50 protein-coding genes and 3 pseudogenes (2 of these 53 running past the window's edge) are annotated in these 57671 nt (G+C 62.3%); 22 read left to right on the top strand and 31 right to left on the bottom strand.

Going from position 1 to position 57671, the window contains the following annotated elements; all coding sequences use genetic code 11:
• From DMB86_RS13485 to DMB86_RS13470, 3 genes are all read right to left on the bottom strand, one after another.
• Positions 1-491, bottom strand: partial view of a ferritin-like domain-containing protein gene (locus DMB86_RS13485; RefSeq protein WP_113718268.1) — the 5' portion only. 463 nt of this gene lie to the left of the window's left edge; only the first 491 of its 954 coding nucleotides appear in the window; its start codon is at positions 489-491; its stop codon lies off the left edge, out of view.
• A gap of 842 nt (positions 492-1333) precedes the next feature.
• Positions 1334-2026 (bottom strand): response regulator, encoded by a 693-nt coding sequence (locus DMB86_RS13475; protein WP_113718267.1) that lies wholly within the window; start codon positions 2024-2026, stop codon positions 1334-1336.
• The gene (locus tag DMB86_RS13470; RefSeq protein WP_236783335.1) at positions 2023-3471 is read right to left on the bottom strand and encodes a sensor histidine kinase; all 1449 of its coding nucleotides are present in this window, start codon (positions 3469-3471) and stop codon (positions 2023-2025) included. The genes DMB86_RS13475 and DMB86_RS13470 overlap by 4 nt, the downstream gene beginning before the upstream one ends.
• A 264-nt stretch (positions 3472-3735) precedes the next feature.
• On the opposite strand from DMB86_RS13470, the gene DMB86_RS13465 reads away from it, so the two are divergent.
• The 7 genes and pseudogenes from DMB86_RS13465 to DMB86_RS13435 all read left to right on the top strand — a co-directional run.
• Positions 3736-4722 (top strand): Bug family tripartite tricarboxylate transporter substrate binding protein, encoded by a 987-nt coding sequence (locus DMB86_RS13465; RefSeq protein WP_113718265.1) that lies wholly within the window; start codon positions 3736-3738, stop codon positions 4720-4722.
• Positions 4723-4821: 99 nt separating this feature from the next.
• On the top strand, positions 4822-5568 hold the full coding sequence (locus tag DMB86_RS13460; protein WP_113718264.1) for an amino acid ABC transporter ATP-binding protein: 747 nt from the start codon (positions 4822-4824) through the stop codon (positions 5566-5568).
• 69 nt (positions 5569-5637) lie between these two features.
• On the top strand, positions 5638-6525 hold the full coding sequence (locus tag DMB86_RS13455) for a glutamate ABC transporter substrate-binding protein (RefSeq protein ID WP_113718263.1): 888 nt from the start codon (positions 5638-5640) through the stop codon (positions 6523-6525).
• A gap of 23 nt (positions 6526-6548) precedes the next feature.
• Positions 6549-7193 (top strand): amino acid ABC transporter permease, encoded by a 645-nt coding sequence (locus DMB86_RS13450; protein ID WP_113718262.1) that lies wholly within the window; start codon positions 6549-6551, stop codon positions 7191-7193.
• A complete protein-coding gene (locus tag DMB86_RS13445; protein ID WP_113718261.1) occupies positions 7190-8044 on the top strand; it encodes an amino acid ABC transporter permease in 855 nt (284 codons plus the stop codon). Before DMB86_RS13450 ends, DMB86_RS13445 begins: the two co-directional genes overlap by 4 nt.
• Positions 8045-8266: 222 nt before the next feature.
• Entirely contained in the window at positions 8267-9127 is an 861-nt protein-coding gene (locus DMB86_RS13440; protein WP_113718260.1) for an SDR family oxidoreductase, read from the top strand.
• A gap of 234 nt (positions 9128-9361) precedes the next feature.
• A pseudogene (locus DMB86_RS13435) lies at positions 9362-9930 on the top strand (helix-turn-helix domain-containing protein); the annotation flags it as partial.
• Positions 9931-9962: 32 nt separating this feature from the next.
• Here DMB86_RS13435 and DMB86_RS13430 read toward each other — a convergent pair.
• Together DMB86_RS13430 and DMB86_RS13425 are read right to left on the bottom strand one after the other, a co-directional pair.
• Complete coding sequence (locus DMB86_RS13430; protein WP_113718258.1) at positions 9963-10811, bottom strand: ABC transporter permease; 849 nt, start codon at positions 10809-10811, stop codon at positions 9963-9965.
• Positions 10811-11701 carry an ABC transporter ATP-binding protein gene (locus tag DMB86_RS13425; RefSeq protein ID WP_227878371.1) on the bottom strand — a complete coding sequence of 297 codons (891 nt, stop codon included), beginning with the start codon at positions 11699-11701 and terminating at the stop codon, positions 10811-10813. The genes DMB86_RS13430 and DMB86_RS13425 overlap by 1 nt, the downstream gene beginning before the upstream one ends.
• A gap of 141 nt (positions 11702-11842) precedes the next feature.
• On the opposite strand from DMB86_RS13425, the gene DMB86_RS13420 reads away from it, so the two are divergent.
• From DMB86_RS13420 to DMB86_RS13410, 3 genes are all read left to right on the top strand, one after another.
• Entirely contained in the window at positions 11843-12064 is a 222-nt protein-coding gene (locus tag DMB86_RS13420) for a hypothetical protein (RefSeq protein ID WP_113718256.1), read from the top strand.
• Positions 12057-12506 (top strand): Clp protease N-terminal domain-containing protein, encoded by a 450-nt coding sequence (locus DMB86_RS13415; RefSeq protein WP_171814495.1) that lies wholly within the window; start codon positions 12057-12059, stop codon positions 12504-12506. Before DMB86_RS13420 ends, DMB86_RS13415 begins: the two co-directional genes overlap by 8 nt.
• Positions 12507-12935: 429 nt before the next feature.
• Complete coding sequence (locus DMB86_RS13410; protein WP_227878370.1) at positions 12936-13583, top strand: GntR family transcriptional regulator; 648 nt, start codon at positions 12936-12938, stop codon at positions 13581-13583.
• Positions 13584-13648: 65 nt separating this feature from the next.
• On the opposite strand, the gene DMB86_RS13405 is transcribed toward DMB86_RS13410, so the two are convergent.
• From DMB86_RS13405 to DMB86_RS13375, 7 genes are all read right to left on the bottom strand, one after another.
• Positions 13649-16144 carry a GcvT family protein gene (locus DMB86_RS13405; RefSeq protein WP_113718254.1) on the bottom strand — a complete coding sequence of 832 codons (2496 nt, stop codon included), beginning with the start codon at positions 16142-16144 and terminating at the stop codon, positions 13649-13651.
• A gap of 111 nt (positions 16145-16255) precedes the next feature.
• A complete protein-coding gene (purU, locus tag DMB86_RS13400; RefSeq protein WP_113718253.1) occupies positions 16256-17176 on the bottom strand; it encodes a formyltetrahydrofolate deformylase in 921 nt (306 codons plus the stop codon).
• A gap of 116 nt (positions 17177-17292) precedes the next feature.
• Positions 17293-18198 (bottom strand): bifunctional 5,10-methylenetetrahydrofolate dehydrogenase/5,10-methenyltetrahydrofolate cyclohydrolase, encoded by a 906-nt coding sequence (locus DMB86_RS13395; RefSeq protein ID WP_113718252.1) that lies wholly within the window; start codon positions 18196-18198, stop codon positions 17293-17295.
• Positions 18195-18818, bottom strand: coding sequence for a cyclodeaminase/cyclohydrolase family protein (locus tag DMB86_RS13390; protein ID WP_171814494.1), 624 nt, complete (start codon positions 18816-18818; stop codon positions 18195-18197). Before DMB86_RS13390 ends, DMB86_RS13395 begins: the two co-directional genes overlap by 4 nt.
• 247 nt (positions 18819-19065) lie before the next feature.
• Positions 19066-20631, bottom strand: a complete 1566-nt coding sequence (locus DMB86_RS13385; protein ID WP_227878369.1) for an MFS transporter — start codon at positions 20629-20631, stop codon at positions 19066-19068.
• A 347-nt stretch (positions 20632-20978) separates the two neighbouring features.
• Positions 20979-22394, bottom strand: coding sequence for a ferredoxin reductase (locus tag DMB86_RS13380; protein WP_113718249.1), 1416 nt, complete (start codon positions 22392-22394; stop codon positions 20979-20981).
• Positions 22391-23695, bottom strand: a complete 1305-nt coding sequence (locus tag DMB86_RS13375; protein ID WP_113718248.1) for an aromatic ring-hydroxylating oxygenase subunit alpha — start codon at positions 23693-23695, stop codon at positions 22391-22393. The genes DMB86_RS13380 and DMB86_RS13375 overlap by 4 nt, the downstream gene beginning before the upstream one ends.
• Before the next feature lie 159 nt (positions 23696-23854).
• Here DMB86_RS13375 and DMB86_RS13370 point away from each other — a divergent pair, with 159 nt between their 5' ends.
• Both DMB86_RS13370 and DMB86_RS13360 read left to right on the top strand, forming a co-directional pair.
• On the top strand, positions 23855-24787 hold the full coding sequence (locus DMB86_RS13370; protein ID WP_113718247.1) for a LysR family transcriptional regulator: 933 nt from the start codon (positions 23855-23857) through the stop codon (positions 24785-24787).
• A 1165-nt stretch (positions 24788-25952) separates the two neighbouring features.
• Positions 25953-26558: pseudogene (locus tag DMB86_RS13360) on the top strand (transposase); the annotation flags it as partial.
• Positions 26559-26600: 42 nt separating this feature from the next.
• Here the strand turns inward: DMB86_RS13360 and DMB86_RS13355 are convergent.
• The 3 genes from DMB86_RS13355 to DMB86_RS13345 all read right to left on the bottom strand — a co-directional run bounded on the left by DMB86_RS13355 (position 26601) and on the right by DMB86_RS13345 (position 28418).
• Positions 26601-27182, bottom strand: a complete 582-nt coding sequence (locus tag DMB86_RS13355; RefSeq protein WP_113718245.1) for a hypothetical protein — start codon at positions 27180-27182, stop codon at positions 26601-26603.
• A 70-nt stretch (positions 27183-27252) separates the two neighbouring features.
• Positions 27253-28098, bottom strand: coding sequence for a hypothetical protein (locus tag DMB86_RS13350; RefSeq protein WP_113718244.1), 846 nt, complete (start codon positions 28096-28098; stop codon positions 27253-27255).
• Complete coding sequence (locus DMB86_RS13345) at positions 28095-28418, bottom strand: PadR family transcriptional regulator (RefSeq protein WP_113718243.1); 324 nt, start codon at positions 28416-28418, stop codon at positions 28095-28097. The genes DMB86_RS13350 and DMB86_RS13345 overlap by 4 nt, the downstream gene beginning before the upstream one ends.
• Positions 28419-28464: 46 nt before the next feature.
• On the opposite strand from DMB86_RS13345, the gene DMB86_RS13340 reads away from it, so the two are divergent.
• A complete protein-coding gene (locus tag DMB86_RS13340; RefSeq protein WP_129545537.1) occupies positions 28465-28854 on the top strand; it encodes a hypothetical protein in 390 nt (129 codons plus the stop codon).
• An 825-nt stretch (positions 28855-29679) separates the two neighbouring features.
• On the opposite strand, the gene pdxR is transcribed toward DMB86_RS13340, so the two are convergent.
• Positions 29680-31167, bottom strand: coding sequence for a MocR-like pyridoxine biosynthesis transcription factor PdxR (gene pdxR, locus DMB86_RS13335; protein ID WP_113718241.1), 1488 nt, complete (start codon positions 31165-31167; stop codon positions 29680-29682).
• A gap of 120 nt (positions 31168-31287) precedes the next feature.
• Between pdxR and DMB86_RS13330 the strand changes: the two genes are divergently transcribed.
• From DMB86_RS13330 to DMB86_RS13320, 3 genes are read left to right on the top strand one after another with little or no spacing between them, the layout of a single operon-like run.
• Positions 31288-31533, top strand: coding sequence for a DUF3311 domain-containing protein (locus DMB86_RS13330; RefSeq protein WP_113718240.1), 246 nt, complete (start codon positions 31288-31290; stop codon positions 31531-31533).
• The gene (locus tag DMB86_RS13325) at positions 31530-33011 is read left to right on the top strand and encodes a sodium:solute symporter family protein (protein ID WP_113718239.1); all 1482 of its coding nucleotides are present in this window, start codon (positions 31530-31532) and stop codon (positions 33009-33011) included. The genes DMB86_RS13330 and DMB86_RS13325 overlap by 4 nt, the downstream gene beginning before the upstream one ends.
• Positions 33012-34631: an amidohydrolase gene (locus DMB86_RS13320; protein ID WP_113718238.1), complete on the top strand. Its 1620-nt coding sequence runs from the start codon at positions 33012-33014 to the stop codon at positions 34629-34631.
• Between the two features lie 344 nt (positions 34632-34975).
• On the opposite strand, the gene DMB86_RS13315 is transcribed toward DMB86_RS13320, so the two are convergent.
• From DMB86_RS13315 to DMB86_RS13290, 6 genes and pseudogenes are all read right to left on the bottom strand, one after another.
• On the bottom strand, positions 34976-36118 hold the full coding sequence (locus DMB86_RS13315; protein ID WP_418202277.1) for an IS701 family transposase: 1143 nt from the start codon (positions 36116-36118) through the stop codon (positions 34976-34978).
• A 228-nt stretch (positions 36119-36346) separates the two neighbouring features.
• Positions 36347-36478 carry a hypothetical protein gene (locus DMB86_RS21405; protein WP_257792222.1) on the bottom strand — a complete coding sequence of 44 codons (132 nt, stop codon included), beginning with the start codon at positions 36476-36478 and terminating at the stop codon, positions 36347-36349.
• Positions 36479-36524: 46 nt separating this feature from the next.
• Positions 36525-37009: pseudogene (locus tag DMB86_RS21070) on the bottom strand (transposase); the annotation flags it as partial.
• Between the two features lie 82 nt (positions 37010-37091).
• A complete protein-coding gene (locus tag DMB86_RS13300) occupies positions 37092-38054 on the bottom strand; it encodes a ribokinase (RefSeq protein ID WP_227878756.1) in 963 nt (320 codons plus the stop codon).
• An 83-nt stretch (positions 38055-38137) separates the two neighbouring features.
• The gene (locus DMB86_RS21535) at positions 38138-38455 is read right to left on the bottom strand and encodes a phosphotriesterase family protein (RefSeq protein ID WP_335645040.1); all 318 of its coding nucleotides are present in this window, start codon (positions 38453-38455) and stop codon (positions 38138-38140) included.
• 186 nt (positions 38456-38641) lie between these two features.
• Positions 38642-40072 (bottom strand): integrase core domain-containing protein, encoded by a 1431-nt coding sequence (locus DMB86_RS13290; protein ID WP_113716836.1) that lies wholly within the window; start codon positions 40070-40072, stop codon positions 38642-38644.
• 665 nt (positions 40073-40737) lie between these two features.
• Here DMB86_RS13290 and DMB86_RS21655 point away from each other — a divergent pair.
• From DMB86_RS21655 to DMB86_RS13260, 4 genes are all read left to right on the top strand, one after another.
• The gene (locus DMB86_RS21655; RefSeq protein WP_113718233.1) at positions 40738-41130 is read left to right on the top strand and encodes a transposase; all 393 of its coding nucleotides are present in this window, start codon (positions 40738-40740) and stop codon (positions 41128-41130) included.
• A 533-nt stretch (positions 41131-41663) separates the two neighbouring features.
• Positions 41664-42977 carry an ROK family protein gene (locus DMB86_RS13270; protein WP_129545536.1) on the top strand — a complete coding sequence of 438 codons (1314 nt, stop codon included), beginning with the start codon at positions 41664-41666 and terminating at the stop codon, positions 42975-42977.
• 180 nt (positions 42978-43157) lie between these two features.
• Positions 43158-44597 (top strand): MFS transporter, encoded by a 1440-nt coding sequence (locus DMB86_RS13265; protein ID WP_171814493.1) that lies wholly within the window; start codon positions 43158-43160, stop codon positions 44595-44597.
• A 9-nt stretch (positions 44598-44606) separates the two neighbouring features.
• Positions 44607-46316 (top strand): amidohydrolase, encoded by a 1710-nt coding sequence (locus tag DMB86_RS13260; protein WP_113718229.1) that lies wholly within the window; start codon positions 44607-44609, stop codon positions 46314-46316.
• Positions 46317-46510: 194 nt separating this feature from the next.
• Here the strand turns inward: DMB86_RS13260 and DMB86_RS13255 are convergent, their stop codons facing one another.
• Together DMB86_RS13255 and DMB86_RS13250 are read right to left on the bottom strand one after the other, a co-directional pair.
• Positions 46511-47026, bottom strand: a complete 516-nt coding sequence (locus DMB86_RS13255; RefSeq protein WP_113718228.1) for a type II toxin-antitoxin system RelE family toxin — start codon at positions 47024-47026, stop codon at positions 46511-46513.
• A 645-nt stretch (positions 47027-47671) separates the two neighbouring features.
• Positions 47672-48328 (bottom strand): TetR/AcrR family transcriptional regulator, encoded by a 657-nt coding sequence (locus tag DMB86_RS13250; protein ID WP_113718227.1) that lies wholly within the window; start codon positions 48326-48328, stop codon positions 47672-47674.
• A 60-nt stretch (positions 48329-48388) separates the two neighbouring features.
• Between DMB86_RS13250 and DMB86_RS13245 the strand changes: the two genes are divergently transcribed.
• A complete protein-coding gene (locus tag DMB86_RS13245) occupies positions 48389-49027 on the top strand; it encodes a hypothetical protein (protein ID WP_227878368.1) in 639 nt (212 codons plus the stop codon).
• A 714-nt stretch (positions 49028-49741) separates the two neighbouring features.
• Here the strand turns inward: DMB86_RS13245 and DMB86_RS13240 are convergent.
• Entirely contained in the window at positions 49742-50548 is an 807-nt protein-coding gene (locus DMB86_RS13240; RefSeq protein WP_171814492.1) for a CPBP family intramembrane glutamic endopeptidase, read from the bottom strand.
• A 141-nt stretch (positions 50549-50689) separates the two neighbouring features.
• A complete protein-coding gene (locus tag DMB86_RS13235) occupies positions 50690-51205 on the bottom strand; it encodes a hypothetical protein (RefSeq protein WP_113718225.1) in 516 nt (171 codons plus the stop codon).
• A 50-nt stretch (positions 51206-51255) separates the two neighbouring features.
• On the opposite strand from DMB86_RS13235, the gene DMB86_RS13230 reads away from it, so the two are divergent.
• Positions 51256-51930 carry a TetR/AcrR family transcriptional regulator gene (locus DMB86_RS13230; protein WP_113718224.1) on the top strand — a complete coding sequence of 225 codons (675 nt, stop codon included), beginning with the start codon at positions 51256-51258 and terminating at the stop codon, positions 51928-51930.
• 30 nt (positions 51931-51960) lie between these two features.
• Here DMB86_RS13230 and DMB86_RS13225 read toward each other — a convergent pair whose 3' ends face one another.
• The 5 genes from DMB86_RS13225 to DMB86_RS13205 all read right to left on the bottom strand — a co-directional run.
• Positions 51961-52269 (bottom strand): alkaline phosphatase family protein, encoded by a 309-nt coding sequence (locus DMB86_RS13225; RefSeq protein ID WP_113718223.1) that lies wholly within the window; start codon positions 52267-52269, stop codon positions 51961-51963.
• A 325-nt stretch (positions 52270-52594) separates the two neighbouring features.
• Complete coding sequence (locus DMB86_RS13220) at positions 52595-53638, bottom strand: LacI family DNA-binding transcriptional regulator (RefSeq protein ID WP_129545535.1); 1044 nt, start codon at positions 53636-53638, stop codon at positions 52595-52597.
• The gene (locus DMB86_RS13215; RefSeq protein WP_171814491.1) at positions 53635-54468 is read right to left on the bottom strand and encodes a PfkB family carbohydrate kinase; all 834 of its coding nucleotides are present in this window, start codon (positions 54466-54468) and stop codon (positions 53635-53637) included. Before DMB86_RS13215 ends, DMB86_RS13220 begins: the two co-directional genes overlap by 4 nt.
• A 7-nt stretch (positions 54469-54475) precedes the next feature.
• The gene (locus tag DMB86_RS13210; protein WP_113718220.1) at positions 54476-55468 is read right to left on the bottom strand and encodes a nucleoside hydrolase; all 993 of its coding nucleotides are present in this window, start codon (positions 55466-55468) and stop codon (positions 54476-54478) included.
• 14 nt (positions 55469-55482) lie between these two features.
• Positions 55483-57671, bottom strand: the 3' portion of a protein-coding gene (locus DMB86_RS13205; RefSeq protein WP_113718219.1) for an arylsulfatase. 34 nt of this gene lie beyond the right edge of the window; only the last 2189 of its 2223 coding nucleotides appear in the window; its start codon lies beyond the right edge, outside the window; it ends in the stop codon at positions 55483-55485.

Genomic DNA, 57671 nt, shown 5'->3' with positions numbered 1-57671 from the left:
TTCTTGATCAGCCCGGCGGCCATGGCTGCGGCCGTGAAGCTGTCATCGATGTTGATGCTCGGCCGTGAGACTGCGACGGAGCCCAACGCCCCGCGCAGGAAGGAGACGTGGGCCGTTTCATCGGCGGCGATTTCGGTGGCGATCTGGCGGATCCGCCCCGTCTTGAAGGGAACCGCGTGCCCGCCGTCAACGCCTCCGCGGCGGCCGGTGCCGGTGGTCAGCTTGTCGGGCAGGCCGTGTCCGGTGACTGCACGGAGGTAGAACTCTGCTTCGAGGTATTCCAGGTTCAAGGCAAAGTTCAGGATTGAGGCATCGCTGGGGGCATTGGCGGGGGAGGGGCTCGCCTCAGCGGCGCTGGCAGTGGCCGCAAGAAGGGCGGCGGCGCCGAACCCGGCCCCCGAGAGCCCGGCGACGCGAAGGAAGTTGCGACGGTCGGAGGGATTCTCGGCGCTGCGGGCAATGGCTTGCCCAATGAATTTTTGGTCAAACATGATCGGTCTCCAGACGATGGGAGGTGTCTATGTGTCTAGATGTCTATGTGACGAAGGGAGACCGTGACCCAAACGTTACACCCCGACTGGCGTTGCCCGGAAGGAGAAAATGCGACTTTTATAGGGACGATCTTGGGCCCACGGAGCGAAACTCGGAATTTACCATTATTGTGGTGAACCGGCGCACATATGCCGATCCTCCGCCGAACAAGGTCAGATGTACGATGCAGACCTTGAGACGCTGGCGTCGGGCAGATCCGTTAGGAGGACGATGGAAGGGCCAATAGTTGCCAGCCATCGTCTCCCGTCGTTTGGATCCGGGGAAACCGCGGATTCTTGCGGATTTCGCGCCCGACATTTGAAAAACGTGAGTAAAACGTGACGAGGCTCCGCAGCACAGCGCCGGAACTGCCGTTTGATGACCATTTGCAGGTTCATCGGCAAGGTGGACGGCATGTCACCGGTTGTCGAGAGCGGCCCGTCGTATTTCAACGAACTGCGTTGTTCGGAGCGTAGTTTCGGTCCGGTCTGACAGGCGGCCAGGTGCCATGGCGAAAGACGCAATTTGGTGACTTTTCGTTTGGGGAGTGGGGAAGGACGGTCGCGTGGATAACCCTTTCCGCCCTTCGGCTGGCGCCACACCGCCCCACATCATTGGCCGGGACGGGCTGTTGGACGACTTCAGCTATGGCTTGCGACTCGGATCGGGGCCCCTGGCTGTTGACCATGGGTACTCGTGGCGGTAGGTTGCGCCGTAGGTTGCCGCCTAGGCCGCGGTGGATCCTTGGATCAGATACGTCCGTTTTCAGTAGGTCCGATGACGTGGGGGAGTAACCGCTGTGTTAGTTGGAGCGTGGGGTCGTTCTCATGGAGTAGTACCGAGTCGGTCTGCCGGAGCTCCCGTATTGTAGCCGGATGGAGGCAAGGTCAGCATGCACGAAGTATTCTAGATAGCGTCTGACGCTGACTCGAGAGATGCCGGTGAGATCGGCGCATTGGGTTGCCGAGATTTCATCTGCGTTTGTGAGTGCTTCTTTGATCAGTTTTGACGTTTCAAGGCTCAGGCCTTTGGGGAGCATTCCTGGCTGAGACTTCGTTTGGGCCTGTGTGTGGCCGAAGATCTTGTCGATGTCGTCTTGAGAGGCGGATGCAAGAGAGGTTATCCGTTGGTGCTGTTGCTGATAAAGCCGGAGGGCGGCTGCCAGATCGTCGTATTCGAATGGCTTGATTAGATAGTGTGTGGCGCCGCCGGCTAGAGCGGCCCGTACGGATTCCGCTTCCCTTGCTGCGGTGACGACAATGGCGTCGATGGCGACGCCGGCAGCGCGCCACTGGCGCAGGAGATCGAGACCGTTGATGTCTGGCAGATGAACATCGAGGAGGATGAGGTCCGGGGACAGGTCCTCGACCAGGGTGAGCGCTTCGCGGCCGGAGTGCGCCGTGCCGATGACGACAAATCCCGGCGTTATGCTGACGAACTTGGCGTGGATGCGGGCCACTCTGAAGTCGTCGTCTAGAACAAGCACCCGGATCATGATCGATCCCCCGGAGGGTACGGCAGCGTAGCCTCGAAAGTCGCGCCGTTGTCGGTACGAACCGTTACCTCACCGCCGCGCTGGGAACAGACCAGACGCACCAGTGCCAACCCAACGCCGCGGCCGGCTGAAACCGGGGGTTTGGTAGTGAAGCCGCGACTGAAGATGCGCTGCTCGAGATCCTCGGGAATTCCAGGCCCGGGGTCGGAGACGCTAAGGGTAATCATCGTGCCATTGTCGTGTAGGCCGACGGCGATGGCAATGTCAGAAAGCCCCGCGGTCGCGTCTACGGCATTGTCGATCAGATTACCAAGAACCGTGATGACATCGGCTGCCAGCGATGGGCCCAGAGGGCCGACGCCCGAGTCCTCTGAGAGTTGGAGGGCGATCCCTGATTCCCTGGCGAGGCTTGTCTTGGCTACGAGGAGAGCCGTCACGGTCGGATCTTCGATGCGCTGGGATATGTCCTGGGTGATTTCTGCGCTGCGGCGGGTGAGAGTTCCGATGAACTGCCTCACTTCATTGAATTCTCCAAGTTGCACTAGCCCCGAAACGGTGTGGAGGTGGTTAAAGAACTCATGCGTCTGTGCACGCATGGTCTCGGTGATGCTTTGGTTCATGGCCAGTTGGCTTCGCAGCTCTGCCAGCTCCGTGCGGTCTCGCAACGTTGTCACCGTGCCCATGTAACGACCGCGGCTCACAACCGCCCTGCGGTTGAGAACAAGGATGCGCGTATCCGTGACGAGGGCTGTCTCTGCATTGTCGGTGGTCTCGAGCAGGCTGCTGCGAATTTGGTTGCCGACGGGGAGGTCGAGGATGCGGGCGCCGGCAGACTCCGGCGGGAGGTTCAGCAGTTCCATCGCGCTCTTGTTAAGCACCGTGACTTTGCCGTCGGCTCCTACTCCGATGACCCCCTCGCGGATGCTGTACAGCAGCGCCTCGCGATGATCGGCAAGCTCCGCGATCTCATGTGGTTCCAGACCACGTGTGCCGCGACGCACAAGTCCAGAAAGCACCCACGAACCCAGGACCCCCAACCCTGCCCCGATTCCAAGGAAGAGCAGAAGACCAGGAACTGCCGCTTCCAGCTCCGTGCCGACCGGCGGGTATTCCTCGGCTACGACAATGATGCCAGCCACGCTACCGTCATCGCGGAGCACCGGAACGTTGGCCACAATGGACTGCTCCCCACCGCTGGCGATGTCACCGGTCCACGCACGGCCCTGCAACGCCTTGGCCGCCACGAAATCCGTATGCGTTCCGACAGTCGTCGGATCAGACGACGCAATTACTGTGCCACCGGAGTCTGCGATCGCCACGACCGACGCATTCGACAAAGACCTGGTCCGCTCCATATCGGGGGCGAGCACCAGGGACGCCTGCGGCGTACCGATCTGACTGGCCACGATCGGCGTGGACGCGAAACTTTCTGCGCTGGCCAGCATGCGCTGGCCCTGTACCTCACGGAAGTCGGCTCGTGACTGAGCAACCGAAACGAACGTCACCGCGAGGAGAACCGCCGTGATTACAGCAAGCTGAAGAAGGAAGACGCGGCCAGATAACGACATTCGTCGGCGGGGAGCTGCGCGTGACCACAAAGACCATAACCTTCTTTAATTGGCTAATAGTGACATCGAGCACTGTCGCCTTCAGACTCTAATAGTAGTCGCAACTAAATGGTTGCCGACACGGACGCGAAGGAGCACACAATGATCAAACGATCACTGCGGACCTTCGCAACTGCTCTGATTATCTGCGTGACGCTCAACGGATGTTCGGCCTTTTGGGGGGAAAGCGATCAGCTTCACGAGCTTTCCATGATGGTGCCCAACACCCCGGGGGGCGGATATGACATCGCAGCCCGCACGGTGACGAACATTATGGAGAAGACCGGGACTACCGGCCACATCGATGTCTTCAATGTGGTGGGAGACGATGAGACAATCGCCATGGAGCGTCTCTTGAAGGAGTCCGGCAACGCGAATCTGATGATGATGATGGGTTTGGGCATGGTCGGCGCGTGTTACGGCAGCGTCTCGAATTGCCGTCCGTCGGATGCCACCGCTCTGGCCCTCCTCACCGAAGAACCCGAAGTGGTTGTTGTACCCGCCGACTCGCCATACAAGAGCATTGCTGACTTGATCTCAGCGTGGAAAGCGGATCCTGTCAGTCTCAAGGTCGGTGGTGGATCGTCTCGGGGAGGCCCGAACTACCTGTTCCCCATGGAACTGGCTCACATCATTGGCATCGCAACTTCGACCGTAAAATACGTTCCCTTTGCCGGCGATGGACAGATGCTTCCGGCACTGCTCAATCACAGGATTGCTTTCGGGGCCACGGGCTTCGCGGAATATCGAGATCAGATCACTGCCGGGCAGCTCCGGGTTCTCGCGGTCTCCGCGAAGGACCGGACAGGGGAGACCCTCGCTCCCACGTTGAAGGAGGCTGGCATCGACTTAGTCTTCATGAATTGGCACGGCGTGCTGGCGCCCCCAGGGATTTCAGCCGAGGACCGGGCCAGGCTCATCGACATCCTGACCAAGTTGCACCAATCGCAGCAATGGAAGCAGGCTCTTGTCGATAACGAGTGGACGGACGTGTTCATCACTGGCGACGCGTTTGCCCAGTTCCTCAAACAACAGGAACGGCTTGAGGCCGCGACCATGAAACAGCTTGGCTTCCCGGCAAAGGCCTGACGACACCCTAAAAGCAAGACATACCTCCGGCGCGCTTATTCGGCGACAGCCTTATACCGTTGCGCGCCCTTAACGCTGCCTACAGAAGGAGAATGCATCATGATTCATGAACCCGAGAACCCCGTTGTCGAGTTCCGCGGGGTCGGAAAACGTTTCGGCGATCTGCAAGCACTTCGCAATATCAACCTCACGGTAGGGCACGGGGAAGTCGTGGTGATCGTCGGACCCTCCGGCTCGGGAAAGTCCACTTTGTGCCGAACCGTCAATCGTCTTGAGACCATCGACGAGGGGTCGATATTGATTGACGGGAAACCTCAACCGGTTGAAGGCAAGGAACTCTACCAATTTCGAACGGAGGTCGGCATGGTCTTTCAGTCGTTCAACCTGTTCGCCCACATGTCGATTCTGGACAACGTCACCTTGGCCCCGCGAAAAATTTTGCGTCAAGACAAGGCATCGAGCCAGGCACGGGCCTACGAGCTGCTCGAAATGGTGGGAATCCGGTCAAAGGCCAACGCATTGCCCGTGCAGCTATCCGGGGGTCAATCCCAACGAGTCGCAATTGCTCGGGCCCTTGCCATGGATCCCAAGGTCATTCTCTTCGATGAGCCGACGTCTGCTCTGGACCCGGAAGCCACTCAAGAGGTCCTCGAGGTCATGCGTCAGCTGGCGGAAGGAGGAACGACCATGATTGTCGTCACCCACGAGATGTCGTTCGCGAAATCATGCGCGGACCGCATCGTTTTTATGGCCGACGGCGCAGTCCTCGAGGTCGCAGACCCAGACACATTCTTCACTGCCCCGGCAAGTGAGCGTGCACGAGATTTTCTCTCATCGGTGCACTAAGTCAGCAAACCCACAGCCGGCCGACGCAAAACCGGCTTCCCGAGCAAAACAATTTAAGGAGAAATAAAGATGAAAAGATTCCGTCATTTGACAGCTTTGGCCATGGTGGCATTGGTCGCCACGGGGCTGACCGCTTGCGGCGGTACCTCCACGCCAACCGCCGCCGCCCAAAAAGCTCAGACCTTTCCGGCCGGAAGTACCATGGCCAAAATCCAGGAACGCGGCAAAGTCATTGTTGCCGTCAAAGACGACTTCCCCCTCTTCGGAATGAAGAATCCAGTGACCGGACAGCTGGAAGGAATGGATATCGAGCTCGCGGGGCTTCTTGCCAAAGACCTCACCGGCAGCGCCGCGAATATCCAATACGTGACGGTAACCAGCGCCGACCGTGAAGCATTCCTCCAACAGCACAAGGTCGACGTTGTCATCGCAACGTACCCGCCTAACCCGAAACGTCAGGCTGCGGTCGACTTCGCCGGACCCTACCTGATGAGTCCGGTGACCGTCATGGTGCGAAAGGGCTACACGGAGATCAATCAGCCCTCAGACATGAATGGCAAGAACATTTGCGTCACGGCGGGTTCCGGAGCGGTGGCGATGGTTCCGCAGAATGCCCCGAGCGCCAAGCTCATCACCTTCGGAACGATCACCGAGTGCATGCAGGCGCTCGAACAGAAGCGCGTCGACGGAGTGGCGACGACTAACTCGATTCTTCTCGGCCTTATGAGCCAGAATCCAGGAAAATTCGATATGGCGAAAGGTGATCTGCTCAAGGACGGCAAGCCGGCATCCGACAACGACTCCATTGGACTGCCTAAGGGGGACAAAGTATTTCACGACTACCTGGATAGCTTCTTGAAGAAGGTGGAGACCGGCGGCGACTGGACGAAGATCTATAAGGACACAGTCGGCAAGCTCACGCACGACAGCCCGACGCCTCCGCCCATTCTCTACTAGCCAGCACACAGAGGCAGAGACTCATGTCATTTCTCCTACCGCATCTTCCTGAGTTCGGCCTTGGCATCCTGCTCACCCTGGCGCTGATTGCGCTCGGATGGGCAGGAGCCATGGTTCTCGGCATCGTCCTTGCTGCGCTTCGTGCAAGTCCGATTCGCACCTTGCGTACCATCGCCAGCATCTATGTGTTGGTTTTCCGTAACATCCCGCTGCCCGTCCAAATGGTGCTATTCGTCTTTGGACTTCCACTTTTGGGCATTCAATATTCCTTGTTCACGTCGGCGGCGATCGTTCTCATCATCTACACGGCACCGTTCATCAGTGAAACACTGCGTTCTGGTCTTAACACTGTAAGCCGAGGGGAGCTGGAAGCAAGTCGGGCTCTAGGCTTCTCCCCAATCGGATCCATGCAGCGTCTGATCCTGCCCCAGGCATTCGCATCCATGATTCAACCAATGGGAAATGTCTTGATCATGATGGTCAAGAACACCTCCGTGGCTGCAGTGGTGGGAGTCGCTGAATTGACTTTCACCGCCGACAAAATCGCCATCGACGAAGTGCAGCCTTTCATCATGCTGGGGGGCGCCGCAGTTGCCTATATCGTGATCGGCCTCCTGTTAACGCGACTGGTCACGGCCCTCGACAGAAAGGTGGCATTCAGCAGATGAGTTTCACAACATTTTTCGATGAGCCCGGTCCGCGAGCCCGCCGCCGGCACCGACTCTTGGAGATCGCTACCTGTGTGGCCGTCCTGGTCATCGGCCTATGGGTGATCGTTGAGCTCAGCGCCCACGACGTTTTCAGTGCCTCGGCGTGGGCACCATTCTCCCAATGGGGGATGTGGAGACTTCTTGGAGCAGGCCTTCTCAACAATCTCACCGCTGCAGTCACAGCCATGATCCTATCGATGGTGGTTGGATGCCTGCTAGCGTTCGGTCTCCTCTCGCCGTCCTGGGTGCTTCGCCGCTTTTGCATGGGCTATACCGCGATCTTCAACTGCATTCCCGTGCTGCTCCTTCTGTTCTTTACCTCGCTGATGCTGCCGACCTGGGGCGTGCAGCTCCCGGACTTCTGGTTTCTGGTCATCGCGCTCACGCTCTACAGTGGGGCGGTTATTGGAGATCTGATACGAGCAGGCGTTCAAGCGCTGCCGCACGGCCAATCAGAAGCGGCGACCGCGCTTGGATTCTCCCCGATCCGAACCATTTGGCTGGTCCTGCTGCCACAAGCACTGCGATCGATGAGCCCGGCGATGGTGAGCCAAATGGTGATCATATTCAAGGGAACGGCACTGGCCTATGTCCTCGGCGGTTATCTGGAACTGCTGCACACGGCAACGTTAATCGGGTCGTACTACAGCCAGTCCGCACTCCAAGCACTGTCCGTCGCCGCGATCCTGTTCATGCTTGTCAATATCGGACTGTCCCTGCTCGCGGGAGCGATCGAGCGTAGAGAACAACGACGGTTTGGAACTGCGGCGACGTCGGACGAGGCGGCCCAACAAGCAGCCATGGCTTGATTCTGCCTCGCACACCAACGAGCATCACAGGCACTCGGCGATTCCGGTTCAAAGAGGTATCGTGTCGATCACCCGTCAGTTTGACGTATTGATCGACGCTTCTTGAAATATTGCGGTGGTTGCAGCACTTAGTGAGCGATGGTTGCAATCACCGCAATATTGCGCAGTTCCCGTCGTTTCGACGGCAAGTGAGTTCAACGCGGTACCGGAAAGGTGACATCCATGAGCGAGACGATCGTTGTCGCGGGCGCCACCGGCTATGTCGGACGACATGTCGTCGACGTGCTCGACTTGCGAGGTTATCGGGTGCGTGCGCTGGTTCGCTCGCGGGAGCGTGCGGAAGCCCCGGGTGCGTTCGGTGCGCCGTCGCTGCATGGCCACGTTGCCGAGTGGAGAATCGTTGACTACACGGACTCCTCGACGCTCATGGATGCCTGCCAGGGCGCCGACCGCGTCGTCTCCGCTCTGGGAGTCACCCGGCAGAACGCGAGTCCGTGGGATATCGACTTCCTCGGCAACCTGCGCCTGCTTGAGGACGCAGAGCGCCATGAGGTGGTGTCCTTCCTCTACGTCAACGTCTTGCACTGCCAGAGCGGCACGTCCTTGACCATGCGTTCCAAGCACGCGTTCTCGGAAACGCTGCGCCGCAGCCGTGTAGCAGCTCAGATCGTCAACCCCTCCGGCTACTTCTCCGATGTCACCGATTTCCTGCTCATGGCCAGGCGAGGGTTCGGATTCACCCTCGGCGACGGTACCGCGAAAATTAACCCCATCCATGGCGCTGATCTCGCCGAATTCATCGTCGAACATCTTGCCGAACCATCGGCGAGCTGGGACATCGGCGGCCCCGACATTCTCAGCTACCGCGAACTTGAAGAACTAGCCTTCAGCGTCGCAGGTCGCCGTCAGCACATTCTGCGCATCCCTCCATCGATCCTGCGACCACTCCAATGGGCGGCCGATCGAAGTTCTCCCCGCCTGAGCAATCTGACACGGTTCTTCCTCGAATCACTCAAAATCGATGCCGTCGGCACCCCGACAGGAGAACGGCGGATCGAACCGTTCCTGAGAGCAGCGCACTAACCCACCGCGGAACTCTCTCTAACCCCGGTTTGCTGCCCTGGGGCATGGCATGGCGTCGAGGTTCGTTGGGCGTTGGGCGGCTGGTGCGAGGAATAACTGTCGAATGACGTGAGGTGGAGTAAACGCTTCCGCGGAAGTTCTTCCTGGTGTATTGCGAACAGAATTCCGGCTCCCTCAAGGTTCTGGGTGCCGCGACTAGTGGCGCTTGTCTTAAGTAGTTTTTAGGTTAGTTTTGGGGAGAAAGAGCTGGCCGGTGTGCCCGTTCCTACCGTGACAGCGTGGCGGAACCGCTACCAGGCGTTCGGCCTGGACGGGCTGGAAGACCGGGACCGGTCGGGCCGGCCGCGGGAGATTGACCGGGCGAAAATCATTACCGCAACGTTGAAGCCGCCGCCGAAGAAGCTCGGTGTCACGCACTGGTCCGCAAGGCTGCTGGCCCGGCATCTGCGAATCGATTTCTCCACTGTGGCACGGACCTGGCGGGAGTACGGGTTCAAGCCGTGGAAGGAAGAGACCTTCAAGTTCTCCACCGGCCCGGAGCTGGAGGTGAAAGTCATCGACGTGGTGGGACTGTACATGGCCCCGCCGGAGAATGCGGTGGTGTTGGGCATTGCTGAGAAGACCCAGATTCAGGCTTTGGACCGTACCCAGCCGGGGTTGCCGTTGCAGATCGGCTCGCCGGCCAAACGCACATGGATAACTACGCGACACACAAGACCGCTGAGGTCAGGTCATGGCTCGGTGAGCATCCCCGCATCAACGTGCACTTCACCCCGACCAGCGCGTCCTGGCTGAACATGGTCCGGCGGGGGACCGACTAACAAGGTGCCTTGCTTCAGCGGGAGCGTTGGAGTGCTTGGTCGCGGCGTTCGATGAATTTCGATCCTGATTCGCGGCGGGTCATCCGTCGGATCACGATGGGGGCCACGATCAGTCCGAAGGCAACCCACAGGCCGAGGACTCCCGCGGTTTCCAGGTGCCGCCAGGACTGGCCGATCTCGATGTTCACTGCGCTGGTCGGCTGCAGCGCTGACCGCATTCCGAGACCGAGCCAGTAGATGGGGAAAACTTGGCCGATCCCTTGCAGCCAGCCCGGCAGGGCGGTGATCGGGTAGAAGATCCCGGAGATCGTGATCAGGCCGATGACTGGGAACGAGAGGTATGAGGCGCCGCGGGGACTGGAGATTAGTGACCCGATAATGGCGCCGATGGCCTGGGTTGCAACGAGCCCGAGAACCAACACCCAGGCCAGCGTCAGCCACGATGCGGGACGGCTGAGATCCAGCCTCCCGCCGACGATGAAAAGTCCGGGGACCAGGATGATGATCAGGTAGGCAAGGACCGAGCCGGAGACGGTGACGAACTTCCCGATCAGGTAACCGCGGATGCCGTTGGGAGTGGCCTTGGCGCGCAGGAGCGTGCCGTCTTCGCGGTCGGCGGAGAGGTATTGGATGATCAAGACCATGCCGAGTGCGGCGAACATGCCGAGGGTGCTGGGCAGGATGAACCCGCCCAGGCCGACATTGCCCGCGCCGTATTTCGTGTCGCGGAGAAGGATGATCGCAACAAGGGTCGCCACCGGCCAGAGGAGTTGGCCGATCAGTGCCGTGCCTGTAAAGGATTGTCGCAATTCGATCAGGCCCCCGGTGACGCCTGCGCGCACCGAGTTCGCGAATGACGTCATCAGGATGTTCCTTTCAAGTCTTCTGCCTGGTTGCCAGTCCAGGCGTCGGGGGATTTTTCGGCCCGACGCACGAGGCTGAGATAGGTGTCCTCCAACGAGGCGCGGCGGACTTCCAGGTCGCGGATCGCGTAGCCGTGCTGCGTGAACAGGCCGCGGACGAACCCGGTGGAGTCACTTACGAATTCTCGGAAGTGTTCCCCTTGGAGACTCCAGCGGACCTCATCGCGGCCGAGGATCTCTTGGGCCAAACCGGTAGGTGTGCCATCGGCAATGATGCGCCCCCCGGAGAGGATGATGATCCGATCTGCAAGCTTCTCGGCTTCGTCCAGGTCGTGGGTGGTGATGAGGATTGTTGTCTCGAAACGCTCGGTCACCTCGCGGATGAGGTCATGAAAGTCGCGGCGGCCCTGCGGGTCCAAACCCGCGGTCGGTTCATCCAGGAACAACAGTTCAGGACGACCGACCAGCCCGATCGCGACGTCGAGTCGACGGCGTTGCCCGCCGGAGAGCATTCTGACCTGTGTGTGCGCTTGTCCGCTGAGACCCACCGCGGCCAGCAGATTGTCCGCGCCCCAGGGTCGGACGACCGACTCAGTCCCGTAGGGCGTGTAGTAGGACCCTTGATAGGCCAGCAACTCGCGCACCCGCCATTTAGGGTGGTCCCGCCAGGACTGCAACACGATTCCCAGACGCGACCGCCACCCCTCGCCCCCGCGGACGGGATCGGTGCCGAGGACCGACACCCGGCCGGCGGATCTGACCCGGAACCCTTCCAGGATCTCGATCGTCGTCGTCTTGCCTGCCCCGTTCGGCCCCAGCAGTGCCAGCACCTGCCCATGGCAGGTTTGGAAGGTCACATCATTCAGGACAACTTTGGTGCCGTAGCGCATCCGCAAGCCCTCTACGTCGACTACCCGCTCATGACGCTTTGTCCCTGTTGGCATTTCAGCTCCTTGTCAGATCAAACTGACAGCCTTTGATCTTGTCAGTTTGGATTGACGGCACGACTTTGTCAAGCTAAGCTGTCAGCTATGTTCACTGGTGACCTCCCGGCACAAATCAAGTCGGCCGATCCCGTGGTCGGCCTGCGCGCGGTTGGTGCGCTGCACCGGCTGGCGGAGCAGGTTGAGGCAATCCATGTCGAACTTGCGCGTAAGCAGGGTTGGTCCTGGGAACAGATCGGAGACGCGCTCGGCGTTACCCGGCAGTCAGTCCATACGAAATACGCGAAGCAGGAAGCCAACCATGACTAGCCGGCTCTCACCCGCCGCCCGCGCGGCCATCGAGTCCAGCCGCGACGAGGCCGTCCGACGCGGCGACCGCCGCATCGGCACTGACCACCTCTTGCTCGGGATCCTCCACGACACCGACATTGCCACGCTTACCGGAGTCGACGTTCTTACGGCGCGCACCCACGCCCACGACCTCGATCGCCGCGCCCTCGCCGCGATCGGCATCACCGCCCCAGAGATAGATCCCATGTCCCGCGCCCACAAAAGCAAACACATGCCGCTGAGCTCTGGAGTGCGCGCCGTCATTCCACGGGCCCTCGCGATGGCCACTGCTAGGAAAGCCCGCCAGGCCACCACCATCGATCTCCTTGACGCGCTCCTGGAACGCAAACAACCGGACCCGGCCGCGGTCCTGCTAAATGACCTGCACATCAAGCCCGGCAGTTTTCACGCCAATCAGTAAAGCGGCCGGCTCGTTGCGTGCAAGAACATTGCCGCCCCCTCCGACCCATCCCAGCCACGGAACGCAACTCGGGTGTCCGCCGAAGGATCCACTTACTGTGATGAGTTGGGAGTCCGACGGACCGGAGGGAAAGGTGGCCGGAAATATCGTCCATCGTCGTTCGTCGGGCTGGTGGCCCAATACGTGGTGTCGAATTGCGAGCTGGATGACCGACGCTGCACGCGTTGGGCTGCCCGAAGTCCCAGGGGAAGCCATTGGGCTGGCCCCCTCCGGTAGAGAGGTTGCGCCCTGCACCGTTGCGTGGGAGAGCGAACGGCCCTCCCGTCCCGGACTGGCGCGAGCGGCTGTTGTTCTGGCGGCCCGACGGATCTGATATATCTAGGGTGAGCCGGATAGTGGTTCTTTGGATCGAGGAAGAGGCCCCGCATTGTGAACGGAACATCTACTGTCGGCCGGACCAGGGCGGAACACGCGTATATTGAGTTGCGGGAGCGCATCATTGACATGCGGCTGCCTCCCGGTGCGGCCTTGAATGAAGACGAATTGATGGCCGAGCTGAAGGTTGGACGCACGCCAATGCGCGAGGCCGTCAAGCGCTTGGAGTCTGATCGGATGCTCACGGTCTATCCACGCCGGGGAACCATTATCGCGGACGTGAACATCCGGGACTTGAAGGCCATTTCCGACGCCCGCCGGGTGCTCGAAGCATTTGCTGCGCGTCGTGCTGCCGAGATGGCAACCGATGATGACCGGCTTCGGCTGGAGGACTGTTTGCTGGCTTTGACGGACGCCGCGCCGGCGTCCAACAGGGCCGCGATGGATCTGGACGGGCAGATCCACCGCATGGTGTACGCCATCATGCGCAACAGCTACCTGGAGGCGACACTGATCCAGTATTTTAGTCTTTCCCAGCGGATGTGGAACTTCGTGCTTACGGGGCTTGCCCCGATTGCCGGGAATGTCAAGGAGCATGAGGCTTTGTTGCGGGCGATTATCGATGGGGATGCGGATCGCGCTGCTGTCCTTGCTGAAGAACATGTCACGCACTTCGAACTGCTTGTGCGCGGCAATCTTTAGGCGCGGTGGGGGATGGGCGGTGGCCTGAAAGGGTTGCTTTCGGGCCACCGCCTGATGGTGCGTGGTCAGGCGCGGATCTTTTTCATCTCGGGATCGACGAGGGGCTCGGCGGCCACGGTGGCTGTAATCAGCCGGCCGAAGTATTCAATTTCCACCTTGGCGTTCTCGGCCAGGGCCGCTGGCAGCCAGGCGTATGCCACGGGCTTGCGGACCGTGTGCCCGAACGCTGCGCTGGTGATGTAGCCGGCCCGCTGTCCATTGGCGAATACCGGTTCCTTGCCCAGCACCATCGATGTCCCGTCGTCTATGGTCAGGCAGCGCAGGCGGGTGGTCGGGGGCTGGGCGCTGCGCAGCTCCAGCGCTTCCTTGCCGATGAAGCCTTCCTTGTTGGGGCGCACGGCAAAGCCGAGGCCGGCCTGGACGGGGTCATGCTCGGTGTCCATGTCGGTGCCCCAGGACCGGTACCCCTTCTCCAGGCGGAGGCTGTTGAACGCGCTGCGGCCGGCGGCGGTCACGCCGAGGGGCTGGCCGGCCGCCCAGAGGGCGTCCCATAGCCGCAGGCCGTTCTCGGCGCTGGTGTAGATCTCCCAGCCGAGTTCCCCGACGTAGGACAGGCGCATCAATCGGACCGGGATGCCGGCGACGGTGGTGCTGGCGGCGCGGAAATACTTCAGGCCTTCGTTGGACAAATCCTGTGGGGTCAGCGGCTGGACAAGGTCCCGGGCGTGGGGTCCCCACACGCCGATGCAGCAGGTGCCGCCGGTGGTGTCCCGGACCTGGACCCATTGCTGCGGGGTTGCCTCCGTCTGCCCGGCTGCCTGGCGGGTGATGTAGTCCAGGTCGAGCCCGCCGTTGGCGCCGATTTGGAAGAGGGTGTCAGTGATGCGGGCCACGGTCAGGTCGCTTTTTATCCCCGCCGCCTCGTCCAGCATGAGCGTGTAGGTGACCGAGCCGATGCTCTTGTCCAGCTGTCCGGTGGTCAGCCGTTGCAGCAGGCCCAGTGCGCCGGGGCCGGAGACTTCCAGCCGCTTCAACGCCGTCATGTCGTACATGGCCACGTTGGTCCGGGTGGCGTGAGCCTCGGCTGCGGCGATGGGGGAATCGAATTTCGCCGACCAGGCGTCGCGGGCCGGGGGCTGCCAGTCCTGGGGGAGGCGCTGGAGCAGGCTGGCGTTTGCCTCGTACCAGTGCGGGCGCTCCCATCCGCCTGTTTCCAGGAAAAAGGCGCCGAGTTCCACCTGGCGCTGGTGGAAGGGGGAGACGCGCAGTTCCCGCGGCGATTGGCGCGGTTCGAGGGGGTGGCGGATGTCGTATATTTCGACGAAGTTCTGTTGTGAGGTTTCCAGCACGTACTCGGGCTGGAGCTGGATCTCTTCGAAGCGGGCGAGATCGAGTTCGTGCAGGTCCGTTTCGGCGTGGCCGTTGACCAGCAGTTCGGCAACGGCCTTGGCCACGCCGGCGGAGTGTGTGACCCAGACGGCTTCGGCGATGAAGAATCCCTTCAGGTCCCGGGATTCACCCACCAGTGATCCGCCGTCGGGGGTGAAGGAGAAGATGCCGTTGAATGCGTCGTCGATCGCGGCGTTGTGCAGGGATGGCAGCAATTGCTGGCAGGCTTTCCACGGCTGGTCGAAGTCTTGGGCCGTGAACTCCAGTCGGGACGGCATGGAGTGCTCGGTGATCCGGTCCACGGCCGGCATTTCGTCGTAGCCGACGGGGATGGGGCGGTGTGCGTAGGAGCCGATGCCCAGTCGCTCACCGTGCTGGCGGAAGTAAAGGTCCTGGTCCTGGTGGCGCAGGATGGGCAGGCTGGCATTGTTGCCGCTGCCCAGGACCTGGTCCGGGTGCCCGGCCAGTTCGGCCAGCGGCGTGGTGGTCACGTACTGGTGGGCCAGTGGTATCAGGGGCACCGTCATGCCGATCAGGTCCCCGACGGCCGGTCCCCAGAATCCGGCGGCGGAGACCACGATGTCCGCCGGGAATACGGTGTCGGCGCTGCGGACCCCGGTGACCTTGCCGCCGGCGCGTTCGATGCCGGTGACCGGGGTGCAGCCGAGGAACCTGGCGCCGCGGGACTCGGCGCGTTCGCGGAGCAGTTCCACGGCCAGCACCGAGGAGGCCAGGCCGTCGCTGGGCACGTGCAGGCCGCCAAGAACCAGCTTTTCGTCGATGAGCGGATGCAGGGACTTGGCCTCGGCTGCATCCACCAGGCGGGCCTCCAGCCCCCATGCCGTGGCGAATCCGTGACGACGCTTGAGTTCGGTCAGCCGCTCAGGGGTGGTGGCGACTTCGAGGCCGCCGACGGCGTTGAATGCCCGGGCTCCGTCCCTGGCCAGGGAGGCAAGTTTGCGGCCGGTGTAGGCGGCGAATTCGGTCATGGTCTTGGACGGGTTGGTCTGGAAGACCAGCCCCGGGGCGTGGGAGGTGGAGCCGCCGGTCAGTGGGATCGGGCCCTGGTCCAGGACGGTGACGCGGGTCCAGCCACGTTCGGTGAGTTCGTCGGCCAGGTTGGCGCCGACGATGCCGGCTCCGATGATAACGACGCGGGGTGATATTTGCATGGTGGTCTTCCGTTCTTGGGGTCGGGTTCGTGGGGACGGTGCTTGGCCATGTGGCCGGGGGCGGGGCTGGCGTGTTGTCGGTGTGCGGTAGGTCCGGCCGAAAGTGCTTGGTCAGGTAAAGATGATGGTGCGGTGTCCGCTGAGCAGCACGCGCTTTTCGGCGTGCAACCGCACTGCCCTGGAGAGCGCAAGTGCTTCGGTGTCCCGTCCTGCGGTAGCCAGCTGGTCGGGGCTGAGCCGGTGGTCGACCCGGATGACTTCTTGTTCGATGATTGGGCCTTCGTCCAGGTCTGCGGTGACGTAGTGCGCGGTCGCGCCAATCTGCTTGACCCCGCGGTCGTATGCCTGCTTGTAGGGCCGTGCGCCCTTGAACCCGGGCAGGAAGGAGTGGTGGATGTTGATGGCGCGGCCGGAGAGTTGGCGGCAAAGGTCGTTGGAGAGGACCTGCATGTAGCGGGCCAGCACCACCAGGTCCGTCTGGTAGGACCCCACGAGCTCCAACAGCCGTGACTCCGCGTCTGCCTTGGTCTGTGCCGTGATGGGTATGTGGTGGAAAGGCAGGCCCGCCGCTTCGGCCATGGGCCGCAAGTCCTCGTGGTTGGAGACGACGGCGACCAGGTCTGCGGCCAAGCTGTCGGTCTGCCAGCGGAAGATCAGGTCGTGGAGGCAGTGGCTGAACTTTGAGACCATCACCAGGACCCTCGGGCGGGCACCGTTGTGAAAGGTGTATTCCATGTCGAATTCGGCGGCGACCGGCGAAAAGTCGGCGGTGAGCTTCTCCACGTCGGTATCTGGCGCGGTGCCGGTGAACGCGGTGCGCAGGAACAGCCTGCCGTCCACGACGTCGTCGAACTGCTGGTGCTCGGTGATGTTGGATCCCCTCTCCATCAGGAAATGGGAGATGGCATGGACGATCCCGCTGCGTTGCGGGCAGGACAGGGTCAGCACGGTATCGGGCCCTCGGGCAGGTTCCGGGCTTCCCGCCGTGGTCTGGGACTGTGGGTTGGCGGCCAGTGGAAGGGTGGTGGTCATGGTGTCTCGTTTCTTGTTCATCGGGCCCCGCGGGGCCTGGGGGAGGGTTTCGCTGGTGGTGGGGGCGCCGGGTAAAGGGTGCAGGTTTCGTCCGGGACCCTACCTTGGCTGAAGGTTCACCCGGGCGGGCAGGCCCCCTGTAAAGCGGCCTTGGCGCGGTGTGGGACCGCGGGCCCGGCTTCCGCGGGCAAGCCCTGGACGGTATTGCGGAAAAGAAGTGCCGTGGTGATGGTTCCGACCCCACCCGGGACCCTGCTCATGGCGGCTGCGACGGCCCCGACGGCATCGGCCTGGACGTCTCCGACGAGTGCGCCGGTGTCGTCATAGTTCGTGCCAACGTCGATGACCACACTGCCCGGACCCACATGCTCGGGGCCGATCAGGCCGGCCCTGCCAGCCGCCGCCACGACGATCGCGGACCCCGCGGTCTGCCCGGGCAGGTCGACCGATTTGGAATGGGCGATGGTCACTGTCGCATCACGGTTGAGCAGCAGGTGCAGCAAGGGCTTCCCGACGACGAGCGATCGCCCGACGACCGTGGCCTTCCGGCCCGCGAGCGCTATGCCGTGGTGGTCCAGCAATTCGATCACGGCGGCCGCCGTGGCTGGCGGGAAGCACGGCTCCTGTGCCAGGAGCCGTGCCAGCGAGGCGGGATTGGCGCCATCGACGTCCTTCTCCACCGCAATGGCGCTGCCGAGCCCTGCCAGGGTGATCCCGTCGGGCAACGGGGTCTGCATGATGATCCCGTGGATGGCGTCATCGGCGCTGGCTGTTTCCAGGACAGACCGGATACGGGCAGCGGAGGCTTCCGGGCCCAGATCGGCGACGGTTACGGTGACCCCCACCTTTGCCCCGAACCGTTGCAAGGCCCGGACGTAGGATGCGCTGGAGGGATCGGGAGTGGCCGTCACGATGAGAAGCTGGCGGTCCTGGCCCTGGCGGTGCAGTTCCTCCATGACGTTCGCGAGCCGCGCAAGGATGGCCTCGGCGACCGGGCGGCCCGAAAGGATTCGGGCGTTCACGCCGCAACCGCATTCCGGGCGGCATCCGTGACATCATCCAGCCGCAGCAGCAGAGCTTCGACGCTGTCCGCAGCAGCCCGCAGTCCTCCGCCGTCAACGCCGGCGGCCTCCACCGCCGGCAGGTTTGCCTCAAGATTCACCCGGGCAGTGGACACCGCGGCCCGGGCCGAGGCGGCCGCCGCAGCGACGTCCGCGACCACGCTGCGGTTGCCAATCGGGAGCAGGCCTTCGGCCACGGCCGTCAGCTCCGCGCAGATGGTGATGAGTTCACGCGGCGCCCTCGCCGCACCCACCAGGGCTGACTGAATGGCCGTCCGGCGCCCGGCCTTTGCGGCCTCGCCCTCGGACGGAAGCCCATAGGCGGCCCCCACCTTCGCGAACGCCTGTGCGTCGTCTTCACCAGCTTGGACGGCCCGTGCTGTCAACTGCGCAGCCCGAACGGCCAGGCCACTGATGACATCTTCCACATCGGCAAACTTCCGCCCGCGGGAGTAGCCGGCCACCATGGAAAGCAGACTGCCCGCGAAGGCCGCCTGGAGCCCGGCCACTGTGCCGCCCCCGGGCGCAGGGATGCGTTGTGCGACCTGGTCAAGCAGAACGCCGACTGATATCGAACCCAAATTTTCCAAATTCCTGGCCTGTCCGAAGTAGATTTCAAAGCTGACAACTGATCATACAACTCATATATAACAAACGTTAGTGTTCCACATCACGCGTGTCAACGCCTCCACGGGCTTTCCTTCACCCGGGCGCAGGCGCCCCCATCCCTGCCAGGCCATTCAGCTCGAGGACGGGCCAGCGGGTCGGCAACGGGGTTCGTGGCCGAGGGCCTTAGCTCTGGCTCGAAGTCACCGTGCAGTCCCGGTGTCAGTGGGATAAATGTGCTGAGATTTCGGCGAGGGTGCGCCCCTTCGTCTCAGGCGCGAGCCATTGCGAGAGGACTGCGCCGAGCAATGCGACGGCGGCGGCTACGATCATGCTTGGGCCAAGGCCGATGTTGATGATCGCCCATGGCAGGGCGAAGGTGCCGAGTGCGGCTCCGATGCGGCTGAAGGCCGCGGAGAAGCCCATGCCGATGCCGCGCAGGTGGCCGGGGAATACCTCGGCCGGATAGACCTGGGTCAGCGTGGTGTAGCTGGCATTGAAGAAGGAGAAGGCGAGAAACAGTACGAGCACGATGATCGATGGTGCGTCCGCCCAGACTCCGATGATCAGCAGGATGCCTGCGCAGAGCCACTGCCCGGGCACGGTGAGGATTCGGCGGCCGAGCTTGTCAATCAGAAGTACGGTGGTGACAACACCCGCGGCCGCAAGTGCGGACAGGCCGACTCCACCGGTCCAGCCGCCGAAGCCGAATCGGTTGAGCACGTCGTCGGCGAAGGTCGCGATCGCGAAGTACGGAGTGACCGCACAGAACCAAAAACCGGCGGTGAAGAGGGTGGTGCGCCAGTGCTGCCTGGAGAACAGCATTCCAATGGAGGCGCCCTTGATTTTGGTCCCACTCTTCGCGGCTTGGGCCTCCTGGATCATCCTCAGATCCATCTCTCCGGTGATGCTGTCGTGCATCTGGGGCGATTCGACGTATCGGCGTGCGATCGCGAGTGCTTCCGTGTGCCGTCCCTTCGTAATGAGCCAGCTCGGCGATTCGGGCAGGCCCAAGCGGGCGAGGAACAGCACGAATGCGAGTATCGTGCTCGTGCCGATTATGAGGCGCCATGGGGTGCCGGCGTCGTGCAGGAGCGTGCCGATGATGAATGCCATCATGAAACCGACGTACCAGGCGATCAGAGTCAGCCCGAGCAGTCGCCCGCGGAGCTTTGGAGGTGAGAACTCTGATAGCAATGGCCCACCGATTGAGTACTCGCCGCCGATCGCGACGCCCATTATGAACCGGATGATGGCCAGCTGGATCACGGCCCCGTCTCCGGAGGTTACGAAGAACTGGGCCCCTGAGGCGATCAGGAACAGGCCCATGTCCACGAGGAACATGGGCTTGCGTCCGAACTTGTCAGTAGCCCAGCCAGCCAGCGGGGAGCCGACGAAGATACCAACCAGCGGGCCTGCAGCGATCATGCCCAGAGATAGTGCGTTGAGATGGAGCTCTGACCGCATGAGTCCGGTGACGGGGCCGATGATTCCGAGGATGTAACCGTCGAGGAACATCCCGCCGATGAAGACAGCGACAAGCCGCACCATGAAGCGGCGTTTGAAATTGGAGCTGGTCTCTTTTGATTTGGAGGCGTCGACGGAGGCCGTCGGAGTGGTCGGATGGGTCATTGAGATTTGTTCCCTTCTTGGTTCAGCGGTGACACTGAAGACTGCTTTAGGGTTCTGTATACTTCTGGGTTCTGCGTCGGGGGAAGCTGCTGCCAAGCTGTTCTCGGCGGCCAACTCCTTGGGCGTGGAGGGTTTTGAGTCATTGCTTGTAGACATGAGTGAATCCTCTGCTCGGTGAATCATGAGCTTGACGGCGATGCTGGTTGCCTCAGACTGTCTGCGAGGTGGTTGTTGTCGGTTTTCGTGAAGCGAGTTGGGCCAATTGATACATGCAACGCATACCGCTGCCGGGCAACGAAGGCGTTCAGGCTGGCTGTGCCGATGGAGGGGGGTGGCCGGCAACATGTCCTAGATGCACTCGGGCCGGTGGTGCATTTGTATCCCCCGAAACGCACGGGGTGGTTGGGGGGAGCCCGCGAATCCATAGAGGGCAAACCAAACGCCACGCCTGACATTCTCGGACTTGTCACTGTTGCTGCCCGGCCTAGAGCAGCTGGAAGCGGCTAGGCATCGATCACCATGTCTGTGCGCGCGGTGGAGCAGCAGGGCAGGAACTTGCCTGCAGAGATTTCCCGTGCACGGATCCCGCCCTGGTGGTTCATCTCGATCTCCCCTGAAAGCTTGACGACCTTGCAGGAGCCGCACATGCCTTCCTTGCAGTTCGCGCCAATTCTGACGCCCGCACGGTGGGCCACCTCGAGGATGCGCTCACTGGGCTCGATCCGCACATTGATGCCGGTGCGCATGAAGGACATGGTGAGGCTGCCTGTACCCACCGTGTCGAAGCTCGAGGCATCAGGTGAAGCGGCTTCCGGCTCCCCGCCCGCGCTCTCGGCTGAGGCGTCGGAGCCGGGCGCCTCAGGGGCGACGATTTCCAGGGGCAGCCCCGAGGCCTCCAGGGTTCCGTCGGCGTCGTAAACCGGCTCGTAGAGGCCGAATGCGGTGGGCTGGCTTTCATAGTAGTCCTCGGCGGATTCTGCGATCTCCTCGGCGATCCCTTCCGCGAAGTCGGCCGCGAGAGCCACCTCCGCCTGGTATTCAAGGAGGGTCTGGCGGTCCCCGGAGAAGAACTCCATGTAGATGGAAGTGTCGTCCACACCGACCTTCTTGAGGAGCTCGGTGGCGGTGTTCAGGTAACCCTCAGGTCCACATGCGTACACCTGGCGGCCATTGGCGTCCGGGGCCACCTCCTCGAGCATGGCCGCCGTCAGCCTTCCGCTGAGCCCTTCCCACCCATCGGGTATGCTGCGGTCGCCCAGGGAGTAGAAGACCTTGACGCGCGAGTCCACGGAGGCGGTGTAGGCCAACTCCTTGTGGAAGGCAAAGCCTCCGGCAGCCGCTCCGTGGTAGAGCACAACGACGTCGGCCTGTCCGGGCAGGGAGTGGATGGTCCGCACCATCGACATGATGGGGGTGATGCCTGCGCCGGCGGCAAGCAGGAGGTACCGTGCCCGCCGGTCGGCATCGGGCAGGTGGAATGCCCCGACCGGTCCGAGCATCTCAAGTACGGTGCCGGGTTTGACGTTCGCGTGCACCCATGGTGAGACGAGTCCCGTGGGGTCGCACTTGACGGTGATGTTGAAGGTCCACGGCTCGGTGGGCGAACTTGACAGCGAGTAGCTCCGGTCCACCGGCTCCGGCTCCTCGCCATTGACGGGAAACGCGACGTTCACGTACTGGCCGGCTCGGAACGCCAGGGGCGCACCGTCGCAGCGGCGGAACACGAAGGTCATCATGCCGCCTGCCTCGGGAACGGTTTCGACGCATTCGGCCATGAACTCCTGCGGATGCCAGGGTCCCAAAGCGTGGGCCGCCCGGGCGGCACCCTCGTTGCTGCCCATCACCCTGTTCCACGGCATTTCAAGACCGCGAATCCGCTGTGGTTCCTGGGTTCCCGTCTCGGTGAGGACTTCAATCATGCCAAGTGCTCCTGTACGCGCTGCACGTACCAGTTGATGAATGCCTCGACCTGGTATTCGCTCTTCATGTATGGACCGGGCTCATAGGCGGGACTGCCGGCGCCCTGCTGGCACAGTTCCACGAACGCCTTGTCCTGCAGGTTCGTCTGCTTCCAGGTGTAGGTGAGTTTCTCCGGGTCGTAGTCGATGCCTTCCACGGCGTCGTCAGCCACCAGCCAGGTGGTGCGTACCAGTGTCTGGTGTTCATTGATGGGGAAAACGCCGAACGTGACGACGTGGTCGCCGAGAAAGTGGAACCAGCTGTTGGGCTGCAGGTGCATCGAGCAGCGGCCAAGGCGGAAGTCACGCAAGTCGCCAAGCAGCTTCTTGGAGAGCCTGTGCCCGTCGGGCGAAAACGATTCACCGTCACCGTCGAGCGATTCCCGAGAGATGCGGATTCCCGCGATGCGCGTGTCAAGCTGCTCGACGACCTCATAGGGAAGGCCATAGCGGCGGCACCGGTCCTCGAGCGTGGACTGTGCTTCCTTGTTCCGGTCCCACACCTCCTGGAGATGGGCCGGGATCAGGCCCTCCGTCAGGCCCCAGGTGGGAAAGAGGGAGCAGGCGAGCTCAGGGTGGCCGTCGCAGTGGTAGCACTCACGGTTGTTCTCCATGACGAGCTTCCAGTTGCCCTCTTCGATGATGTTCTGCTGGTAGGCGATTTTTGTCTTCGACAGATCGTGCGGCGCGAGGTAGGGCTCAAAGATCTTTGCGGTTTCGTCGAAGTCCGCTGGCGGTTCATCCGCAATGCAGGCGAAGATAAGTCCGGCAACCTCGCGGCCGTGGGCGCGCTTGAGGCCGAAGCAGCCCTTGTCGAACTTCGTTTCCCCGGGCGCGGAGGCATGGATCAGGTTGCCCTCCGGGGAGTAGGTCCAGGAGTGGTAGCCGCAAACGAGGTTCCCGGTGGTCCCTGCGGCATCGGTCAGGACGCGGGCGCCGCGGTGGCGGCACACGTTGTGCAGGATGTTGACGCCCCCGTCGTCGTTGCGCAACACAATCAGGGAGTATGGCCCGTAGTCGACGGTGACGTAGTCGCCCGGCTCCGGGAGTTCAGCGGTGCTGGCGGCAAAGATCCAGTGCTGGCCGAAAATGGCTTCCATGTCGATCTTGAAAATTGTCGAGTCGGTGTAGAAGGGGGCATCGAGGGAGTGGCCGGTGCGCCGGAACTCAAACAACGCGGTAATTTCTGCCAGCTGCTCGGCAGGCAATGTTGCAGCGAGTTTTCCGCGTGAATTGAGGGGCACGTTCACTGAAGCTGTCATGGGTTTCCTTCGGGAGGGCTGGGGACGTGTGCGATTCGGGGGGCGAGGAGGTGGGGTGGCACCGGCGTCGTCCTCGCAATTGGTGTAGCTATGAGATTAGTCACAAATCTTCTGCGAGAAAAGCGCAAAATTTGAGAGAATACAATGCACAATGGATGCATGATCGATGCGAGGCTCGTCACACTCCGCGTATTCGCCCGTTGCGGGACGATAGGCGCCACAGCGGAACTCACCGGCTATTCTCCCTCTGCCGTCTCCGCGCAACTGCGAGAGCTCCAGCGCGTGCTAGGAATGCAGCTCTTGACGAAAGAGGGGCGGGGCCTGCGGCTTACCGCCACGGGGCGCTTTCTCGTCGCGGGATCCGATGCCCTCATTGCCCAGTGGGAGAGCCTGCGTGCCTCAGCCATGGAGGCCGGCGACCAAGTGCAGTCCCACTTTGGCCTCGGCGGATTCTCCTCTGCAGCCGCCCAGTTGCTCGCGCCGCTGGCCGCCACCCTGCGTTCGACACACCCCCTGCTGGAGGTGCAGGTTCTTGAGGCTAATCCCGCCCGTTGCTTCGACCTGTTGATTGCCGAACGCATCGACCTTGCAGTTATCGTCGCCATGCAGTCCGACACTTATGGTGAGGACGATCCGCGCTTCGAGCAAAGAGTCCTGCTCGACGATCCACTGGACGTGATCGTTCCCGGTGACCATCCGCTGGCATCACGGGAAACAGCGACGCTTGAAGAGCTGGCATCGGACCCCTGGATCACGGAGGCCGCCGGTTCCACCTACCATTCCCTCTTCACCGCGGCGTTCACAGCAGTCGGAGTGACTCCGCGGATTGCCCATGAAGCCGTTGAATGGGAAACCCACATCGCGTTCGTGGGTGCGGGGCTGGGCGTCGGCCTGCTGCCCCGGCTGGCACCTTTGAATGGTGCCGAAAACGTGGTTCGGCTACGCATCACCGGCCACCCGAAACCCACCCGCCGCATTGTCGCCGCGGTGCGCAGGGGCAGCACCGCCTCGCCCCTGATCCAGGAGTCGATGGGCATCCTTCAGGTCAGAGCCAATCGGATCCTCGCCGCCCGACCCGACGACGATCTCTGAAATCGCATGGCCACGAGTTGTTGTCGACGGGCCAGCAGGTCTAGAAGGTGGCGACACGTCCGCGGCCGGCGCCTCGTCGAGCACACGTTCCAACACGGCCAGACCGGTCCGGGCTGCAGGCAGTTCACACTCACTGAGCTGGGCCGGCAGGAATTCGAGCGCTCAGGACAGCCTGGCGGCGAATGAACGAAGCTCTGACCGCGACCAGACGACGCGACGGGAACAACCCTCGGCTACGAGGAAAGCCTGGCTTTCAATTTCCGAGTGCCTCGGCTGCCTGAGCCAGAGACAGATGACGTCCTGGAGGAAGCCCGGTCGCCGGCGAAGACGACCACATCACCAAACCTTTCGGACTCGACGAACTGCCCGCACGGCTCCGGCCCTTCACCGGCGCACTATCGATCCCGACAAAGAATCCACGGTGATGACCACCGCATCCTTCACCGTAGACCTAGCCACGAAACGGGTGACCCTTGCAATTTCCTGATCAAACCTGCGAACGTTTCGCAGATGCCCCGGGGCCACGAGATTGCGAAGCCGTCGGTGGTGGCCCGCGACTGATGCCAGGCCCCCTTTGTGAGGCAATGATTCAAGATGGAAATTAATCGACAGTCGGGAATGTCTGGCGTGCTTTCTCCAGCATCCGTCTTGCAGCCACAAACTTATCCCGGTTGTGGAGGGATTCGGTTGCTGGACCAGTATCCATCAACTGGCCGGGGAAGTCTTCCTGGTCGGCCTGGTCCGCCGCCGAGCCGATCCGACCCGCTCCTCTCCGAAGATGCGATCACGGTCATCCACGAAGCGTCCCGCGGCTACCCACGCACCGTGAATAACCTCGCCCTCGCCGCCCTGAAGGCCACCCGCTCAGCGAAAAGTGCGGTCGTGGACCAATCCGAGGCCCAATCAGCGGTGAGCGAATTCAGCGAATAACCCACCCGGCACCGGCGACGACCAGCCCGCGGCGATGACCACGAACGCCCCGCCAGGACCATCCCGGCGGGACGTTTCCATACTCGGTTCGTCGCCAAACCCTATGGCGGCCCCATCGTCAAATAACGCGACGGTCAACACCAGTGCCTTGGCCGTCATCGCCGCCCCGCCGTCAGCGTGCAGGGCCCGGGCGGGTGGCCGCCGGTGTCCGCGACGACTCGTGCACCAGGCCGGCAGCGAGCTGGCCGGGCCGGTGAAGGGGAAGTAATTCGACTGCTACATGATGATCGATATCGACTCGCGCTTCATTGTCGGCGCGCACGTCCATGCCACCGAATCAGCGGTGCTGGCCGTGAGAATGATGAAGGAAATCTTCGGTATCCACGGCGTCCCCGAGGTAGTCCACGCCGATCGGGGGACGTCGAGGACGTCCAAGACCGTCGCCGAGCTGCTGGCGGATTTGGAAGTCACCCGGTCCCATTCCAGGCCGCGGGTGAGCAACGATAATCCGTACCGTGAGAGCTTGTTCAAATCGTTGAAATACGGTCCAACGTTCCCGGAACGCTTCGCCTCCCTCAGCGACGCCAGGGCCTTCATCAGCGGCTTCGTGGAGTGGTACAACCATCACCACCAGCACTCCGGGATCGGCCTGCACGCGACCGCCAACGCCCACTACGGGCTCGCCATCGCCGTCGCAGCCGAACGCTCCAAAACCCTCGCCGCAGCGAGAGCCAAAACCCCGAACCGCTTCGCCACGACCACCGACTCCAAAATCCTTGCCCTTCCCGGGCCCGCATGGATCAACCAACTCAAGGAAAACGCAGAAAAACTAGCAGCCTAACTCCCGACGGTACCGCCCGACTTGAAAAGTTCCGTTCCGGAATCACGGCCTCCAGTAACCAACTTTGGCCAGCAGCAACGTCTCTTTCGTGGAGTCCTCCGGTACCTGGACCTCTGGGGGAAAGACACCCATGGCCCGGAACCCGTCGATCTGCGGCCCGATGATTTCCCAGAGCCCGTCGACGAGCGGATCCGGCAGGGAATAGTTGAGTCCGAGGAAGTGCGCGATCGACCAGGCCTGGAACGCCCGATAAGTACTCGTGTGCTCGAGGTATTCGCCGAGGGAGAAGTCCCCGTAACTGAGGTGTACTACCTGGTCGTAATCGAGGTCATAAGCGACGGCTTGAGCTGCGGCGTCGTTGATCTCGTTGTAGCCCGCGACGGGATCTTCCCCGAGTAGGTCTCCGTCATACCGGCTGCCAACTTCCTCTGCGGTGCGGCCCGCGAGGACGTCTGGCACCCAGGCCTCATCAAACGCGTGATAGGCAAGGATGTCCCGCAGGGTCGGGTTGGCCCTTCGCGACCACTCGGCGGGCGCGGCAAGTGAGAGCTGGTCCGGACCAATCATGTTGATCACATCACGAAGGGCTGCGTCGGACAGGAGAAAGAGCTCTTGGCGGTTCATGATGGAACGCTACCAACGAACAACGCCACGGGGAAGGTCCACCCCCTAAATGCACCCCGATCCGGCGCGGCTATTTCTGGTGCGCGGCGTTGATGCCATGAGCGGAGCTCACCATCGATACCACTGACGCGATGGCTGCGACAAAGAGCACGATTACGACAGGAACGACGCTGCTGAACAGAGTGGCGTTGCGACCAAGAAATGCGGCGATCACGCTGCACAAGCTCATGGCGCTCAAAACGACTGCGAGCCCGGCCCCGAGGAACAAAGGTGCGCGCAGGGTCGAAGTCGTTGCCTCAAGTCTGCGCAGGCTCACTGTTGGCCCAACACCCAAGCAGCCAAGGAAGGCCACCACTGCGACCAACCAACCAGTCAAGGCCCAGAACAGGCCAGCCGGAGGCTGCCCGACTTTAGGACGGATCAACACGAGCGCCAGGAACCCTATTCCCACAACCACCGCCAGGACTATGGCGGGAATGAGCGGGCCGAGCACTCTCCTTCGCTGCGACCGGAGGGCGGGAATGAGAACGCGGGCGACAATGAGGCCCAGGCCAACCAGTGCGATCGCCCAACCGACACACAGGAGGATGGCCGCGGCATCCATTAACCCCCTGACTGCTGCTACGGCGTCTGGTCCTGCCGGGTCCAGGAGCGCCTTGTATAGCGCCGGCACGATCAGGAATCCAGCGCACCACGCGATCCAGGTGGTCGAGATACTCGCCTGCAGGCGCAGGCGTTTACCGTCCGGGCCGTTGAAATACGGCCGAACCCATGCCCGAAGTGCGCCACCGAACAGATCCGCCGTCGTATGCGCCGACCCGGGCACTTCCTCAACAAGGGCCGCCAGCTCGTCACCATATCGCGCACGAAAGGAGGGCGGATATGCGCGCAGTGCGAGTTTCGCCAGGCGGCTCATGACTGGGCCGTCTTCAACCGTGCCAGACCGTGCGAGGCGAAACTGCTCATCGCCTTCAGCCGCGCCGTCAGCAGCGCCGAGCCGGCAGTCGTGATCTCATACGGTCGACGGCGATCCTCACCGGGAAGGGCGCGCACGTAACCACGAGCTTCAAGTCGGGACAGTGCTGCGTAAAGCGTGCCTGGACCAAGCGTGACCCCGGCGGATTCCTCGGTGTCCTGCACGATCGCGTATCCGTGTTTCGGGCCGGCAGCGAGGCTTCCGAGGATCAGCAGTGCGGGATCCGCCCATGCCACGTCTTGTTTGCGTCGAACCATCATTTACTCCGTCTCCCGTAGTACGTGAAACGATACTACACTGGGCCTCATGAGCAAACCATCCAGCTTGACGGCCCTTCGGCCAATCCTTGCGGCGGCACTCGGCGCCATCCTGGGTCTGATCGGCGCGCGCTACATCTTCGTGGGGTCCTCACTGAGCCTGATCCCGTGGGGGCTCGCTGCCCTCTTCGTCGGGTATTTCTCCACAACCTGGGCGACCGCGCTTGGCAGCAGTGCGCTCTTCGGGTTCTGCCTCGCCGGCACGTTCATGCTGGCAGGCTATCAAGGTACAGCCCCCGTGACGAACGATCTGATCCCATTCGCCATCATTGGCCTAGTCGGCGCGCTCTGCGCCATCGCCGGTGCAACAGTCGGACGGCTGGTCCGAATGAAGGTTGGCGCGCGGCCTTATCCAACCAAAGCCGACAGCCGATTCTGATGCGCGCGCGCCCTCGACATGAGGCGCACTGCCGGGAAGGGGTGCGGGAGCTCTCGTTTCCTGTGGTCCAGGATGCCCTCCTGCAGGAACCCAAACCACGAGGAAATACCGTCCTGTAGAGGGTTCCTCTGAGGGACGGGTTCGGAGTCTGGCCGGCTGGAAGAAAGGCCCGGCAGAATGGATCGGCGGCAGCTCTTCGTAGGGCCGCTGGTTCACGGCAATGTAGCCGAACTGCGTGAACCTGAAGATCGAATCTGCCGCGTCGGGCCGGTCGCAGTCCCAGGGGAAGTTTTTGGCTGGTCGGCGGTGCTCCGTGTCGTGAGTAGGGCGAGGCGATCGGAGGGCCAATAGTTGGTAGCCACGGTCGCCAAACGTGACCAACTTTTCGATCAATAACGTGAGTAGAACGTGATTTGGACACTCGGCGTGCCTGGCTGAAACAGTAAAACCGCAGGTCAGAGGCCCTTTGGGTGCCCCGGGCCGGACTCGAACCGGCGGGCAAGAGAAACTAGTCATCTGGATGCTGCTGTGTGTCGTTGACTCTCAAAAACATTGAATTTTAGGGACTTTGGGGCGGTTTCAAAGTCGATGGCATGCCGTAGGTAGCGGTAGTTTTCGTTTGACAAGGGGGAGTAAAGGGGGAGTTCCTCTTTGTGAGCCAGTGGCACTGCCTGTGAACGGGTTGATACTGCGGGCAAAGTGGCTCATCTTTACGCCGCGCAACCGCGGGGAGGTTCACCGTCCAGGCCGGCCATTTTAGGCTCGGAGGCCCTCCGGCGGATTCAGACCGAGAATACCCCCTGGATTCTGAAGAGCCTCATATGCTCATGAGCATTTGGGAAACAGCGCGGCAAGCTTGAGGAGTCCGGGTACGATCCGCTCGTTAGGGATGGAGGCGAATCCAATGCGCATGTAGTTGTTTGAGGTGTGACTACTGGCGAAATATTTTTCCCCGGAGTCAAACAGGATCCCGTTCTTCTTGGCGAGGACCCGCAGCTCACGCGTGTCTATTTCGGAGGGGGCCTTGAGCCACAGGCCTGTTCCTCCCGGGGGGAGGGTCTGCCCGTCGGGAAATATCTCACGCGCAATTGCTGAGGCAGTATTCCAGCGGGTGCCCAGGGCTCGCCTGTAGGACTGCAGCGACGAACGGAAGTCCCCGTTTTGGTACAGCAGCGCCACGGCTCGTTGAATTTGCCCGGGCGGCTGCCTGTGTTGATAACGACGTGTTTTGCGTAGGATGGCGATAAGCGGTGCCGGTCCTACGAGGAATCCGACGCGAATGCCCGGGGCCAGGACCTTGGACATTGTCCCGAGGTAAATGGTCCGGCCGTGGGGGTCCAAAGCCGCCATTGCGGGGGAGGGTTGGCCTTCGTAGCGCAGCTCTGAGTCGTAGTCGTCTTCGACAATGATGAAGTTATGTCGTGAGGCGTCACCAATGAAATCGAGACGACGTTTGGCTGTGAGTGTGACGTTCGTTGGGTGCTGGTGACTGGGAGTCAGATAGATCATTTTTGCATGTGAATAGGATTCCTGCGGTATGGCCCCCTCGGCATCCACCGGAAGGTACCCGAGGTTGGCTCCGGCTCGCGAAAAGACATGGCGGGCATCGAGATACCCTGGGCTTTCCACAAGGACGGAATCGCCGGAATGCAGCAGGCTTTCGCCCAAAAGCTGTAGGCCTTGTTGGCTGCCAAGCGTGATGAGGACATTGTCCGGTTCGGTAAAGATCCCCCTGGCTGGCAGGATCAAGCGGCAGATGGTCTCAAGCAGCAGTGGATCGTCCATGAGTACGTCGTCCAGGCTGGCGTGGCGGTGTTCGTCGGTGGCAAGTGAGGCCTTCAGGGCCCGCATCCAGGCTGCCGCAGGAAAGTACGCGGGGTCGTGCTGGCCGGTGACGAAGGGGTACTCGTAAGTCCACCATCGCGGTTCTCTATCCAGCTCTGGAAGAGCCGGGGCGGCCGATGAGGCCAGCTGGACCCAGTCGATCTCGGATCTGTCGGATTGCACGTCAGGACTTCTGTTTTGGTCAACGCTGATGGGGGAGATCTGGTGGTTGACGAAGAACCCTGAGCGGGATTTGGCGACAATGAAGCCGTCATCGAGGAGTCCACTGTATGCGGCCTGGACGGTGGTTCGGGATACGCCAAGAAGCTCGGCAATTTGTCGGCTTGAGGGGATTCTTGTGCCTGCGGGCCAGACTCCGGAGGCGATAGGGCCCTCCACGGTGCGGCGAACCCGTAAATGCAGCGGTGTTCCGGGCGGTGCCTGAAGCAGGGCTAAGTCTCTCGGCGTTTGCTGCTGTGTTCTTGCCATGGCCCGAGCCTATCAGCACATCGCCTCTTTCTGGACTGGTCAAATAGCAAAATACTGGACCTTGTCAGGTCCAAAGAAAGCCAGAATAATGTGACTCACCCCACTTACAAGGAAGAAGCCATGATCCCCAAAACAGCGAGCGTTGTTATCGCTCTGATTACACCCGTCGTCCTCGTGACGCTTGGCGTGCTGTTGCTCGGAGGTTCAACGGCAACCATTTTCGGCGTTCCGTTGATACTGATGTTCATGTTCGTCATGTTTCCAGTGACGAGCCTGCTGATGTGGATCAGTTGGCGGTTGTTTGACCAGAACGCGGACTACCAGCTCGATGAACTTGATGACTCGACCCCGGAGGTGGCCCCGTGACCATTGCCATGTTCGTGGTCGTCCTGCTGCTTGCCGTGGCGATTGGCCTGTATTCGCGTGTCGGTGCTGGCAAATCAACGGCCGACTTCCTGGTGGGCGGGCGAAGCTTCGGTTCCGTTGTCGTGTTCATCATGGTGGTGGGCGAGGTCTACTCCATCGGCACCATCATCGGGTTCCCCGGCGGTGTCTACGCGCACGGCGTGGGATTCGCTGTGTGGTTCATGGGGTACATCCTGCTGGGGTATCCCATCGGCTACTTCTTGTTGCCTCTGCTGTGGAAAGCTGGGCGCCAATACGATGCGATGACCCTTCCGGATATTTTTCGCGGACATTTCAATTCCCGGCCGTTGGAGCTGACGTCCGCACTTGTTGGTGTTGTCTTCCTGATCCCTTGGGCCCAGCTCCAGCTCACGGGCCTGGAGGTTGCCCTCAACGGATTGGGCCTGGGTCTGACTCCGTTGGTCACGGTTCTCATTGGCGTCGGAATCTCTCTGGTCTTTGTCCTCCTTTCGGGCATCAGGGCACCAGCTTTTGTCAGCTTCCTGAAAGACTTTGCCTTGATCGCCGTCATCTTGGTCGTTGCTGGCTTCGTGCTGAACAAGGTCCCCAACGTCGCCACCATCATCACCCATGCGAATGTGGGCACGGAGCACACCACCATTCCCGGCGGGGCCCCGATGCTCAACACGGTCTCGACCCTCCTGTTCCAGACCATCGGGTTTTACATGTTCCCGTTCGTCATCCAGGCCGTTCTTAGCGGCAAATCGCCCGTCAGCATCAGGCGCACCCAGATTGTCATGCCCCTCTACATGTTGATGTACCCCTTCATTCTGCTTACCTCATTCTTCGCCATCTCGGCTGTCCCAGGCCTGACTGGTGCGGGCACCAACCTTGCTTTCATTGAGGTTGCCCGACAGCTTCTGCCTGGCTGGCTGGTGGGCGTGGTCGCCGGGGGAGCGGCCCTGTGTGCCATCGTGGTCCTTGCCGCGTCAGCACTGGTCATCGGAACGCTGTTCTCCAGGAATGTTTTGACTAATATCAGTGAAGTCAGGCAAAAGTCGATGACGCAGGTCGTCATCGTCGTCTATCTGGTGATTTCCATCGTGCTCACGCTGGTAGTGCCGACCATCATGGGAACCTTGATCAACACCGCCTATTACGGGCTGACTCAACTCGTTGTCCCTGTCCTCCTCATGATCTTCCCGACTCGCGTGCGTCCCGGCGTCATGGCCGCAGGACTGGCGGTGGGGGCCCTGACCTCCATAGGCATCTACCTCTCCGGAGCCACTTTGGGTGGGCTCAATATCGGGGTGCCTGCGTTGGCGGCGAATCTCCTGGTTGTCGGTATTGGCAGGCTGGTCGCCCCGGCCGCCGGGCCTACCCGATCCCTTGCGGCCCGACGGCGCACCCTCCCCACCGACGCCACAACCTCGGCCCACGCAATCCACCACGTGGCCAAGAAAGAGAGCCACTCCTAAATGTCAGCTGCAATCTTCACCAACGGAACCATACGACTGGACGCTTGGAGCGATCCTGTCGAGGCCATCGTCGTGGACCAAGGCACGGTCCTCAAGGCAGGGACACTGGAAGAAGTTGAAGCCGCCGCCGGCCCGGCACCACGACGCATCAACCTCGACGGTGCTACTGTGGTCCCCGGCTTGATCGAGTCCCACGTCCACCCCGTCTTCTTCGGTCTCACCCGGAACTGGACGGACTGCCGCAGCCCCCTCAACGGAAGCATTGCTGACATTCAAGTGGCCCTCCGCCAAGATCTGGGCACACTGGCCGATGGCAAGTGGCTACGAGGCTGGGGATATGACGACACCCTGCTGTCCGACGGACGCCATCCCAACCGTGAGGACCTGGATGCAGTCAGCAGAGATGTGCCCATCGTCGTCTCCCACATATCCGGGCATTTTGTTGCTGCCAACTCCCGTGCCCTTGAACTCGCCGGCATCCACCGGGATCGGGCAGATCCCTCGGACGGCAAGTTCGTCCGAGACGAAACCGGGAAATTAACGGGGTTGATGTGGGAAATGGGGGCTGTTCATACCGTTCTCGATGCCATGCCGCAAGCCTCTGCCGCAGATGTCCGGGAGGCCGCCGTCTATGCGTTGGAGGTAGCCTCTGAACGGGGCATGACTTCCATCCACGACCTGGGCGTGGGAATCATGGCCGGAGACTTGGAAATTGAAACGTGGCGCAAGCTCGCAGCAGAGTCGTCCGGACTCCCGATCCGGGTGACCGGATACGTCAGGTCGGACCTCGCCCTCCGATATTTGGAAAAGTCACCCGACCTGTTTTCCCAGCCAGCTATCGGCAGGTACAGGGTGGCCGGCGCAAAATTCTGGTCGGACGGCTCCATTCAGGGACTTTCAGGCGCACTCAAGGAGCCATACTCATGCCTGGACACCGAGTGTGGCGAACTGCTTTATTCCCCGGAGGAACTCGCGGGGCTCCTGAGCCGAATTGACGACGCCGGCGGCCAATGCGCGGTTCACGCCAACGGCGATCTGGCGATCTCCACCGTAGCCGGGGCGTTTGCCACCTTGCGCGGTAGCTCGGAACAAAAAGATCCGAGGCACCGGGTTGAACACCTCCAGATGGCATCGGCCAAAGACATCGCGTCCCTGGTCGCGTCAGGCTCCGTGGCCTCCATATTCGCCAACCATGTCTACTACTGGGGCGATCGACACCGTGACCGGTTCATCGGTGCCACACGTGCCGCTAGGATCGATCCCACTCGAGATGCGCAGGACGGTGGCCTCCACTTCGGAATGCATTCAGATTGCCCCATTACGCCGATGGACGCCCTCGCCACCTTCCGCACATCCGTGACGAGGCTTACCAGCGGCGGTTCGGTCCTGGGCGAGGCACAACGGCTTGACCCACGCGCAGCTCTGCACGCGCTGACGGCCGACAGCGCCTACCTGACCCACGATGAGGCCCACCTGGGCACACTGAGGGCGGGCCTGGACGCGGACATCACCATTCTGGACCAGGACATCGTGGGACTGCCGATTGAACAATCTCAAAACGTTTCAGCCGTGGCGACCATGGTCGGGGGCGAATTCGTCTTCAACCGCGGCGGCTTCTAGAAGCCTAGACGTACTGGCCATTGCTGCGCGGACTCCAGAAGGCATCCGGGGAATGCAAGCTGATCGTCGGCTGCCACAACCTGCTCAAACTCTTCACCTACCGGGCCCGAACCGCCTGAAGATCCCGGGCAGCAGTCCCACGACTGCAGCTGCGGACCCTGCCAGCGTCCCATAGTACTACAGTCGCGTTTGTGGGGTGTGGCCGCGGGCTTTGTAGTGGAATTGTTGGGCGTGGTATTGGTGTTGTCGGCGCCAGAGGGAGCAGCGGATTATGTGGTGGGGGTCTGGGTTCCGGTGCCAGGCGATCCGTGTGATGAGGTGCCTGATTTCGGGCAGGGAGAGTCTTACCAGGTGCTCGGCGCCTGGCTGCGGGCCCCCTTTTTAGAGCGGATGACGCTCAGGAAGGCGTGGGCGAACATGGAGAGGGTGATGTGCCGGTACCAGCCGGTGTATTGGCGCACCTGGTAGTGGTCGAGTCCGGTTTCGCCCTTGGAGGTTTGGAAGGTTTCCTCGATGGCCCAGCGGGCTCCGGCGACCCGGGCCAACTCGGCCAGGGTGACGCGCTCGGGCGTAAAGCAGATGAAGTAGGCCAGGTCCGTGGGGTCCTTGAGGGAGCGGCGGGCCAGCAGCCAGTGCTCGCCGGTTTCGGCGGGGCCGTTGATGCGGATCCTGGCCCAGGCATAGAGCCTCTCGCCCTTGGTTCCGGTGCCGGCGGTGCGGGTGCGCCAGGCGCGTCCGTCCAGGGCGGCGAAGAGCTCATCGGCCCGCCCCTCAACGCCCAATGTTCCCGGCGCCGGGGTAATGGCACGCTGGTTCATGGGCACGGCCATGACGTAATGCATCCCACGGGCTTCCAGGCGGCGGCGCAGTCCGGCGTGCTGTCCGTAGACGGCGTCGCCGGTGGCCCATTCGGCCTCGATTCCGGCATCCAGGGCGCGTTCGATCATGTCGGCGGCCAGCACGGGCTTGGTCGCCATCACCCGGCCTTCCGGGATGCCGGCGCGCTTGCACCGGGCAGCGTCATCCATCCATGCCTTGGGCAGGTAGAGTTCCCGGTCCAGGAACGTCCGGCCCGCCGGTGTCGCATAGGACAGGAACACCCCGATCTGGCAGTTCTCCACCCGACCCGCGGTGCCTGAGTACTGGCGGGCCACCCCTGCCGAAGCGGTCCCCTTCTTCAGGAAACCGGTCTCGTCGATCGCCAGGATCCCCTTCGGGTCCCCCAGATGCTTTTTCACGTAACCGACCAAGGCGTCCCGGACCTTGTCCGGGTCCCAGTCCGTGGTCGAGAGCAGCCGCTGCATCCCATCCGGAGTGCCCTGTCCGGCACGCTCGGACAGGGTCCAGGAGTTCTTCCGCTCCTCATCCGACAGCAGGCCGCGGATGTAGCTGACGGCGTTGTTCCGCGGCTCCGTCCGGGCGAACTCACCCCCGATCAGCTCCCGGATTTCCTCCAGGCCATCAGCCCATTCCTGTATCTCTGCCACCCAAATATCATCGCCCACCCACCATGATTAACAGGATTCCGGGCCAAAGTCCGATTAAACCGCCGACACGGCCAGAAAATAAACGCGACTGTAGTAATAGTTGGCCTTCAGAGCTTCCCACCCTGAAAATGCCCGGTGCCAGGCCTCCCCACCGGCAAAAGGGAAACCAGCGCAGGGACCTCACCACGCAAGGCCGCGGAAACCCCGAACCGCTACCGACCCACGCACCTAGGGGAAGCCGGGAACAGTGCCGATCACTAGTATCCGGTAGACGAAGTGGGTCTTGAGTGTTCGGGCCAGGGTGCCGACGTCGCTGGCGCCGAGGTTGACGTGCTTGAGCTTCATGGTGTCGAGTTCCACGCTTGGTGTTTCTGGGTTGCGCCGGGATCGGCTGGGTTGACGGGTTTCATGCTGCTTGTGGTGGTGCGTGGGTGGCGGTGAAGTGGTTCTCCCACTCGGTTTGCCAGGGCCACGCATCGGGCAGATGGAGGCCTTGGGGCCGGGAGCTGGAGGCAACCCTGCCGGGGACTTTGATGAGCTTGGTGCGGATCGTGCCTGTCCGCGCTTTCGCGAACGTGCCTTGGGCGAGGATCCCGGCGGTGCGGGTGAGGTTGTCGCCCATGACCGCGGCGACCAGCCAGGCGGGTTCGCCGCGAACTTTCCGGAGGGCAGGTGGGTCAGGACACTGTCCTTCAGGTCAGCGTTGACCTGCTCGATCCGGGCAAGTTTGCGGTGGACCTGGTCCGTGGCCTCGGTATCGAGCATGGCGGCTTTGACGGTGGTGAAGAAGGCATGGAAGCGGTGCGTGTCAAAGAGCGTGGGCTGGCCTGCGGTGGCTTTGGGGTTCAGTTACGGGATGCGTCGCACGACCAGGCGCCCGGGAACCCTTTCGCTTGTCTTGCCGAAAGCGATCCCTGAAATTTTGAAAACCTAGTTCATCGCCAGGCAGCCTTGGCCGATGAGGCTGTGGTGCTCACGTAGTTTGAGCTAGATCGATGGCCCTTGGAAGAGACGACTGTGCCCCAACTCGCTGAACCGACCACGCTGCGACCTTGGTTCCGAATTCGCACGCACACAGCATACTCTCCCGACCGATTTTCGCCTCAGTAGCAAGCGAATGTACGAGCCCCCCTATGAATGAATCGCCCGCAGCAGTCGTATCCACTGCGCTGACCTTATGGGCCGCTACATAATCGATGCCGGCCGGTCTGACTAGTGCAGTGCCCCGGTCGCCGAGCGTGACGACTACCCATGAAGCTCCACGGTCGAAGAAAAACTGTGAACCGGCTGAAAGTTCAGCGTCGGACGTCGCTTTGTGCCCGGTGATCTGTTCGAACTCAACCTCGTTGGGCACGACGATATCGCTCACGAGCAGAAGCTCGTCCACATTCGAACAAGCCGGAGCAGGGTTGAGGACGGTAACGGCACCTGCAGCGCGTGCCCGCTGGAATGATGCCGTAGTCGTTGCAATTGGTAACTCCAGCTGCCCGAGAACGACCCCGCCAAACCCACGTTCCAGGGCCGTCCGAATGTGTTCTTCCCGGACCGAATGATTGGCGCCGGGAATGACGATTATGCTGTTTGCGCCGCCGTGGGCGACGGTGATGAAGGCGAGGCCGGTTGGTTCATCCGGGAATCGCGCAATCGACTCGGTGTCGATTCCTTCACCATTGAGCTGCCGGATGTACGACTGTCCCAAGTCATCGTCACCAACTCCGCCTACCATGCGCACAGAATTGCCCAGCCTGGCTGCGGCGACAGCCTGGTTCGCGCCCTTTCCGCCCCACGACCGCGCGAGCTTGTCGCCGATAATGGTTTCACCCACACCCGGGATCCGTGGAGAAGAGACTGTCCAGTCGATGTTGATCGATGCGATGACCGTGATGTCAGGAGCGACTTTGCACGGTGGTTCGGCAGTTCTTTCGTTACTCGGCATATCTGTGGACATTCACATTTCACTTTCGTTGGAAGCAGCCACGGTGGCGCTGGTTGTGTCACCATGGGTAACCCGGATGGGACCTATAGTTTTTGGGATCCCGCAAGCCATCGCGCGGGATTCCGCGAGGTTAGAAGACTGACGGTCTCGTCGGATACTCCGCGTGCACGGAGGAGATCCGAGAAGATCGCGGGAACGAAACTTAGCCCATTTCCGCCGTTGGCTCTCCACATTTGCTTCAGGAACAGGTCATGCGATAGCAATAGCTGCTCCTCATAGCCGGCGTCAATAAGCCCGCAGAGGGCCGTGAGCGTCCCAGCGACACCAGGGGAAGCACCTTCGCCAGGGAAGCTGATGTCGAGGCCGATCATATCGAACTCCAGAAAAACACCTCTATCCAGAAGTGAAAGCTGATAGTCAATGTCCGTGGCGGAGGTGGCGCATAGCCCCAGATGGTAGTGATCGTCTGGCTAGTTGGTGTGTAATCTCGCTACATCGTGGACAGTGAATCTCACCTCTTCGTGGACACCGGGTCTCAATACTTTGTACACAGCTACCGGCACTGGCGGGCCGGTAGCTGTGAGTGGCTATCGCGTGGCCATCACGTCGGGCTGTTCTTCTTGGCGGTGAGCGAATTGCTCCGCGTAGTGCTCTCGCTTCCGGTCCCACTGTTTTGTCGAGTACGCCGCCTGAACGCCTAGAACGGAATACGAAGCAACATAGCGGCCCCGAACGTTCAGGGCAACCATCGGCAGCGGGAAAGAGAACACGATCTCACCGGTGACTGGATCGGTGAGCAGGAACGAGTCGTCGGTGATGGTCCGGTAAAACAGGCGGCCCGCGTAGGTCATGGGCAAAGAGACGTGGAAGCCTTGGTAATAGACCTGCCGGTTCGCGCGGGTGATCTCCACCAGCGACTGGTCCGCGGCCTTATCCTGGGCGTTGTCGTCGGGCAGAATGGCCCCGGTCTTGGAGATCGTCAGGGTCGCCCGATCGAGGTCTCCCTGACGGCGGGCGCGGACCTGTGAGTAGTGCGACGCTTTCGCTTCCAGGACCGATAAAGGAATCGGCTCCGTTGCCGGTGTATGTTCCAGCAGATCCCACGCCGTGCGCGGTGTCGCATGGTCCAGGGATTGGTGCGGACGGCGGTTGTTGTAGTGGTCCCGAAACCGGTGAATCCTGCCCTGGAGCTGCTCGAGCGTAGCTGGCTGATGCGCATCGAGGAACCGCAGCAGGGTTTGGTGGGAGCGCTCGTTCTTCCCCTGCGTGGTGGGTTTGCCCGGCAGCCCGCTGATGGGCATGGTGCCTTTGGAGGCGAGGAAGATCTCCACGGAACCAATCCGTCCGGCCCGCAGCTGATTGAATGCCAAAGAGTTATCGGAAAGCACTTCCCTGGGCGGACCGTAGGCAGTGATGGCTCGTTCGAGGACGTCCTTGGCATCGGCACTGTTCTCGGAACGGGAATACGCTGCTGTGCCCACATCAAAGCGGGAAGCGTCATCGAGCAGCTGGTACACGGTGACGATCTGTCCGCCGGCGAGTCGGTACTCGAAAGCATCGAGTTGCCACAACGACATCACGGTGGCGCGCACGAACGGGATGTACGAGGATTTCGGGCGCTTTCTGGGGGCTGCGTCAACGTGGCCGACGCTGGATAGCAGGCGGGCTATCGTCGCGACCGAGGGAACCTTCCCGCCGGGGAACTTCTCTTGCTGGCTAGCTTCGTAATAAATTGAGCGTGGGCCGTAATCCCAACCATCGGCCTTGAGTTGCTTGCGGATCTTCACTAACTCGTTGACAACCGCGGGGCCATATTTGCGAGCCGGAGTCTTTGGTGCACGGGAGCGGGGGTGAAGGGCCGCCGTGGATTCATGGACAGCCCGGCCGCGGATCTTATAGAAAACGCTACGCGAAATCTTGACCGAACGGCAAAACTCCATGACTGACAGTGCATGAGGCTGGGTCGGATCGTAGTTGATGATCGCGGCGCGAGTTTGGGGTGAAAGAGAGTTAGTCATCCAATGACTATCACCGCCAACCCGTCGGTAAAAGTGTCTCCGATGTGGTGAGACAGCGTGTCTCCGATGTCATGAGATCGTGTGTTCACGATGTGGTGAGACAGGACATACAAAGTATTGAGACCCGGTGTCCACGAAGAGGTGAGATTCACTGTCCACGATGTAGCGAGATTACACACCAACAACGCAGACCCTCGCTACCATCTGGGGCTATGCGCCAGCGGAGGGGTCGCTGTGGGCCAATGCAACTTTCTCGGGGCTCACGCAGTAATCCGCGAGAACGATATCGAGGACTTCGTGCCCCCGTCGCTGCCACCCAGGCATGTGAATATTGATTGGTACGCGCGGACGTTCTATCTGAGCAACGCAGGTCGCGGTGACCTTCACCGCCACCGCACATCTGGCCACCGCGATCCTGGAGTCCCCGGCATACACGGGCCGCGGGCCCCGCGGGCTGCCCCGCTGCCGCGATGAGACACTGTCCCTGAAGGCCCTGGCCGTCGCGGCAGGACGGAAAGAACTGCACCAGGTGACCTGGTGCCACGTCACCAAAACTCGGCCCGGCAACAGAACCGCGGCCATGAAATCCCGGTATTGGCCATCCGCATCCGCCCCGCCAACCGCGACATCCCGCTCCAAGACGACGGTCCCTGCCCGAGGCGTGGATGCTGGCCGAATGGCCCGTGCACGAGCCGGCACCGACCAATTACTGGTTCAGCGACCTGCCCGCCGACGCGCCCCTGAAAACCCTCGTCCGGCTCGCCAAGACGCGCTGGCGGATCGAGCATGACTACCGGGAGCTAAAGACCGCGCTCGGCCTGGACCACTTCGAAGGACGCTCCATCAACGGGTTCCACCGCCACCTCACCCTGGTCACCGCAGCCCAGTTCTTCATCACCAGGAAACGGCTCGCCCCCCCTACTGGGCCCGGAGCTGGTCCAAGTGGCCCACGACGAACATTCCATTCCGATGGCAGATGCCCCGGGCCGGACTCGAACCGGCCAAGAGAATGTCACCGCCTGGGTGTTGATGTGTGCGTTGACTCTCAAAAACACTGAATTTTAGGGATTTCTGGGCGTTTTCAAAGACGATGACTTGGCGGTGAACAGCCATTGTTTTTGTTTGAAAAGGGGGGTAAAGGGGGAGTGGCTCTTTGGGGAACGGGTTCAAGCTCGTCGCAATGCTGGCCACGAGAGGCAGAAGGAATAAGTGGCAATTGGCTTTCGTCCGCTATGGGTGTTCGTCGAAACGACAGATGGGTCACAGCGTGGACTAATGGAATCGGTGTCACGCAGGGGACGCGGCAGTGGTCATGGCGGGAGCCAACCGTGGCCGGCTACGCACTGGAGTCTGAATTGCAGGAGCCCTTGGCTATGCACCCTGAGTTGATGCCCGGTGTGAGCCAGGGGGCGAGGACGTGCCGGGAGTTCCAATTAGAGGTCTGGCCTGCGGGCATTGTCCTAACCCTAACGGACGTGATGGAGGACGTGACATTGGTCGAGTGCAAAGTTGGCTTCGAACCCGAAAATCGGGCGCGAGATCGTGGGGCAATGATTTGTCCGCGGCGGGTTCCACGCCTAAGGTCGACTTTGTGAGTTCAAGTTCCTTTCCCGCCGTGCGCAAGGGCGGATCCGTGACGGACCTGCGTGAAAGCAACTTGTCGTTGGTCCTTCAAACTTTGTCCACTTTTGGCGCACTTTCGCGTGCGGAGATAGCGGAACACTGTGGGTTGGGAGTGACGGCGCTAACGTCGTTGGTTCATGAGCTGACGGCGCGCAGGCTGGTTGTTGAATCTTCTGAGCTGGTTCGGCCCGCGATCGGCCGACCTACAAGCCTCTTAGAAATGGACACCAGCCATTGGTCGGTGGTTGGAATCCTATGCGACAGGGAGCAGATCTCGATTGCGACCGGGGGACTGGACGGCGTCGTCGTTAGCATCACGAGATACCCCGTACCAGCGGGTTCTGTGCTTGGCTTTGATTCCTACCGGCCGTTTCTTGTCCGGGCCGTTGCCGATGCCCTCATGCAGTCTCATGGGCGGGGACGGACAGTGGCGGCCGTCGAAGTGGCGGTTCCAGGTGCCGTCAATCGGGATTCCGGGGAAGTAGTCAGGTCCATCTTGAACGGCTGGTCGCGCGTTGCATTGCGCGGCGAGATCCAACATATGTTTACTGCGTTGTCGCAGGACCCGGGATGCAAACCGTCCCGTGTCGTGCCGGTACTGGTCGGGGTGGATAGGGAAACTAACTATTCAATGCTGACGCAGGTTTATGGGGGCAAACGGAGCCTATCTGGTCGCAACCTGGCCTACCTCGGGGGGCGGAACGCCTTGAGCGGTGGGTTGTACAGTCGCTCGGCGATCGAACACGGTGCCGCGGGTCTGGCTGGGGAGTTTGGTCATCTGGTGGTTGATCCAGAGGGTTCAAAATGTTGGTGCGGCCGACGGGGCTGTGTAGAAACCCGGCTCGGGCTGGCCCACTTGTATAGCGTTTGCACCGGGCTGCCGGAGACAGATTCGTTCAGTCGGTTGGGAAGCGCCCACCAATCGATGCTCAATGAACTTCTCTCGGGCGCGAAGGAGCAAGATCAGCGGTATCTTCTACCATTGAAAGAAGCGGGGCGTTGGCTCGGCATCGCCATAGATACGATCGCCGCCGTCGTAAATCCTGACGAGTTTGTTGTCGATGGTTACCTTGCCTGCTTGCAGGAATACCTCGAACCAGGGGCACGAGTTCAGCTTGATGCACTGAGTGCCCTTCCATCACTGTCGGGCCTGCGGATCAAATTTGGTTCCGGCGATGAAGATGGCTCCTTGCGAGGTGCCGTTCTGGCCGCCAGGGACGCGCTGATCAGGCATCCTGCCGCTGCTACACGCCCAAAGCGATTGTCTGGAAAAATACTCTAGAGCAGAGCTAAAAAATTTCCTGGCCCCTGGGGCGTGACATAATCCACGGCATGGAATAAAGTGTGTGAGGTAGCCCACGAACTATTCTCGGGGCATCCCTCGTATACGTCCGCAGTCCCACGGGGCAGCGGACGGTCGGAAGGAAATTGGATGGAAACCAGGTTCAAAAACGCTCAAGGCGTGGGTTCGCAAGTTGGTCCGCTGAGGATCATTGATACCCCAGTGGAGCAGCAATGGAGCCGGCGTCAGCTGGCATCGAAGCGTCCGGTGCTGCTGGCGATGATCTGCATCGCTTTTATCTCCGGGATCCAGGGTGTTGACCCGGCTTTGAACTCCGTTGCCATGCCGGCAGTTGCCAAGGCGATGCACCTCGACGCGTCGGCAACGGGATTTCTCAAGAGCTTGGGAACGATTGTGTTGGCGGCCAGCCTCCTTGGTGCCGGAATCGTCGGGGACCGGCGGGGACGTAAGAAGGTGCTGGTCCTCGGAGTTCTCCTCATGGGCGTTGCCGCCATACTTAGTGCCTTTGCACTCAATCCGTTGATGCTCGGATTCAGCCGGGTGTTGATGGGCGTCTCCACGGCAATGTCTTTTTCCATGTGCCTTGCCATAACGACGACGTTGTACAAGAAGTCCGAGCTGCCCAAGGCCTTCGGGCTTTTCTTTGGTGTTGGTGCTGCCTTGATTGTTGCCGCAACAGCCGTTTCCGGAACCGTGCAGGGTCACTTCGGCTGGCGAGCCACGTATCTAGTCACTGCGGTGCTGTGCATTGTGCTCTGCATCGCTGCCATCTTCCTGCTCCCGGAGAACCGTTCCGCAATGGTTCGGAAGTTTGATGGGCCGGGGGTGCTGTTGGCCGGCGTCGGATTGGTTGCTCTTGTGTACTCGATTGGCCAGGCGGCTGTCCGGGGTTGGGGTGACCCGATCGTTTTGGGCGGAATGGCCGTGGCCGTCGTTGTTCTTGGCGTGTTTGTCCTGTGGGAGCGGCACTGCCCCGACCCGGGGTTCCCTGTTCAACTCTTTAAAATTCCGGCATTCACCGCGGCATGCCTGGCCGGGGTCCTGTTCAACTGGGCTGACGCGTCAATGCTGGGGCAATACCCGGCCATGGCACTGCCTGCCGGCGTGCCTGCCGCCGTGGTCTCCGTCGTTGTTGCGCTCATGTATGTTGGCATGATTTGTGGCGCGGTGCTCGCCGGCATAGCACAAGGCCGATTCAACCTGAGCAACAGGTTCATGTTTTCCTCCGGCTTGCTGCTGTGTGCGGCCGGCCTGGGCACGCAATTGTTCCTGCACGATGCCCACAACGTCCTGTTGCCGGCTGCTGGCCTTTTGATCATCGGCATCGCGGTGATGTGGATGCAAAACCCGGAAACCGCGATAATCATGGGATCCGCCCCCGTCGGCAACTTCGGCGCCGTCGGGGCCGTCAAGCCGGCCGTGGGCCAGCTTGGATTCGGGCTCGGCTTCGCACTGGCAGCACCGATTTCGAGCATTTTCACGGGTGGCGGACTCCTGACGCCTCGTGCCTATGGCATGGGCCTGGGTGTCCAGGCACTGTTCTTTGTTGCCGCCGCCGTCGTCATCGGGCTCATGCTCAAGCCACGCCGTACCGTTTAGGGGACCTCCATGTATCCAGACGTCATCTTCATCAACGCCACAGTGCTCACGGTCGACGAGGACTTTAGCTCGGCTGAAGCGCTGGCCGTGACGGACGGTCTCGTTGCAGCTGTGGGAAGCAATGCCACGCTGCTTGAAACGGCGGGCCCGGAGACGCAAATACGTGACATGCTCGGCAAAACCATTCTGCCAGGTTTCATCGAGGCACACGGCCACCCAACGGCCGAGATGAACTTCATCGGTCCTGACATGGTCGACATCAGGGCCAGCGTGTGCGGCACGGCAGGAGAAGTGCTGGAACGCCTACGCAGCGCCATTGACGCCGCCGAGCAGGCTGGGGGAAACGCCTGGGTGGCTGCCTTTGGGTGGGACCCCCTCCTGCTGCCGGAACTGCCGGTGATCAGCGGCAGCTATCTGACAACGCTTTCCCCCGTGGTCCCGGTCTCCGTCATGCACTATTCCGCACATTCTTCCTGGGCCAATGCAGCAGCCATGGAGTTGCTGGGCATCAACGAGGACACCCCGAATCCCGGGGCATCGCAATACCTGCGCGACGGCGTTGGCCGGCCCACGGGCGAGGCAAAGGAGATCCCGGCCTGCATGACCCTCATGGGGCCCAATGCCACCGCAGGTCCGACCGCCTTCGACGGGTTTCTGGCCCATGAGCTACAAAGGACGTCTGCCGCGGGGGTGACCACCACAGGTGATCTGGCCTTCCACCCCGACAACTACCCACTGGTGCAGGCATTCATGACCGACCACGATTCCCCGGTGCGGATCCGAACCTACGAAATGTCGGGGGCGCGGGAAGAGGCGCCCATGCCGGGGCAGGACCCCGTGGTGGGTGCCGGAACGGCCATGCTGCGTCCGGTCGGCGTAAAGGTGTGGACCGACGGATCACCCTGGATTGGCAACATTGAGACCAGCTTCGGCTACAAGGACAGTGAAACGACGCGAAGTATTGGCCTGGAAGGCGGCCATCGTGGATGTTCCAACTACACCCGCGAGCAATTGCTGGAGGTCTGCCGACGCAACTACGCCAAGGGGTGGCAGATGGCCTGCCATGTCCACGGCGACATCGCCGTGGACATGGTCCTGGACGTCTTCGAGCAGATCCAAACAGAATTCCCCCGCCCCGATGGGCGGCTGAGGATGGAACATTGCGGAACCATCACACCGGCACAGGTCCACCGTGCGGCCGGCCTGGGAGTCAGCATTTCGTTCTTCGTCGCTCACATCCATTACTACGGAGACGTGCTGGTGGAATTATTCGGGGACCGCGCCGAGGACTGGACGCCGGCTGGCGCCGCGGTTGCCGCCGGCATGAAGTTCTCACTGCACAATGATCCTCCAGTTACGCCTGAATCCCCGTTGTTGAACATGCAAACTGCCGTCACCCGGGCAACCGCCAGCGGCCGCATCCTCGGGCCTCAGCATGCGATCGGTGTTGAAGACGCCATTCGTGCACAGACCAGCCATGCGGCCTGGCAGCTCTTCTCGGAGCACGAAGTGGGATCACTGGAACCGGGCAAGTTTGCGGACCTGGTGATTTTGGAGGAGAACCCCCTCGAAGTGGAAGCCGGCCGCATAGGCAGCATTCGCATTTTCCAGACGTGGCTGGGAGGAAAAGAAGCGTTTGACGGCCAGGCATCGACAACATTGCCCGCCGCGCCTTTGGGCGGTGCCCGACAAGTCGAGATGGTTCCTAGCGGCGGCTGATGGGCTAATCGCTGACTCGTCTCGACGCTGATCTTACGGCGAAGTCTGCGCTGCTGAAAGAGTGGAAGTCCGCCCCGGTTGAAGGCGACCTTTTGACACTTTTTGGTTTAGATTGGCGATTTGCTTACGGCAGGGAGCAGTTGTCGGTCGTCTTGGCCTGGCCGCTGTTCGCACCGCGACCGTTGCCTTGTGGTCTAGGGTTTCTGGCGGCTGGACCAATATTTCATCAGCAGTTCTTGTCCTTGCTGTGCCGATATTTTGGCGATCTCGTCCGGGCTAAGGTTGAGTTGGTCGTGGAGTGCGGTCTGGAGCCAGTTGGGCACAGTGGTCTCTCGAGGGGGTTCCGCGGCGGCCTCGACGGATTCATAGAGACGTCCCATTTGGGCGATGACGTCCTTGAGCGGTTGTAGCCGGGGGTCGTCTCCTATCCGTGCCACGCGGGCCTTGAGTTCCTCGTAGATCTCACTGTCGGATCGGACGCCTACGGCCCAAACTTCGGAGATATCAAGGATGGGTTTGCCATCGGTGTCTGCCGTGACCCGCCAGACGATGCGCCAATGACGGTCACCGACAACGAGTTTGCGGAATCCTATCAAGGCGCCCAGCAGGGGTTCGCCGGCGTTTGGCGACCGCTCCAGGAGCAGCATCTTCTTGAAGACGGTACGGACTTTGTAAGGGTCTTTCTTACCGAGCCGGTGAAGGTCGGCCACTGCATCCTCTGTGAGTCGGACGATGCAGACTCGCTTCGGATGTGTCGTCACGCTCGCCCTGCAGCGATGGGATCCTAGATCGCCGTGAGGTTGGGAGCGGTCATGAGCGGAATATTGATTCGTCAAGGTGATGGAACGTGGCTCGAAAAATAATCAGCTTCTCAGAATCTTGACTCACCTCAGTGCCATCGTCGGTGAAGTTGTGGCGTATGTGTTGTCCCCGGTGGCGGCGATACGAACGTCGAGTCGGGCTCGCTTATCGGACTGGTCCACTTTCGTCGCGCGTGAAGGTGCCCAAGGTGCAGTAGCGGCGTTGTCGATTTCCCAGCGGTCGCGGAAGTCGGCGACGTCACCCGCAACGCCCTTCCACGTCTCATCAGTGGCTTGCAGTCCTGGTTGTGGGCGCAGTTGACTCATTCTTAGATATTCGAATGCCATGAAGCCAATTCAACGGTCAACGGATTCGTATCGTGAATGTCCGTTCCGATCCTCTGGCTGGTCGGCGTCTGCCCGCCTGCCGGCTGGGTGCCGCAACAGCGGCAGTGTTCTGCTGACGGGCCAAAGCCTGGATCGATATCGTTTGTATGACGCGACCGTACCCACGATTTCCTGTGCGGCCGAGGGTCGTCCACGCCTGCAGCCGAATCAGTTTCCTGCCGGAGCCGGGCCGGGCAGGAGCATCCTGGGAAGGATATCGCAGAGCCACGCCATGATTTGGTCGTGGCTCCAGTGGCGCTCGGTGGCGAGCAGGTTGTAGGTGCTGTCGCCGTAGACAGTCATGAACGCGTCGGTCAGCTCATCGAAGGACCGGTCATCCCGAAGTGGCCCCTTACCCGTGAGTATTTCCAAAACCTGGACGAACCCGGCCCGGCGAAGGGTCTCATGGTGCTTGTGTGTCCGGCGCACTTCGTCGTCGGTGAGTGCGGCCGCGCGGAGTACTTCGGCGATGGCTGCGGCGCGGGCAAAGACGTCCCCGGCACCGCGGATGAAAATTCGCAGAGCCTCCGCCGCATCGGGCTCCGCCACCATGTCCGTCCACCAGGGCTGGGCCTGTGGCGACTGGGGATCCTCGTCGCCCAGGACGGCTGCATCGATGACGGCACTGATCAGTTCGGGTTTGGCATGGAAGACGAAGTACACGGTCTGCTGGGCCACTCCCGCGCGGGCAGCGATGCCCGCCATGGTGGCCCCGTGGAATCCCCGGGCAATGAATTCCTTGTGCGCAGCCTGGATGATCTTGCGCCTGGTGGCGTCTGCTTTTCTCCTGCGGCTGCTATTGACGGGTGCTGTCTCCGGGTCCATATTTATAGAGTATGGCACTAGAGTGTCACTCTAGTTAAATTCATGGACAAGGAACGTGTCATGAGAACGCACTCCTTCCGCGCCCGCAACGCCGCGTTAATAGCGATCGGCTCAAGCTGCGGTATTGCCTGGGCCGCCGGGTTCCGTGGCTACATGGTGGAACTCGCGGGCCCGACATCCACCATCAGCTGGTGGGGGACGTTCGGAGCGATCCTTGTCCCCGGAGCCATTGCGGGCGGACTGCTGGGCTGGGCGGAAGCACTCCGGCGCACCGGCGGGCGACGGGGATGGCGCTGGCTCGCTCTTGCGCCACTCGCATTTGCCATCGCGCCAATGCTGAGCCCCGGCGCCATTGGCATCCTTCTGACCCAAGGTCTCGGCGGAGGGGCGATCGCCGTCCCTCTGATGGGGATCGGAGGGGGCTACGCCCTCTCCCGGCGGGGGCCGCTCTGGGCCAGGCTCGTCTGCGGCGTCCTCAGCGCGGCCCTCGTCGTGTTACTCGCCCTGTCGGGATCCGGCATCGCTGGAGCCAGGCTCGCTCTTACTGAACCGCGCGGCGCCTGGGTTGCCGTGTTGGCGACGTCGTTCGTTGTTGTGCTTGCAGTCGCATCGTCGATCCCGCACCGGCCTACCGTTACAGCCGCGGACCGGGCTCCTTCAGGCCGGACGGGCCGCCCCGAATCCGGCGCGGCCCGGTAGTCCACCCGGCAATGGTTCTCACGATCTTGTCGGATGAGACAGCGCTGGAGAGGACGAATACTGGAACCTGGTCATGAACACCTTCCCTTGCAGCGACGTGGGGCATCGTTCGCAATTGGGTCCCGCCAACGTTCGATGGGCAGCTATTGAGGAGCCGGACCGCTTGCCTGCTTTGACCGCCTGAGGGGCCCGGAAATCATGTCGGACTACGAAAGAAATGATTGCCGTGGTGCTTAAACGGGGAGTCCGCCACGTTGAAAAGGGGGACCGAAATCGATCGAAAATTTTGACGAATTGGGGTGGGGTAAAAGGGCAGTTGGGCCCAAAAGGCCGAGCCTTCATCGGGACAGATTCGATACAGGATCGGATTATCCCGCCCGAGGTGACCCACACGGGGTGATGGCGCACCGGTGCGGTCGGAGAACCAGGGCCGCCCGGCCGCATCCGTCAGACCCGCCGACGTCGAGCAGGGACCGATGGTGGCCGCGCACACTGCCTGTTTCCTGATAGCTGGTCGATTGATCAGCGTGGACGGTGTCCGCCGTCCACGCCCCCGCCCGCCATCTCGACGGTGTCAAGGATTGCGGGGATGCACCAGATATCTCGTCGCGATCACAGGCCTTCACGGTGGAGGCGGGGTGGCGAGCGGCTCGAACAGCAGAGAGCAGCCAATGCCCTGCCGGAGCATTGGAGGCGGCAGGGTGCCTCAGCAAGCTAGGAGATGTAGGACAGGAAAGCCAGGTAGATTGGCAGGTCCGCGCCCGCGTGGAAGAGGGATGAGGGAATGATGCTGCCGGAGCTGCGCGTCAGATAGCCGCAGAGCAGTCCGAGTGGGAAAGTGACCAGAACGATGAAGACCACAGCGGCGGACGTGTACGTGACTCCGACATGCCAGGACGCGAAGATGGCCGCCTGGATAAAGGTCGCCGGGTAGGGCCCGAAGGCGATGTTGAGCCTGGACATCAGTAGCCCGCGGAACATCAACTCCTCCAAGAACCCGTTGGCAGCCACGGCGGCCAACAGCGCAGGCGTCAAGCTGAGGTAGCGACCGAGATCAAAACCACCATGCACGGGCATGAAACGTGAGTGGGACAGTGCACTAAAGGTGAGCACATAGAAGGCAACGAAGCCGACGATTCCGATCACATAGGCTCTCCCGAATCGGCCCCTGTGGACATATATCGAGGCCAGCGAACTCCTCGAGATCCAGACCACCACCACGACAGCAAGGACGGTGAGCAGCAGCTCGACGAGCTCGACGACCACCGTGCCCGGAATCGTCGAGGCCAGTGGGTTGCCTGGGACGGGAGGGCTGGGCAGGACCCGGTTTGCAAGGAATCCTGGCACGTAGCGGTCGGCCAGGACGAAAAGGGCCATGCCGAAGAATGCCAGAGGGATCTCCCAGTAGCTGTGCATGGTCGGACTGCGCCTTGCCAGCAATGCCAGGGCCAGAAAGCCGGCGGCGACGGCGACACCACAGGCCAGCCGGGCGGCGTTGCCAGGGACGTATCCGACCGCCACAGGAAGGAACCCGGCTACGATGCAAGCGACCGCGAAACCCGCCTTCCGGCCCGGCGCTTCCAACACGCGTCGCTCCGCTGCCGGTGCACCCGTCGATGCTTCTTGCCGGTTACGCGGGGGCTGCGCCCTGGAGTTCATCGCCTAACGCCCCCTCGCAGGATCACGGACGACCGCCTGGCCGGTGTTGAGCCTGTTGGCCCGGCCCCAGATGACCGCGTTCTGCGCGGCGAACGTCGCCGCCAGGGCCAGGAGCAGCTCGCCCACCACGAAGCCCTGAGGACGGTCAGCGGCGAGGCCGAGGAGCGCGAACGGCAGCCGGACCACGATGAGCACCGCCCAGGTCACCAGCGTCATCGCCGTCCCCTTGGCCATCAGACGGCCGGCCTCGACCCAGACCCGGAAGGTCTTTCCCCGCCACAGCCCCACGGCCAGTGCAATGGCGAGCCCGACGGCGAGGACGACCACACCGCCCACGCCCGTGGCAAGGGGTTGACGGGCCAGCTGCACGAGTCCAAACAGGGCCAGGGCCGCCGGGAGCACCACCAGTCTGAGACCCTTGACGGGCTGGGCACTCATCTGCCGGTAGAGGATGAAGGCGATCAGGCCCAGATAGATCGCAACGTTGACCGCGAGGCCCACAAGCTGGTCTGGGGACATCTCCACTCCCTCCGGAGCGTACTTCTTACCGTATATAGTACGATACATTCATGCAGGATCTTGTCAAGACCCACCGGAAACGGCGACCACGCGGCTCCCTGACTCGAGAGCAGGTGGTCGAGGCGGCGCTCGAGCTGGCCGACACCGAGGGCCTCGATGCGCTGACGATGCCGATGCTGGCCCGCCGCCTCGACTGTGGAGTGATGACCATCTACGGCTACGTGGACAGCAAGGAAGACCTGCTCGATGCCATCGCCCAACGCGGCCTGCGCGACCTCCGACTTCCCCGGCCGCTCCCCGCCAGCGCTGCGGCAATCCTGCTCGCCTGGGGTCGGGCCCTGCGCCTGAATCTGATCGAGCACCCCTGCCTGGCGATGATCTTTCTCTCCCGCGCGGTGATTGGCCCCGGCATCCTGCACGGCCTCGAGGCGGTTCTTGGCCCGCTGGCCCGGGCCGGGATCGCACCAGCTTATGGAGTCCACGCGGTCTACGCCGTCCTGACCTACACGACCGGCTTCGTCGCCTGGGAGATGCCGCGCACCCGCCGCCAGCCGCAGGCCGCCTACGCAGCAAACTGGCGACGGGAAGTTGCCAGCATCCCGCCAGGCGCCCTTCCACTAGTCTCCGGCGCCCTCGAACAACTGGCAGAAGTCGCCGGCGAGGAGCAGTTCGAGCTAGGGCTCACCGCACTGGCCGCCGGCCTAACAATCAACCCCGACGACTGACCGTTGGGCGGAGGCCCGCCGTGCAGCATCTCACTGTGCCGGAACAATACAATCGAGACCGCAGTTGGAACCGGGCGGGGCACGACGACCGATTGACTTCGCCCTCCCCAACTGGACAGACTCTGGAATGGAGTCGGTGTAGCCGCCCCAGTCGTCCCAGGTGAGGATGAAGGTGGTGTCTGCCCAGCCGGTGCCGTCGATGACCGCCTGAACCCTGTCCCACACTAGGTTGTGTCCCTTGGTCACGTAGTCGGGCGTGCTGACGTGCGGTGCGTGTGCGTCGTAGCCTGCCGGGCTCCAGACATAGCAGATCTGCGGGAGGGTGCCTGCCTTGGCCATGGGGATGAAGTCGCGGAAAGACCTGTGCAGAGCCCGGCGGGGTGCTCAGGCTCTTGTAGAACTTGGTCGGGCACCCGGAGCCATCCGGGAACGCGGCCCAAGTGACGCCGCCGGCCTCGGAATTTGTCAAATCAAATGAGACGTATCGGTGGTTGTTGATGGATTGATGGCACGGTCCTTTTTGCGACTGAGCTGGTGCTCGACTCACCATTCGTGGCCCCGGACGTGTTGGCATATGCGGCCGGGGTTCTGGTGGGCTCGGGTTGGAAACGTTTGTTCCGGTTCCGCCGTCCCGTGCCAGCATCCTTGGGTTGATTCACCCGGTTCAGGGCCGTGGGAACGTTTCGCGGTGGCGCATGGTCGGCAGGATCTTCGCCGGCACTGGAACTGTGCCGCTCAGGGCTTGGTCGAGTAGCACCATGATTTCCCGACCGCAGTTTTCTACGTCGGCGGCCACCGTGGCAATCGTCGGGCGCACGTACTCGGCCAGGCCCACTTCCTCGCAACAGATCAGCCGCAGCTCCCCGGGGATGGGGTGACCGTGTTCCGCAGCGGCCCTAATCGCTCCTAGCGCCATAGGGGTGTTGGCTACCACGAGCCCCTCAAGCGGCGTTCCGGCCTCCAGCAGTGCACCGACGGCGCACCGGGCTTGTTCGAATCCGTAGTTTCCTACGATTTCCAGTGCTGGGCCGGCTTTTGTTCCGCTGGTACCGGTGAGCGCCTGCCTATAGCCGGTTCGCAGCTGTGAGGAGTATGAATCCGTGGGGTTGCCTACCATCAATCCGACTGACCGGGCGCCGGCATCGAGTAGCGCGGCGGTGGCTGTCCTGGCCGAGCGGGCGTGGTCGAGGCCTAGGACGTGCACGTTCGGTATCTCCAGCCCGCCCAGCGAGTTGATTATCGGGATTCCTTGGCCTGTCAGGGTGGCGATGGCACCGGCTACCGGAGCCGAATCGAGCAGGTCGGCGGTAGAGAGGACCACGGCGTCGATGCCCTGCTCGGCGAGGTTTTCCAGCACCGTTACCAGGCGCTCCTCGCGGTGGGAAAGGTCGTGGAGCACTACAGTCATGTTCCGCCCGCCGGCCTCCCTGGCGACTGCCTGGGCCAGCGCACCATGGAATGGCTGGGAGATGTCACCCACGACCAACGCGATAGTTCCGGTGCGGCCACTGCGCAGGGTGCGGGCCGCGGCGCTAGGGTGATATTTCAGTGATGCTGCCGCGGCCCTGACCTTCTCTAGGGTCGGCGCGGTGACGCGTTCGGGTTCGTTCATGACCCGGGAAACGGTGGTACGCGATACGCCGGCAAGTGCGGCGACATCAAGAATCGTGGCCGGGGTCGAGGATTCCCGGGCGTCCCCCCTGATCACGGCCTCGTAGCCCAGTCCTGCGCGTTGGGGCGCAGGCACACGTCGGATGCGGCGGCGACGGCGCGGCCCAACAGCACGCGCTTGTCGGTGCCCGCGGCGATCCCGGCGGCCAGGGTGCCGGTGAACGCATCCCCTGCTCCGGTGGTGTCCACGGGGGTGATCTTCGGGGCCGGGACGTGGACGTTGTCCCAGCAGGCCCCGCCCGCGCCTAAGGTCAGGCAGATGCCATCTCCGGTGCGGCCCAGATGCTCGGCCTCCAGCGTGTTGACGACGACCAGGTCGGCCAGCTCGATCAGCTCGGGGTTGTCCCGCCAGGGCGAAGGGTTCAGGATCGTGAAGGCACCGGCCGCACGGGCGGCCTGCAGGGCCGCCTTCACGATGGGGGTGGGCAGCTCGTACTGGGTGGTGAGCACGTCCCCGGCCCGCATCAGCGGGGCCATCAAGGCGATGTCGTGTTCGGTGACGGTCCCGTTGGCCCCCTCGAGCACGATGATCGAGTTCTCCCCCGCATCATCAACCATGATCGTGGCCTGCCCGGTGTCGCCGGCCGATGCCGCCACCAGCGTGGTGTCCACGCCAATCATGTCCAGATGCGCCCTGTAGGTGCGCCCCAAGGCGTCGGATCCGATGCGTCCCAGCATCTGTGTCGGGGCTCCGGCGCGTGCGGCCGCGGCGGCCTGGTTCCCGCCCTTGCCGCCGGGTGCCGTGACCTGTCCGCGGGCGTGGACGGATTCTCCTGGCCGTGGGTGGGCCTTGACACGGATGACGGTGTCCACATTGATGGAACCCACCACGAATACCCGCCCTGTTCCTGACACGGTATCGCCCATGTTCGTTCTACTTCCCCGGATTGGTTGCAAATGCGGTGCCCCCCGCAGCTGCCAGTGTATCGAGGAACAACGTGGCGTAGCGGGGACCGTTGACATCCAACACGACTTGGATGTGGCTCGTCTGCTCGTGGGTTTCGGTGCCGCCGGCGCCCAGTCCGGTGCGCAGGTCCACCACGGTCTGCCCGCGCGTGGGACCTTGGGCCAGGGACACTTCGACCGGGGCAGCCGTCAGTACCAGGGCTCCGGGGTCGATGACCGCGCAGACCGTGCCGGCATCACCGATCGCCGCGCTCCCCTTGTCCGGGATCCGCGCTTCATCGGCGGTGACCGTAGCCAGATGACTGAGCAGTCCGCCCAGGGCCCGGTCCACAGGGTTCTGTGAGGCGACCAGTACGGCGATCCGCCCGGCATCCACGGTGACCCGGTAGAATGCCTCGAGCCCGTACATCGTGGTGGGCACGCCGGAGCGCAGCACCATTTCGGCCGCCTCGGGGTCGTGCCAGATGTTGAATTCGGCGCTGGCGGTGGCGTTGCCGGTGCCAACGGAGCCGCCCATGAATACGATCCGTTCAATCTTGTCCCGCACCTCGGGGTGAAGGGTCAGCAGCAGTGCGATATTGCCCAGCGGGGCCAGGGCAATGATGGTGATCGGTTCGGTGGAGGCTGCCAGGGTGCGGCGCAGCAGTTCCACCGCGTGGACGTCTTCGACCCCGCGCGTTGGCGCGGGCAGCTCGATCCCGCCCACCCCGTTGGACCCATGGACGTAGCTGGCGTCCTGGGCCGGCTCGAGCAGCGGCTGGGCCAGGCCCGCTGCTACCGGGATATGCCCGGCATTCATGAGTTCGAGGATGCCCAGCGTGTTGGCGACCACTTGCTCCAGCGATACGTTGCCGCCCACGCAGGTCACGGCCCGCACGTCCAGGTCCGGGTGGGAAACGGCCAGCATCAGGGCCAGGGCATCGTCGATGCCGGTATCAACGTCGAGGATCACGGATTTCATGCGGTGGTTCTTCCTTACTCGCTGGCCAGGATCGCGTCTGCGTATTCCCGGGTGTCATCGGCTGCCGGATGCACCTCGATGACGATCTTTTTCAATAGGCCCGCATCAAGTTTGCCCAGTGGCGCCGTGCTGAACGTGCTCACCGGCACCGAGGCTACATCCATGCCCCAGAAGGACAGGTGTGCGGAGGTGATGGCGAGCTTCGCGCGCGCCACCACGCGGCCTGCAGCCAATAGTTCCACGTCCCCTGTGCGGTCGGGATGTGCGGTGAGCCTGTACCCTGCATCTCGCACCTGCGCCCCGAGCGGCTCCGGGGATATGAGGACCACGTGGTCCTTGAGTATCGAGTGCTCAAAGACGAGGTGCCCGCCGACCAGATGCAGCACGTAGCCGCCTTGGGCATTGCCCGAATGCAGCAGCACGCCACTGGCGACCGACGCGTCGGCGGCGAGGTGTGCGGTCACGTCGACGTCGCGGTTGGAGCCGGTAACAGCGCTGGCCAGTGGCACGTGGCCCTGTCCGGGGCGCAGCACGAAACGCGCAGCGGAGTACAGTCCGACCGGGCCGCGCACCCCGATGGCCTCATGGAGCGGACGGTCATCGAGCGGGAACACGTCGTTGGCGTAGGCTGCTTCCCACCACTTCTGCTGCAGCAAGGCCAGCCGTTCGGGCTGTGCCGCGGCCAGGTCGGTTGCCTCGGAGAAGTCGTTGGCGGTGTCGTAGAGTCGCCAGGCATCCTGTTCATAGTCCGCCCCGGCCACGTGCCGGGTCACGGCCCGCCAGCCCTCGTGCCAAAGCGCGCGGTGGCCCATCATTTCCCAGAACTGGGTGGGCCGGCCGGCCGGGTCGGGGCCCGGGTGCAACGATGCGGCGGCGCTAGCGCCGTCCATCTGTTCGGGGGAGGGGATGCCGGCCAGATCCAGCAGGGTCGGAGCGATGTCGATGGCGTGGACGAAGTCCCGGCTGACCGTACCGGCGGCCAGGTTCCCGGCCGGCCAGGAGAGGACCAGCGGGGAGCGGACACCGCCCAAGTCCACGAATTGCTTGTATCGGCGGAAGGGCGTGTTTCCTGCCATCGCCCACCCGCTCGGGTAGTGGGCCCCTCCGGTGAGGGTACCCAGATCTTCGAGTAGAGGGAGCATTTCGGCCGCGGTGCGCCGCACCCCGGAATAGGGGGCATTCGTGTCCACGTCTCCGCCGGGTCCGCCCTCGGGGCTGGCCCCGTTGTCGGAGAAGACCATCACGATGGTATTCTCCTCCTGGCCTAGCTCGCGCAGGGTGGCCATTAGCCGGCCCAGCTGCGTGTCAGCGTGGTCAAGGAACCCGGCGAAAGCGGCCTGAAGGGCAGAATAGACGGTGCGCTGGTCCTCGTCCAGCTCGTCCCATCCGGCGATGCCCTCCACGCGCTCGGTCAGTAGTGTTCCGGCCGGGGCGATGCCGAGCTCGATCTGACGTTCGAGCCGGTCGCGGCGGGTGGCGTCCCAGCCCTTGGTGAACGTCTCCAGATACTTCTCGATGAACACGCGTGGTGCCTGGAAAGGCGCGTGGGTGGCGCCCAAGGCCAGCTGTAGGTAGAACGGGTCATTGGGGCGAAAGGCCACGTGGTCGCGTACGTACCCGGCCGCCTTATCGATCAGGTCCTCGCTGAGATGGTAATCCGCGGTATCGGGGACCGGGACCTGCTGGTTGTCCTGGTAGAGCTCGGGTTCGTACTGGTCGGTGCAGCCGTCCATGAAGCCGTAGTACTTTTCGAAGCCCCGCGAAAGCGGCCAGTTGTGAAACGGTCCGGCGGGGGTGATCTCATGCAGGGGGGCCAGGTGCCACTTGCCCACCAAATATGTGCCATAGCCCGCATCCCGCAGGATTGCTGGCAGCATCGGTACGTCGGGGCGTATCGCGCCGCGCGAGTTGGGGAAGCCCGTGTCGGTGTCCGCCAGGAAGCGCATGCCCACCGAGTGGTGGTTGCGCCCTGTCAGCAGCGAGGCTCGGGTCGGGGAGCACAGCGGGGTGACATGGAAGTTGGAGTACCGCACCCCGCCGGCGGCCAGTGCGTCGATCACGGGAGTCGAGATTTCGGAGCCGAAGCAGCCGAAGTCTGAGAACCCGGTGTCATCCAGGATCACCATCAATATATTGGGTGCCTTGCACCTGGAGTCATCGGGAGTATCCCACCAGGGGACCGAGTCGGCCGTTGTGGTGCCGA

It is taken from the genome of Arthrobacter dokdonellae, from assembly GCF_003268655.1.
GTDB classification, from domain to species: domain Bacteria; phylum Actinomycetota; class Actinomycetes; order Actinomycetales; family Micrococcaceae; genus Specibacter; species Specibacter dokdonellae.
This window is presented reverse-complemented; position numbering and strand designations above follow the sequence as displayed.

Bases quoted from the DNA above. Each gene is read 5' to 3' on its own strand.
- DMB86_RS13290 (WP_113716836.1), bottom strand. From the start codon at position 40,072: ATGACTAACTCTCTTTCACCCCAAACTCGCGCCGCGATCATCAACTAC.
- DMB86_RS13235 (WP_113718225.1), bottom strand. From the start codon at position 51,205: ATGTCCCCAGACCAGCTTGTGGGCCTCGCGGTCAACGTTGCGATCTAT.
- DMB86_RS13425 (WP_227878371.1), bottom strand. From the start codon at position 11,701: ATGCGCTACGGCACCAAAGTTGTCCTGAATGATGTGACCTTCCAAACC.
- DMB86_RS13245 (WP_227878368.1), top strand. From the start codon at position 48,389: ATGAGAACGCACTCCTTCCGCGCCCGCAACGCCGCGTTAATAGCGATC.
- DMB86_RS13415 (WP_171814495.1), top strand. From the start codon at position 12,057: ATGACTAGCCGGCTCTCACCCGCCGCCCGCGCGGCCATCGAGTCCAGC.
- DMB86_RS13460 (WP_113718264.1), top strand. From the start codon at position 4,822: ATGATTCATGAACCCGAGAACCCCGTTGTCGAGTTCCGCGGGGTCGGA.
- DMB86_RS13320 (WP_113718238.1), top strand. From the start codon at position 33,012: ATGTCAGCTGCAATCTTCACCAACGGAACCATACGACTGGACGCTTGG.
- DMB86_RS13470 (WP_236783335.1), bottom strand. From the start codon at position 3,471: ATGCTGGCCAGCGCAGAAAGTTTCGCGTCCACGCCGATCGTGGCCAGT.
- DMB86_RS13440 (WP_113718260.1), top strand. From the start codon at position 8,267: ATGAGCGAGACGATCGTTGTCGCGGGCGCCACCGGCTATGTCGGACGA.
- DMB86_RS13445 (WP_113718261.1), top strand. From the start codon at position 7,190: ATGAGTTTCACAACATTTTTCGATGAGCCCGGTCCGCGAGCCCGCCGC.
- DMB86_RS13225 (WP_113718223.1), bottom strand. From the start codon at position 52,269: ATGGCCAAGGCAGGCACCCTCCCGCAGATCTGCTATGTCTGGAGCCCG.
- DMB86_RS13455 (WP_113718263.1), top strand. From the start codon at position 5,638: ATGAAAAGATTCCGTCATTTGACAGCTTTGGCCATGGTGGCATTGGTC.
- purU (WP_113718253.1), bottom strand. From the start codon at position 17,176: ATGACCACCACCCTTCCACTGGCCGCCAACCCACAGTCCCAGACCACG.
- DMB86_RS13300 (WP_227878756.1), bottom strand. From the start codon at position 38,054: ATGCCGAGTAACGAAAGAACTGCCGAACCACCGTGCAAAGTCGCTCCT.
- DMB86_RS13465 (WP_113718265.1), top strand. From the start codon at position 3,736: ATGATCAAACGATCACTGCGGACCTTCGCAACTGCTCTGATTATCTGC.
- DMB86_RS13260 (WP_113718229.1), top strand. From the start codon at position 44,607: ATGTATCCAGACGTCATCTTCATCAACGCCACAGTGCTCACGGTCGAC.
- DMB86_RS13430 (WP_113718258.1), bottom strand. From the start codon at position 10,811: ATGACGTCATTCGCGAACTCGGTGCGCGCAGGCGTCACCGGGGGCCTG.
- DMB86_RS13250 (WP_113718227.1), bottom strand. From the start codon at position 48,328: ATGGACCCGGAGACAGCACCCGTCAATAGCAGCCGCAGGAGAAAAGCA.
- DMB86_RS13355 (WP_113718245.1), bottom strand. From the start codon at position 27,182: ATGAACCGCCAAGAGCTCTTTCTCCTGTCCGACGCAGCCCTTCGTGAT.
- DMB86_RS13230 (WP_113718224.1), top strand. From the start codon at position 51,256: ATGCAGGATCTTGTCAAGACCCACCGGAAACGGCGACCACGCGGCTCC.
- DMB86_RS13405 (WP_113718254.1), bottom strand. From the start codon at position 16,144: ATGCAAATATCACCCCGCGTCGTTATCATCGGAGCCGGCATCGTCGGC.
- DMB86_RS13375 (WP_113718248.1), bottom strand. From the start codon at position 23,695: ATGACAGCTTCAGTGAACGTGCCCCTCAATTCACGCGGAAAACTCGCT.
- DMB86_RS13350 (WP_113718244.1), bottom strand. From the start codon at position 28,098: ATGAGCCGCCTGGCGAAACTCGCACTGCGCGCATATCCGCCCTCCTTT.
- DMB86_RS13370 (WP_113718247.1), top strand. From the start codon at position 23,855: ATGATCGATGCGAGGCTCGTCACACTCCGCGTATTCGCCCGTTGCGGG.
- DMB86_RS13450 (WP_113718262.1), top strand. From the start codon at position 6,549: ATGTCATTTCTCCTACCGCATCTTCCTGAGTTCGGCCTTGGCATCCTG.
- pdxR (WP_113718241.1), bottom strand. From the start codon at position 31,167: ATGGCAAGAACACAGCAGCAAACGCCGAGAGACTTAGCCCTGCTTCAG.
- DMB86_RS21655 (WP_113718233.1), top strand. From the start codon at position 40,738: ATGCTGGCCGAATGGCCCGTGCACGAGCCGGCACCGACCAATTACTGG.
- DMB86_RS13345 (WP_113718243.1), bottom strand. From the start codon at position 28,418: ATGATGGTTCGACGCAAACAAGACGTGGCATGGGCGGATCCCGCACTG.
- DMB86_RS13380 (WP_113718249.1), bottom strand. From the start codon at position 22,394: ATGATTGAAGTCCTCACCGAGACGGGAACCCAGGAACCACAGCGGATT.
- DMB86_RS13210 (WP_113718220.1), bottom strand. From the start codon at position 55,468: ATGAAATCCGTGATCCTCGACGTTGATACCGGCATCGACGATGCCCTG.
- DMB86_RS13215 (WP_171814491.1), bottom strand. From the start codon at position 54,468: ATGGGCGATACCGTGTCAGGAACAGGGCGGGTATTCGTGGTGGGTTCC.
- DMB86_RS13330 (WP_113718240.1), top strand. From the start codon at position 31,288: ATGATCCCCAAAACAGCGAGCGTTGTTATCGCTCTGATTACACCCGTC.
- DMB86_RS13385 (WP_227878369.1), bottom strand. From the start codon at position 20,631: ATGTCTACAAGCAATGACTCAAAACCCTCCACGCCCAAGGAGTTGGCC.
- DMB86_RS13475 (WP_113718267.1), bottom strand. From the start codon at position 2,026: ATGATCCGGGTGCTTGTTCTAGACGACGACTTCAGAGTGGCCCGCATC.
- DMB86_RS13340 (WP_129545537.1), top strand. From the start codon at position 28,465: ATGAGCAAACCATCCAGCTTGACGGCCCTTCGGCCAATCCTTGCGGCG.
- DMB86_RS13420 (WP_113718256.1), top strand. From the start codon at position 11,843: ATGTTCACTGGTGACCTCCCGGCACAAATCAAGTCGGCCGATCCCGTG.